The sequence below is a fragment of the Bradyrhizobium sp. BWC-3-1 genome, from assembly GCF_032917965.1.
GTDB lineage: Bacteria > Pseudomonadota > Alphaproteobacteria > Rhizobiales > Xanthobacteraceae > Bradyrhizobium > Bradyrhizobium canariense_D.
The window spans coordinates 7,452,619-7,510,289 of sequence record NZ_CP136625.1; the positions used below are offsets into that span (position 1 = coordinate 7,452,619).

At 60.1% G+C, this 57,671-nt stretch carries 43 protein-coding genes, 8 pseudogenes and 1 other annotated feature (2 of these 52 only partly in view); of the genes and pseudogenes, 21 read left to right on the top strand and 30 right to left on the bottom strand.

Annotated elements, in window-relative coordinates; translation table 11 throughout:
* A pseudogene (locus RX329_RS35905) lies at window positions 1–69 on the bottom strand (IS5 family transposase); it reaches 692 nt to the left of the window's first position.
* A 135-nt stretch (window positions 70–204) separates the two neighbouring features.
* On the opposite strand from RX329_RS35905, the pseudogene RX329_RS35910 reads away from it, so the two are divergent.
* Window positions 205–442 (top strand): annotated as a pseudogene (locus tag RX329_RS35910) (MFS transporter); the annotation flags it as partial.
* Window positions 443–446: 4 nt separating this feature from the next.
* Here the strand turns inward: RX329_RS35910 and RX329_RS35915 are convergent.
* The 9 genes and pseudogenes from RX329_RS35915 to RX329_RS35955 all read right to left on the bottom strand — a co-directional run.
* Window positions 447–713: pseudogene (locus tag RX329_RS35915) on the bottom strand (type 2 isopentenyl-diphosphate Delta-isomerase); the annotation flags it as partial.
* Between the two features lies 1 nt (window position 714).
* Window positions 715–1,602 carry a terpene synthase family protein gene (locus tag RX329_RS35920; RefSeq protein ID WP_317245090.1) on the bottom strand — a complete coding sequence of 296 codons (888 nt, stop codon included), beginning with the start codon at window positions 1,600–1,602 and terminating at the stop codon, window positions 715–717.
* Entirely contained in the window at window positions 1,599–3,149 is a 1,551-nt protein-coding gene (locus tag RX329_RS35925) for a hypothetical protein (RefSeq protein ID WP_317245091.1), read from the bottom strand. Before RX329_RS35925 ends, RX329_RS35920 begins: the two co-directional genes overlap by 4 nt.
* A 299-nt stretch (window positions 3,150–3,448) precedes the next feature.
* Complete coding sequence (locus tag RX329_RS35930) at window positions 3,449–4,447, bottom strand: polyprenyl synthetase family protein (RefSeq protein WP_317245092.1); 999 nt, start codon at window positions 4,445–4,447, stop codon at window positions 3,449–3,451.
* Between the two features lie 99 nt (window positions 4,448–4,546).
* On the bottom strand, window positions 4,547–5,890 hold the full coding sequence (locus tag RX329_RS35935; RefSeq protein ID WP_317245093.1) for a cytochrome P450: 1,344 nt from the start codon (window positions 5,888–5,890) through the stop codon (window positions 4,547–4,549).
* The gene (locus tag RX329_RS35940; RefSeq protein WP_317246466.1) at window positions 5,890–6,735 is read right to left on the bottom strand and encodes an SDR family oxidoreductase; all 846 of its coding nucleotides are present in this window, start codon (window positions 6,733–6,735) and stop codon (window positions 5,890–5,892) included. Before RX329_RS35940 ends, RX329_RS35935 begins: the two co-directional genes overlap by 1 nt.
* Window positions 6,722–7,030, bottom strand: a complete 309-nt coding sequence (locus RX329_RS35945) for a ferredoxin (protein ID WP_317245094.1) — start codon at window positions 7,028–7,030, stop codon at window positions 6,722–6,724. Before RX329_RS35945 ends, RX329_RS35940 begins: the two co-directional genes overlap by 14 nt.
* A 1-nt stretch (window position 7,031) precedes the next feature.
* On the bottom strand, window positions 7,032–8,321 hold the full coding sequence (locus tag RX329_RS35950; RefSeq protein ID WP_317245095.1) for a cytochrome P450: 1,290 nt from the start codon (window positions 8,319–8,321) through the stop codon (window positions 7,032–7,034).
* 94 nt (window positions 8,322–8,415) lie between these two features.
* Window positions 8,416–9,618, bottom strand: coding sequence for a cytochrome P450 (locus RX329_RS35955; protein ID WP_317245096.1), 1,203 nt, complete (start codon window positions 9,616–9,618; stop codon window positions 8,416–8,418).
* Window positions 9,619–9,903: 285 nt separating this feature from the next.
* Here RX329_RS35955 and RX329_RS35960 point away from each other — a divergent pair, with 285 nt between their 5' ends.
* Window positions 9,904–10,044, top strand: coding sequence for a hypothetical protein (locus tag RX329_RS35960; RefSeq protein ID WP_231189001.1), 141 nt, complete (start codon window positions 9,904–9,906; stop codon window positions 10,042–10,044).
* Between the two features lie 249 nt (window positions 10,045–10,293).
* Here RX329_RS35960 and RX329_RS35965 read toward each other — a convergent pair whose 3' ends face one another.
* Window positions 10,294–11,493 (bottom strand): cytochrome P450, encoded by a 1,200-nt coding sequence (locus RX329_RS35965; RefSeq protein WP_317245097.1) that lies wholly within the window; start codon window positions 11,491–11,493, stop codon window positions 10,294–10,296.
* Between the two features lie 147 nt (window positions 11,494–11,640).
* Here RX329_RS35965 and RX329_RS35970 point away from each other — a divergent pair, with 147 nt between their 5' ends.
* Window positions 11,641–12,369 carry a TetR/AcrR family transcriptional regulator gene (locus RX329_RS35970; RefSeq protein ID WP_317245099.1) on the top strand — a complete coding sequence of 243 codons (729 nt, stop codon included), beginning with the start codon at window positions 11,641–11,643 and terminating at the stop codon, window positions 12,367–12,369.
* An 811-nt stretch (window positions 12,370–13,180) separates the two neighbouring features.
* Here the strand turns inward: RX329_RS35970 and RX329_RS35975 are convergent.
* Together RX329_RS35975 and RX329_RS35980 are read right to left on the bottom strand one after the other, a co-directional pair.
* Window positions 13,181–13,537 (bottom strand): aminotransferase class I/II-fold pyridoxal phosphate-dependent enzyme, encoded by a 357-nt coding sequence (locus RX329_RS35975; RefSeq protein ID WP_231189005.1) that lies wholly within the window; start codon window positions 13,535–13,537, stop codon window positions 13,181–13,183.
* 8 nt (window positions 13,538–13,545) lie between these two features.
* A complete protein-coding gene (locus tag RX329_RS35980) occupies window positions 13,546–13,782 on the bottom strand; it encodes a GntR family transcriptional regulator (RefSeq protein WP_317246467.1) in 237 nt (78 codons plus the stop codon).
* A gap of 54 nt (window positions 13,783–13,836) precedes the next feature.
* Here RX329_RS35980 and RX329_RS35985 point away from each other — a divergent pair.
* The 3 genes and pseudogenes from RX329_RS35985 to RX329_RS35995 form a co-directional block, all read left to right on the top strand.
* A pseudogene (locus RX329_RS35985) lies at window positions 13,837–14,443 on the top strand (DNA polymerase thumb domain-containing protein); the annotation flags it as partial.
* 139 nt (window positions 14,444–14,582) lie between these two features.
* The gene (locus RX329_RS35990) at window positions 14,583–14,783 is read left to right on the top strand and encodes a hypothetical protein (RefSeq protein ID WP_317245100.1); all 201 of its coding nucleotides are present in this window, start codon (window positions 14,583–14,585) and stop codon (window positions 14,781–14,783) included.
* A gap of 16 nt (window positions 14,784–14,799) precedes the next feature.
* Window positions 14,800–15,228 (top strand): hypothetical protein, encoded by a 429-nt coding sequence (locus RX329_RS35995; protein ID WP_007600175.1) that lies wholly within the window; start codon window positions 14,800–14,802, stop codon window positions 15,226–15,228.
* 770 nt (window positions 15,229–15,998) lie between these two features.
* Here RX329_RS35995 and RX329_RS36005 read toward each other — a convergent pair.
* Genes RX329_RS36005 through RX329_RS36015 form a run of 3 tightly spaced genes read right to left on the bottom strand, consistent with a single transcriptional unit; the run spans window position 15,999 to window position 18,667 of the window.
* Window positions 15,999–17,045 (bottom strand): transketolase family protein, encoded by a 1,047-nt coding sequence (locus tag RX329_RS36005; protein ID WP_317245101.1) that lies wholly within the window; start codon window positions 17,043–17,045, stop codon window positions 15,999–16,001.
* Window positions 17,042–17,893 (bottom strand): transketolase, encoded by an 852-nt coding sequence (locus RX329_RS36010; RefSeq protein WP_317245102.1) that lies wholly within the window; start codon window positions 17,891–17,893, stop codon window positions 17,042–17,044. The genes RX329_RS36005 and RX329_RS36010 overlap by 4 nt, the downstream gene beginning before the upstream one ends.
* A gap of 24 nt (window positions 17,894–17,917) precedes the next feature.
* Window positions 17,918–18,667: a glucose 1-dehydrogenase gene (locus tag RX329_RS36015; protein WP_317246468.1), complete on the bottom strand. Its 750-nt coding sequence runs from the start codon at window positions 18,665–18,667 to the stop codon at window positions 17,918–17,920.
* Window positions 18,668–18,777: 110 nt separating this feature from the next.
* Between RX329_RS36015 and RX329_RS36020 the strand changes: the two genes are divergently transcribed.
* Together RX329_RS36020 and RX329_RS36025 are read left to right on the top strand one after the other, a co-directional pair.
* A complete protein-coding gene (locus RX329_RS36020; RefSeq protein ID WP_007600164.1) occupies window positions 18,778–19,674 on the top strand; it encodes a LysR substrate-binding domain-containing protein in 897 nt (298 codons plus the stop codon).
* Window positions 19,675–20,483: 809 nt separating this feature from the next.
* Window positions 20,484–22,016, top strand: a complete 1,533-nt coding sequence (locus tag RX329_RS36025; RefSeq protein ID WP_317245103.1) for a PLP-dependent aminotransferase family protein — start codon at window positions 20,484–20,486, stop codon at window positions 22,014–22,016.
* A 281-nt stretch (window positions 22,017–22,297) separates the two neighbouring features.
* On the opposite strand, the gene RX329_RS36030 is transcribed toward RX329_RS36025, so the two are convergent.
* Both RX329_RS36030 and RX329_RS36035 read right to left on the bottom strand, forming a co-directional pair.
* A complete protein-coding gene (locus RX329_RS36030; protein ID WP_007600163.1) occupies window positions 22,298–22,942 on the bottom strand; it encodes an FMN-binding negative transcriptional regulator in 645 nt (214 codons plus the stop codon).
* A gap of 62 nt (window positions 22,943–23,004) precedes the next feature.
* Window positions 23,005–23,157, bottom strand: coding sequence for a rubredoxin (locus RX329_RS36035; RefSeq protein ID WP_198288322.1), 153 nt, complete (start codon window positions 23,155–23,157; stop codon window positions 23,005–23,007).
* A gap of 558 nt (window positions 23,158–23,715) precedes the next feature.
* On the opposite strand from RX329_RS36035, the gene RX329_RS36040 reads away from it, so the two are divergent.
* Window positions 23,716–24,195, top strand: coding sequence for a LysE family translocator (locus tag RX329_RS36040; protein WP_317245104.1), 480 nt, complete (start codon window positions 23,716–23,718; stop codon window positions 24,193–24,195).
* A gap of 678 nt (window positions 24,196–24,873) precedes the next feature.
* A pseudogene (locus RX329_RS36045) lies at window positions 24,874–26,066 on the top strand (diaminopropionate ammonia-lyase).
* Window positions 26,067–26,590: 524 nt separating this feature from the next.
* On the opposite strand, the gene RX329_RS36050 reads toward RX329_RS36045, so the two are convergent.
* The 4 genes and pseudogenes from RX329_RS36050 to RX329_RS36065 form a co-directional block, all read right to left on the bottom strand.
* Complete coding sequence (locus tag RX329_RS36050) at window positions 26,591–26,806, bottom strand: hypothetical protein (protein ID WP_085348737.1); 216 nt, start codon at window positions 26,804–26,806, stop codon at window positions 26,591–26,593.
* Between the two features lie 288 nt (window positions 26,807–27,094).
* Complete coding sequence (locus tag RX329_RS36055) at window positions 27,095–27,217, bottom strand: helix-turn-helix domain-containing protein (RefSeq protein ID WP_245286098.1); 123 nt, start codon at window positions 27,215–27,217, stop codon at window positions 27,095–27,097.
* A 123-nt stretch (window positions 27,218–27,340) separates the two neighbouring features.
* Window positions 27,341–27,759: pseudogene (locus RX329_RS36060) on the bottom strand (IS3 family transposase); the annotation flags it as partial.
* Window positions 27,350–27,462 (bottom strand) — a sequence feature (AL1L pseudoknot). Its footprint overlaps the pseudogene before it by 113 nt.
* Window positions 27,760–28,484: 725 nt before the next feature.
* Window positions 28,485–29,723, bottom strand: coding sequence for a cytochrome P450 (locus RX329_RS36065; RefSeq protein WP_317245105.1), 1,239 nt, complete (start codon window positions 29,721–29,723; stop codon window positions 28,485–28,487).
* A 408-nt stretch (window positions 29,724–30,131) separates the two neighbouring features.
* On the opposite strand from RX329_RS36065, the gene RX329_RS36070 reads away from it, so the two are divergent.
* From RX329_RS36070 to RX329_RS36080, 3 genes are all read left to right on the top strand, one after another.
* Window positions 30,132–30,380 (top strand): GcrA family cell cycle regulator, encoded by a 249-nt coding sequence (locus tag RX329_RS36070; protein WP_317246469.1) that lies wholly within the window; start codon window positions 30,132–30,134, stop codon window positions 30,378–30,380.
* 1,508 nt (window positions 30,381–31,888) lie between these two features.
* On the top strand, window positions 31,889–33,244 hold the full coding sequence (gene hemN / locus RX329_RS36075) for an oxygen-independent coproporphyrinogen III oxidase (RefSeq protein ID WP_317245106.1): 1,356 nt from the start codon (window positions 31,889–31,891) through the stop codon (window positions 33,242–33,244).
* Window positions 33,245–34,962: 1,718 nt separating this feature from the next.
* Entirely contained in the window at window positions 34,963–36,222 is a 1,260-nt protein-coding gene (locus RX329_RS36080; RefSeq protein WP_317245107.1) for a carbohydrate porin, read from the top strand.
* A 663-nt stretch (window positions 36,223–36,885) separates the two neighbouring features.
* On the opposite strand, the gene RX329_RS36085 is transcribed toward RX329_RS36080, so the two are convergent.
* Window positions 36,886–37,815 (bottom strand): TauD/TfdA family dioxygenase, encoded by a 930-nt coding sequence (locus RX329_RS36085; protein WP_317245108.1) that lies wholly within the window; start codon window positions 37,813–37,815, stop codon window positions 36,886–36,888.
* Window positions 37,816–38,346: 531 nt separating this feature from the next.
* On the opposite strand from RX329_RS36085, the gene RX329_RS36090 reads away from it, so the two are divergent.
* Window positions 38,347–38,946 (top strand): hypothetical protein, encoded by a 600-nt coding sequence (locus RX329_RS36090; protein WP_317245109.1) that lies wholly within the window; start codon window positions 38,347–38,349, stop codon window positions 38,944–38,946.
* 101 nt (window positions 38,947–39,047) lie between these two features.
* Here the strand turns inward: RX329_RS36090 and RX329_RS36095 are convergent, their stop codons facing one another.
* A complete protein-coding gene (locus RX329_RS36095; protein WP_317245110.1) occupies window positions 39,048–39,431 on the bottom strand; it encodes a hypothetical protein in 384 nt (127 codons plus the stop codon).
* 492 nt (window positions 39,432–39,923) lie between these two features.
* Here RX329_RS36095 and RX329_RS36100 point away from each other — a divergent pair, with 492 nt between their 5' ends.
* Window positions 39,924–40,550 carry an FMN-binding negative transcriptional regulator gene (locus RX329_RS36100; RefSeq protein ID WP_317245111.1) on the top strand — a complete coding sequence of 209 codons (627 nt, stop codon included), beginning with the start codon at window positions 39,924–39,926 and terminating at the stop codon, window positions 40,548–40,550.
* A gap of 419 nt (window positions 40,551–40,969) precedes the next feature.
* Here RX329_RS36100 and RX329_RS36105 read toward each other — a convergent pair whose 3' ends face one another.
* The 5 genes from RX329_RS36105 to RX329_RS36125 form a co-directional block, all read right to left on the bottom strand.
* Window positions 40,970–46,534 (bottom strand): AAA family ATPase, encoded by a 5,565-nt coding sequence (locus tag RX329_RS36105; RefSeq protein ID WP_317245112.1) that lies wholly within the window; start codon window positions 46,532–46,534, stop codon window positions 40,970–40,972.
* 146 nt (window positions 46,535–46,680) lie between these two features.
* Complete coding sequence (locus RX329_RS36110) at window positions 46,681–47,046, bottom strand: hypothetical protein (RefSeq protein ID WP_317245113.1); 366 nt, start codon at window positions 47,044–47,046, stop codon at window positions 46,681–46,683.
* Window positions 47,043–47,345 (bottom strand): HipA domain-containing protein, encoded by a 303-nt coding sequence (locus RX329_RS36115; protein ID WP_317245114.1) that lies wholly within the window; start codon window positions 47,343–47,345, stop codon window positions 47,043–47,045. Before RX329_RS36115 ends, RX329_RS36110 begins: the two co-directional genes overlap by 4 nt.
* Window positions 47,346–47,405: 60 nt before the next feature.
* Window positions 47,406–47,711: a HipA N-terminal domain-containing protein gene (locus tag RX329_RS36120; protein WP_317245115.1), complete on the bottom strand. Its 306-nt coding sequence runs from the start codon at window positions 47,709–47,711 to the stop codon at window positions 47,406–47,408.
* A gap of 286 nt (window positions 47,712–47,997) precedes the next feature.
* A complete protein-coding gene (locus tag RX329_RS36125) occupies window positions 47,998–49,197 on the bottom strand; it encodes an IS256 family transposase (RefSeq protein WP_085348740.1) in 1,200 nt (399 codons plus the stop codon).
* Window positions 49,198–50,837: 1,640 nt separating this feature from the next.
* Here RX329_RS36125 and RX329_RS36130 point away from each other — a divergent pair.
* From RX329_RS36130 to nolL, 6 genes and pseudogenes are all read left to right on the top strand, one after another.
* A complete protein-coding gene (locus RX329_RS36130; protein ID WP_085348765.1) occupies window positions 50,838–51,521 on the top strand; it encodes a response regulator transcription factor in 684 nt (227 codons plus the stop codon).
* An 84-nt stretch (window positions 51,522–51,605) separates the two neighbouring features.
* Entirely contained in the window at window positions 51,606–51,995 is a 390-nt protein-coding gene (locus RX329_RS36135) for a response regulator (protein ID WP_317245116.1), read from the top strand.
* A 236-nt stretch (window positions 51,996–52,231) separates the two neighbouring features.
* A pseudogene (locus RX329_RS36140) lies at window positions 52,232–52,324 on the top strand (DNA-binding response regulator); the annotation flags it as partial.
* A gap of 223 nt (window positions 52,325–52,547) precedes the next feature.
* Window positions 52,548–52,952 (top strand): hypothetical protein, encoded by a 405-nt coding sequence (locus tag RX329_RS36145; RefSeq protein ID WP_157158632.1) that lies wholly within the window; start codon window positions 52,548–52,550, stop codon window positions 52,950–52,952.
* A gap of 366 nt (window positions 52,953–53,318) precedes the next feature.
* On the top strand, window positions 53,319–54,581 hold the full coding sequence (gene ectB / locus RX329_RS36150; RefSeq protein ID WP_317245117.1) for a diaminobutyrate--2-oxoglutarate transaminase: 1,263 nt from the start codon (window positions 53,319–53,321) through the stop codon (window positions 54,579–54,581).
* Window positions 54,582–55,894: 1,313 nt separating this feature from the next.
* Window positions 55,895–57,016 carry a nodulation factor fucose acetyltransferase NolL gene (nolL, locus tag RX329_RS36155; RefSeq protein ID WP_317245118.1) on the top strand — a complete coding sequence of 374 codons (1,122 nt, stop codon included), beginning with the start codon at window positions 55,895–55,897 and terminating at the stop codon, window positions 57,014–57,016.
* A gap of 244 nt (window positions 57,017–57,260) precedes the next feature.
* Here the strand turns inward: nolL and bioA are convergent.
* A pseudogene (gene bioA / locus RX329_RS36160) lies at window positions 57,261–57,671 on the bottom strand (adenosylmethionine--8-amino-7-oxononanoate transaminase); it runs 830 nt beyond the window's last position.

Sequence of the window (57,671 nt, forward strand, 5' to 3'; positions counted from 1 at the left end):
GGTTCATTGGCAGCTGCGGTCTCTCTGAGCCCACTGCTTGTCGTTGAGCCAGAACAGTCCTTTGCGCATCGAAGCCCCCATGCCGAATCAACTTGGCAAGAGCGAATCAGAAGCAGTTAATTAGGTACAGACCCTAACAGAAGACAAGCGGCAGACGTTCGAAGAAGGCGGTCCGCATCAAGGGAGAGCGTCAAACTCGAATCCGTGAACGCAGGCACTCGTCTTGATCGACTGCTGGTCGGGCCATTCCATGGCCGCCTCATGCTGCTGATCGGCATCGGAATGTTTTTCATCTACATTGCCGGTACCGTGCTGAGCGTGATGCCGAAGACCAGGTTTGGACCCTCGCCCAGAATGCGGTGTTCATCTCCGCGACCTTCGTCGGCATGATCTGGGATCGTTGCGTACCGGGTTTCTCGGTGATCGCTATGGACGCCGCTTCGCGCCATGATCTTGCCCACCAGCCAGGCGCAGCGCTCGATCTGCGTCAGGTCCAAGTCGCATGCGCAGTGTTCGAAACCTATATACTTCCAGCCGTCGGCGATCGGAGCCGGTGCCGTTCGCCGATCCAGCACGACGTCCAGATAGTCGTCCTTGCACGGGCTCATGGCGGTGTCGCTCATGCTCGCTCCATCGGGCGACGGCGTTGCGTCCGATCTGACCGAGGGGAGCGGGCGCTCGCCTCCGCCTCCCGCGCGTTCAGCCCGGCGCACGCTAGCCTGCCCCCGCGGCGTCGCTGCGATAGCGGCTGGTCGAGGTCTGATAGTACTGCGCGCAGATGTCGGCCATGGCCTCGATCAACGCTCCCCACGGCGCGGGAAAGCATTCTTCCGCCATCAGGCGGTGCAGCATGCGCGTATGGCCGGCCAGCTCGTCCTTGAGGAACTCCATCACAGGCATAGCCGGATAGCGCTGCAGCAGCAGGATCGCCGCGTTGTCGGCCTCGCCCGCCGTCCTGTCCTTGTCGCGTCCATGCAGATCGTTCTGCAGACGCCCTATCGCGGAGATGAGCCGCAGGACCTGGCGAAATGCCGGACGCTCGCGCAAGGTCGCCATGTCCAACCCCCACAGCAATGACAGGCAACAGAACACATTCGCGTAGGCGATCGAATCGACGCCATTGTGCAGGTACTCGGCGTAGGACCAGCGTTCCGCCCCTGCCGCCTGCGCGGGTCCGTCGCGCAGCGCTGCGCAGTAGCGCCGGGTATCGTCGAGAAGCTGAGCATAGTCGCGACGATCGTAGGCGAGTGCGGCCAGCGAGGCGCGCAGCACCGCGCAGCCCTCGAATCCGGGGAGCGCGCACGGCAGGCCCTGCCCCAGCGCCTGCTCCACCGCGGCGAGCTGCTCCGGCGCGATCAGGCCAACGTCGTTGCAATCGTCGAGCCAGAACAGCAGCGCCAGTTCGCGATAGAACGCCACGATCAGCGTTTCGTCCTGCGGATCGCGGCCGGTGCGGGCGCTGGCGTCGCGCAGGCTCGGATGGATGCGCTGCAGGATGTACTGGCCGCCCCTGACTGCTTCCACGGCATGCTCATCGGCGAACCCGGTCAGGGAATGCCCCCACTCCAGCACCTGCTGCAGCGCGCGTTGGGTCTGGATCATGGCGCCGCTCCTGCTCCCTTGGCCAGGGCGCGCCGCCCCCAATGAAGTGCCAGCCACAACCCGGCGAGTTCAGCCACGCGCACGACCCGCGTGGGGCAATATAGTTCTTTGCCGATCCACAGCGGCGTCTGCGGCATTGGATGCGCCGCATGGCGGGCGAGCATCCACTCCAGCGCACGCGCCACCGCCTGCGCGATGCGCCGGCGCCCTGTCGGCTCTTCGTTCCCGTCCATCACGTGCAACGCGAACAGCGCATAGGCGGTTTCCTCGAATGTGGACGCGCGACCGGCGCCCCAGCCGCCGTCGTCGCGCTGCGCGCGCAGCAGCGCCGCCAGCGCGCGCTCGTCGCGCCACTGGGAGTTGCCTTGGGCCAGCGCAGCGATGGCATGCGCGGTGGGATACAGCCATGAAACGTGCCATTTTTCGTTGTCCCATACACCGTCCGCGTTGCGATTGGCTTCGACATAGGCGCTGGCGGCGGCGGTAGGCTTTCCAAACAGTCGCAACGCATGCAGGGCATGGATGTTGGTCGACATCGAGGCATTGCGCTCGCCGGGGAAGGTGACAAACAGCTCGCCGCTTTCGAATTGGCGCAACGCATCGACCGCCGGGTCGCGGCCTGCAAGGCGCAGGACACACAACGCAATGGCGGTGTCATCCGCATCGGCCGCGAAGTGCAAGGCCGGGCCGAGACCGCGCACGCTAAGGCGGGCATCGAGCTGCGCGACGATCACGCGCATCACCTCAGTGAGCGCGGGATGCGCGAACAACCCGGCCAGATGCAGGGTGTACAGCGACCAGCATGGTTCGAACACGTTGATCGGCCAGACGTTGGGAACGACACCTTCGATGCCGCTGCGCGTCGCCTTCGATGCCGCCTTCAGATACGCGTCCGCGCGCCCGACCTGCGGCGTGCTCCCCTGTGTCAGGACGTGCGCACGCCACGCGGCGGTGGCCGCCGGACTGATGCCGATGCTGCCGTCGTCGTCCGGGCATGCGGTGGTCGGCGAGGTCCCCCAGGCTTCCCAGGAGTGCAGCAACGGATGGCCGCTCGGCAACGTCGCCACCGCCGCCAGCTTGACCAGGCACGCTTGCCGCAACGGCAACAGCGCCGGGTGGCGCGGAAACGCCACGCCGCCCAGCAAGGATGCGGCCTCGCCGCAAAATTGCGGCAAGATCAGCTCCGCGCCGATCGGGGCGTCTTCCGGCACCGCATGCGCGTAGGGATCGGGCTGGCGTTCGAGGAACCGGGTTGCAGCCTGGACCGCGTCGGCAGCGCCGGGAAGAGGATCGGCACGTTGCAATGCCAGCAACGCCGCCCACGTGGGCGCATGACGGAACAGCGGGAAGTCCGCGCTTCCCCATCCGCCATCGGCCTGTTGCTGCGAGATGAGCCACGCGTAGGCGTCCTGCCGACCGGTGACGTTGCCGTGGAATTGCAGAGCTCGCGCCGTGTCGTAGACGGACGGACCGACGCTGCCGCCGTCGCTCATCTCGCTCAGCAGGTGGCGCAATTCGGAAAGGATCTGTTCGGACTGCGCGTTCACGCGGGATGTTCCTTCTGCAGACGGTTGACGAGAACCAGGATCGGGCAGACGCCGCACACGTCGCCGCAGGTCCGTCGCGGCCCGGCCGATGGGCAGCGCCGGACGGCCGCACTGCTCTGGCGCGGCGACTTGCCACCGACGCTGGCGCCGGTCCGCCGCATAGGCTTGGCGGCAGCGCGCCGCGGCCGTGCAGGGCAACCGCTGCGATGGGCGCCGCGGACTCGGACACGGTGCAGCATGCACCGCTACCGCCGGCTGATCGCAGCGGCACAAGGGCGACTCCATGCGCACGGCCGCGCTCATGCGCATGGCGCGTGCTTGAACAGGTGCGCGTTGGCCCGCTGCAGCATCTGCCCCAACCGTTCCGCACGCGGCCCCAGCGGGACGATGGCCTCTCCGGCGTCGCGCAACAGATCGAGCGCGAACTGGCGCGCAGCCTGCAGCCCCATGATCGACGCGCAGGTCGGCTTCTGCGCCGCCGCGTCCTTGCCGGGGGTCTTGCCCAGCGCCGCGGTATCCGCCGTCGCATCGAGAATGTCATCGACCACCTGCAACGCCAGGCCGAAACAGGCGCTGTAGCGATCGAGCGCACAGTACAGCGCAGCGTGCGCGGCATCCTCCGCGATGGCGAATAGCGCGCCCATGCGAACGGACGCGCGCACTAGCGCTCCGCTCTTCATCCGGTGCATCGCGACGATCCTGTCCAGCTCGACGTGCTTTCCGACCAGCGACAGATCGATGGCCTGCCCGCCTGCGGCACCCTCGGCGGACACCGCCTGCGCCAGTTCGCGCACGAGCGCGATAGGATTGTCGCCCGGCGCATCCAGGCTCGCCAGGGTCAGGAAGGCGTGCGCCTGCAGCGCGTCGCCGACCAGGATCGCGGTGGCTTCGCCGAACTTGACATGCACGGTCGGAAGGCCGCGGCGAAGCACGTCGTTGTCCATCGCGGGCAGGTCGTCGTGGACCAGGGTACAGGCGTGCATCATCTCGATCGCGGCGCCGACGTCGTCGAGCATGTGCGCCGGCGTGTCGGCCAGTGTGCCGGCAGCCAGACAGAGCAAGGCGCGGGTGCGCTTCCCGCCATGCAAGGTGGCGTAGCGCATTGCCGCGATCAGCTCGGTCTCACCCTTGTCTTCGACGCAGAGACGACGCGCGAGCGCTTGTTCGACCCGCTTTGCGCCGTCCTGCATCCAGATCTCAGGCATCAGCCTGCCGGAAGCGCCGCGCGCCTGCGCGCCCAATCCGCCGAGCGCGGAAACGCCAGTTCGGTCGTCGTGTAGCGTGGAACCGGTCTGCATGCTGTTCATGTCCTTGTACCTGACAGGAGACGGCGAGAGCGGGCCGCCGCGGTGTTGCCGGCGTCGCTGCCTCGCCACACAGGCGCAAGCGATGCCAGCTCATGAGAATCCGATGCGGATTTTCATGGACGGATGTGCGGTCGGGTAATAACGCCGGCCTTTTTCGACGCCGCTCAGCAACCGCGGCCGCACCCCGGCCTTGTGCATGGTCAGCGCCAAGGCGATGCAGAACTGCACCAGTTCGAGCCACACCAAGTGGTAGCCCATGCAGACGTGTGGGCCGGTACCGAACTGCAGCATGTCCACCGGCCGGATCGGCTCCGTGCGTTGCAGCCACCGCGCCAGGCGGAACTGATCAGGCGCCTCGTGCAGCAGCGCCGAGGTCGAGAAATGCAGCAGCGGGATGCACAGATGGGTGCCCGCGGGAATGCGCCGTTGGCCGAGTTGCAATTCCTGCAGCGCCCGACGCGGCAGGAGCGTGGTCGTCGGATGCACGCGCAGCGTCTCGCGGAACAGGGCCTCAGCGACCGGACACTGCGCCAGGTCCGCGTGCCGGGTCGGCACCGCGCCCACGCGTTGCGCCTCCTCGACCAGGGCGTCCCACAGCACAGGCTGCCGCGCCAGCTCGATCACCATCCAGGCCATCGTCGAGGCGGTGGTGTCGTGACCGGCAAGCAGCAGCAAGCGGATATTGGCGACCAGGACGTCATCGGAGAGCGCATCGTCGCTGCGATCGAAGGCGCTTACCATGTCGTTGATCAACCCGGTGCGCGCGGCATGCGCGCGCGCGTCGCGGACGAACTGGCGCAACTGCGCGTCGATCCAGTCGCGGGCGGCGCGGCCCCGCCGCAAGGGCAGCCCGGGCAGGTCGACCGGGGGCGCGACGATCAACTGCAGCAGTTGCCGGTACTTGCGATGCCATCCTGGCAAGTCCTGCGCGGGGATACCCATGAGGCTGAAGATGAGTTTGAGCATCAGGTCGCCGGTTTCGCGCAGGATGGTTACGTCGCCGCGGTCACGCCACGCCTGCACCCGCGCCCAGATGACGGGCGCGAACAGGTCGCCGATGCCGGCCTGAGTCAGCCCTTTGGGCAGGAACGCCGCCTTGATCGCATCGCGCGCCTGCCGGTGCGCGCCGCCGTCCTGGGCGACCAACGTTCCGCCAAGTAATTCGGGCGCGATCTCTTCGATCAGCACCGAGGACACGTCCTTGTGCCGGAGCAGCGCGAACGCGTCCGGATCCACGCAGGTCATCAGGTGTCCGGCAGGGCCGAAATCCAGCCAGAAGTGGCTGCCCAGCATCCGTTCCGCGCGCCGCAGCAGGCGCGGCAGGTCGCAGACGATGGCGGGAAGATGCCCGACCAGGGGGAAAGCGCCGGGCACGATCGGGATGTCGTACCGCAGCCGGTGCCGACGCGCCAGCGGGTTGAGCAGCATGTCCATCAGCAGCGCGGCGCCGCAGCCGCTTCGGCGGTGTTGCCGGCAGGCCGCGCGGCGCGGCTGTTGCCACCGTCGGCGTACGTCGGCACATGCGCCAGCATGCCGCCGTCAATGCACACGACCTGGCCGGTGATGAACGCAGCATCCTCGGAAAGCAGGAACGCCACCAGCGCGGCGACGTCCTCGGGACGACCGACGCGCGGCAGGAGCTGGTGCCGGCGCAGATGCCGTTGCATGCCCTCGTCCAGCTTGGCGAGGAGACGCTCGGTCATGATGAGACCCGGCGCAACCGCGTTGCAGCGGATCCGCGCATGACCGTATTGGGTGGCGAGCGAGGCCGACAGCATGTTCATCGCCGCCTTCGACGCGGCGTAGGACGTCTGCGCGGTGTCACCGCTGAGCCCCTGGCATGACGACATGTTGACGATCGCGCCACCGCCGCGGGCGATCATCGGTGGGATTGCCTGCCGGCAGCAGAGCAGGGTGCCGCGCAGATTGGTCGCCATGGTCTGGTCCCAGACCGCCAGATCCAGGTCGAGGATCGCGCGGTCGCGCGGGGTCAGATGCATGGCGCTCGCGTTGTTCACCAGCAGGTCGACCCCACCGAAGTGCCGCTCCGCCGTCTCGAACAGCGCTGCCACCGCCTGCGCATCGGCGATGTCCATCGCCAGGGCCAGCGCGTGGCCCGCTTCGGCCGCGATCTGCGCGGTGCAGGCGATGGCCGCCGCGCCGTCAATGTCGGCCACCACCACTCTGCCGCCCTCGCGCGCGATAGCGAGGGCGCATGCCTTGCCGATACCGGCGCCGGCGCCGGTTATCACGGCCACCTTGCCTTCAAACCGTCCCATCGTGTCCTCGTCGATTGCGTTGGTCTTTCGCGGCATGCCGCTCGGCCTCGGCCGGAGAAGGCGCAGGGTCGGCGGTGGCGCGCTCGTCATCGCCAGCGTCGCTTTCGATGACCCTAATGGCGGCGACCGGGCATTGGCTGGCCGCGAGCCGCACGGCGGCGTGCAGCGCCTGCGGGACCGTCGCCACGCACACTTCGGCCACGCCGTCCGGTTCGCGCTGGCGAAAGGTGCCCGGCAGCGTCAACATGCACTGCCCGGTGGTTCCGCACATATCCTGGTCGACCACGACGCGCATCTCAGTCCCCGTGCTCATGCAGCCGCACCGGCAACGCGCGGAACGTCCTAAGGAACGCGGAGGGCTCCCGGCTCGGCTGCTCGGCCAATGCCAGCGTGGGGAAGCGCGCCTGGATCCGCTGCAGGCTCTCGGCCAACTGCACCCGGGCCAGTTGCGCACCGAGGCAGAAGTGGATGCCGTGGCCGAAGCTCAGCATGATCTTCCCGTCGGTCGACATGCCAGGACTGGTGCCGTAGAACCGCGCGGGATCGAAGCGGTCGGGGTCGGCGAAGGCGTCCGGGTCGCGATTGCCGGCCGCGATCAGCACGCGCACGTCCGCGTTCTTCGGGATCACCACGCCGCCTAGTTCGATGTCGCGCTGGGCGATACGCGGAATGGAGCTGAACATGGCGGGCGCGTCGCAGCGCAGGACCTCTTCGACGAATGCCTTCACCCCCACGGCGTCTCCCTGCAGCCAGTGCCGCTGTTCGGGATGCGCCAGCATCGCCAGGACCGCATGGTCGATGGTCGCGGCAGTGGTGGCGAAGCCGCCCAGCAGCATGCCCCACAGCATGCTGATCAACTCCGCATCCGACAGCGTGTCGGCATCGTCCTCGTGTGCGCCGACCAGCATCGACACGATGTCGTGGCGGGGATCGGTGCGCCTGCGCTCTATGAGGTCGCCGAAGTAGGCCTGCACCCTGGCGCTGGCCGCGTCCGCCGCGGCAAGCTGGGGATCGCTGGCGTGCGGGCTTAGGCCTTCCAGAATGGCGCCGATGCCGGCGGCGAGCCCGAACATGTCGTCTTGGGGCATGCCGAACAGTTCGGCGAAGATTAGCATGGGCAAGGCCAGCGCGAATTCCCGATGCAGGTCCACCGTCTCCCCGCGCTCCAGCGCGGGCGCCATGCCGTCCAGGCGCGCTGCGACGATGCGCGCGATGCTCGGCCGCAGGTCGTCGATCTGGCGCATGGTGAAATCGCGCGAGATCAGCCGGCGCAGACGCGTATGCGTCGGTGGGTCCTTCATCGCCAGCGTGGACGCCAGCAGATTGAGCGACAGGCTGGTCGCTGCACGCGGGAAATAGCGCGCCAGTTCGCCCGGCGCCGGTCCCCGAAACGCATCGCCCGTGGCCTTGAGCGCCCAGTAGATGTCGCCGTGGCGGCTCAACAGAAAGAGGCCCGACGCCGCGCGATGCACCGGATCGTGCTCGCGCAACCACCGCATGAACGGATACGGGTCGTGGATGCACGCTGGCGACGCCAGTTCGGCGAAGGCGTCCCGGCATGCTGCCGTGGTTTCTTGCACGTCCATCTTGGTTAACTGTTGGCTTGCTGATCGGAACGGCGCGCGCCAGGCGCGCCGGCAAATTGCGGAGAAGATCGCGATTCCCGGCGGTGTCCGCGCATCACCAGAGCACCGGCAACTCTTCGAACCCGCCAGTGATGATCTCCTTGCGCAACTTCAGTTCTTCCGGCGCCACGGCCAGGCGCAGCGCGGGAAAGTGCTGGAAGATCGAACCGAACACCACTTTGAGTTCCAGCCTGGCCAGCGCCATGCCGAGGCAGTAGTGCGGACCGTAGGAGAACGCCAGGTGCGGGTTTTCGGCGCGCCCGATATCGAAGATTTGCGGGTCGTCGAAATGGCGCGGATCGAACGACGTCGCAGGCAGTCCGACCAGCACCTTGCTCTCCGCGGGAATATGCACGCCCGCGATGGTCACGTCGGTCCTCGGATAGCGCATGATGCCGTCCCAGCCCACGCCCGCCGGGTACATGCGTAGGATTTCCTCCACCGCCGTGTCCACCAGGGATGGATCGCCGACCAGGCGTTCGCGCTGTTGCGGATGGCGGAACATGGCCAGCAGGCCGAATTCGATCTGCGCGACGGTGCTCTCGTGCCCCGCCACCAGCATGCCCGCGGCCAGACCGATCGCCTCTTCCTCGGTCGCCTTGCCCTGGTCGACCGCCGCGAGCAGGTCCGTCAGCAGGTTGTCGCCCGGATCCTGGCGCTTGTCCCGCATCTTGCTGCGAATGTAGGCGCGCAGTTCTTCCCAAGCCAGGCGCGACGCGCTGCGCGGGCCGCTTTCATGCTGGTGCGTCATTACCTCGTCGGACAGGCCGGCGAAAAACGCGTGATCCTCGTAGAGCACGCCCATCAGCGCGCTGATGACCATGGCCGGAAGCGGAAAGGAGAGGTGGCGCCGCAGGTCGGCGGGCTGGGGCTGGGCCGCCAGCGTCTCGAACAACTGCGCGGCGATCGCCTCGACCTGCTGCGCGAGCAGCTTCACCCTGCGGTCGTTGAAGGCTGGCGCCACGATCGTGCGCAACCGGGCATGCTCGCCCCCCTCGTGCGAGACCAGCCACCCCGGCGAACCGAGAATTACCGAATCCGGGGTGAATGCCGCCGGCGGCATTCCCGCGGGCCGGAACGCCGCGTCGGACAGCACCGCCTTGGCCTCGTCGTAGCCTGTCACCCACCAGCCTTCGTGCCCGGACGGGAAGCGCACGCGGTGGATCGGACCGTTGGCGCGTAGCGCCAACATCTTGGGCGAGGGCTCGATGTGATCGACGCGCCACATCGGCAGCGTCGGCAAGGGTTGTTCGGACATGGTGACACTTCAGTCTCTACGCGATGGAAGGGCGGAAGGTGACCGGCAGACGGTGCGGGCTTCACGTGCGCTTGCGTTCGCTTCTGTTCGTCGATGATGATGATCGGCGGGGACGGCGGCCGGAACCTAGGGCCTCAAAGTGGCTTTAGCCAACTACCGAATCTTGTAGTAGCGTCCTAAACTAAACGCTTGGCGCAAAAAATATGCGGAAAACTCTGCCGCCACGCGCTGCAATACGGAAACCTATTTCCGATGCGTATCCGCCTATGTTGGTTGGCTACATGCGTGTCGTCGGACTCCGACGGCGAGAGCACGGACTTGCAGCGCGATGCGCTGCTCGCCGCCGGCATTGATCTGGTGACCTGCCTGGGGTTCGCCACGATGACGATGGCGTATTTCGCAAGGCTGATAGAGGGCCCGCGTTGATTCTCGATGCAAACGTTATCAAGGCGATCGTTGATCCTTCGGGCCCTTGGGAGCTCCTTTTCAAGAACAAGATCCCTTCTCGGCTCAACGAACTTCCATGCGAAAGGCGTGCTGAACTATAGCAACTACGTCGAAGAAGCAGCGGCGCTTGCACGACAACACCTTTCGGGCAACAAGCTCGCAAAGGAAGCAGGTCCGCCAGCCGTCCTGGCGGGCAATGACAGCCGCCGCAAAGAGCCCGGGCTGGCGCTATTTCGTCGTAACGCGTACCGGCAGTGAGCTGAGGGCCCGCAATCCACTGCTGTCGCGGTATACCGGCTCGCCCGTTATCTCGATTGATGCGACGCTCGCCGCCAAGGCGGCCAGAACGGCTTCGCCTTCGAGCCGCGCGACCATTTGCCCCACGCAGCCATGGATCCCGGTGCCGAAGCCGATATGGCCCGAGACGCGCCGGGTGATGTCGAAGTGGTCGGGCTGCTCCCACCGCGTTTCGTCGCGATTTGCAGAACCAATCAGCAGCAATACTTTCTCGTGCTTACCGATCGGCACCCCTGCGATCTCGGTTTCATGCGGTGTGGTCCGAAAGACGTAAGGTGCGGCGGAATCATAGCGCAGGCTCTCATCGAACGCGCCGCGCGCCAGCGAAGGATTGGCGGCCAGAATGGCCCACTGCTCCGGATGACGGACCAAACTAAAGAGGGCCATGCCTGTTGCACTGATAGTCGTATCCAGTCCCGCCGAAAGAAAGGACCGGACGAGCAGAGGCGCTTCGTCATGGGTAATTTCGCCGCTATCGGCGGCCTCGTAGACCTGTGCGCCAAAACTGCCGGGAGCCAAGGCGTCCCGTTGGCATTTCGCGGCAACCCAAGGCAAAACCTCAGGTGCCTTGGCCATCAGAGTTCGGAAATAATCGTTCTCCGGCCCCATGCCGGCAAACACCATTGCGCCGTAGGTCAGAAAATTTTCGCGGCCCTCATTGTCGATGCCCAGGGCATCCGGAAATACAGTCACCGGAAATATTTCGGCAAGATCGCGGACGGCGTCGAATGATCTCTTTTCAATGAGTTCGTCGACCAGCGCGGCGGCCTTGGCCTTGAAACCGTTCTCGAGGCCCCGCATGGCACCCGGCGACATGATCCGAGCTAGCACCTTTCGGGTGCGTGTATGTAGCGGTGGGTCAGCTTCGAGGACGATGCTCGGCGGACGCCACGGCTTCTCCTTGAAATAATTGACGATGCCAGCACCACCGCCATTGCTGAAGTTCACATGGTCAGCAAAGACCGCCTTGATCTCGGCAAAACGCGGCACGGCGAAGATGCCGTATTTCTCGAGCCTGACGACGGGTGCCTTCGCACGAAGCTCGGCATAGGCCGGATAGGGGTCGATGCGAGTGTCCCAGTCGAACGGATCGAAATCGCTGCAGGCATACTCGCGTGCCGAAGTTGCCACTGTTTGCCTCCGTTTGGTCGCTTCTACTTAATTGACTATAGTCATTTATTGCAGAAGATGGCAAGCTAGGAATGGAGTGGCGTTTTTTGCACGTGATAACAGCCATGTAGCTGCAGGACAGACCAGGACAGACCGGGCGGAGATTGGATGTCGGCCGAGAGATCAGGAAACTCCAAGGGGATGCGACGCTTTCAGAAGCGCGCACGCCAAGAAGCTGACAAGCGCGCGTTGCAGGCTCGAATCCTGGAAACAGCGCGAAAGGAGTTCGCGAGCGGCACACTCGAAACCGTTTCGATCCAGAAGATCGCCGATGCGCTCGGTTACTCGAAGGGTACGGTTCTCAAATACTTTCCGACCAAGATCCTGCTGCTGCTGGCAGTGAAGGAGAGGAATCTCGAGGAAATGGCGAATCGGCTCGACCAAGTCCGCGCGCTTCATTCCAGCGGTGAGGTCCGGCTGCGGCGTGTCATGGAGGCCTATATCGAGTATTGGGTGAACAACCCCGATCATTTTCGATCGCTCTATTCGATGGCCGGCACAGTCGAGGACAGGCGTTTTCCCGACGGGGTTTATTTCGGTGAAACTGAGATCGCACGAAAGGGCTACGGGCTATTTGTGACCTCGATGGCGGAGTATCTTTCCGAATTAGGGGTGGAGGCGACGCCAAGGCTGACGGAGCGCCTCGCGACCGCCCTGCTATCGGCGGCGCATGGGGTGATCTCGCTGCCACTGGGAACACCAACGATGAAATGGCCGGATACTCGTGGCAACGGACGATTGGTCCTCGACAGTCTCATCGACGCTTGGTCGGCGAAGATTAAAGCCGCTCGGCAGACCGAGACCTGGCCGAGAATTTCCATCGGTGATCTTCTTTAGTTCGGCAGCACCGGCTTGATGGCAGCCGATCTATCGTCGCAGCCAAGAAAAGGGGCTGTCGTGCGAAGGGATTCGCCACGCGTACCGAAACGAAGACGGACACCTACGCGTGAGAAGCGACGTTTACTGGCCGGCGAGCCATAATGTCCCGAAGTATCTGAAATATATCGGACAGTTCTTTGGGATCGCTGGGGGCGCCAAAACAGATGCGAATGGCGCCAGGATCCCCCTTTCCCACCGCTGAGGCGATGCGGGGGGGACAAGTATGCCTCGTCCTGGCGCAGCGGCCGTAAACCGATCTGCGGACCACTCTTGCGGCAACTGCAACTATCCGTAGAAGGCTGAGAACTGAAGTTTGCGGCATTGGGAAAAAGTCTAGGAGCACCCCGTAACGTTCGTGCGCCTGACGCCGCCGCTCACGCAGAAGTTCTTCCAGCTTTCCGCTCTCAATCAACCGCACCACAGTCTCGCCTAACACCTGAGCAACAAACCAGGCACAGGCGTGCAGGAGGAGCTGAGTTTGAGCGATGTAGGCCGGCGGGACTGTCACTGTCCCGAGCCTGAAGGCTGGCGCAAGGTATTTGGAGTAGGACGTGATTTAGAAGGAGAGGGCCGGCACCAATGAGGCGATCGGCACAGGACGCTCGGGGAAGAAAAAGCGGTAAACGTCATCCTCTATGATGGCGAGATCGAGCTCCTCGGCGAATTCACCGATGCGCCCCCGCGGTCAAGACTCAGCGTGCGAGCCGTGGGGCTCTGCAACGTCGGCAGGCAATAGAGCACTCGCGCTCGGGACGCCCGGCAGGCTTTTTCAGCGCCTCAGGGTCGATTCGGTCCTCATCCATGTCCACGGGCACCAAATTAAGGTGGCTGGCGCGGCGATGGCTTTGAAGCAGGGATAAGTGAAAGCACCCACCAAGACACTGTCGCCGGGTTTTGCCACGAAGCGCAGGGCGACATCGATCGCGTGCTGGGCGCCGTTGCACAGAATCAGCTGTGCCGGCGCGACCGTAAAGGCGTTGTCAGAGAGCGAGGCTGCGATGATTTCACGTTCCTGGGAAAGGCCCGCGTGAGGATGGTAGCCCAACAACAGTGCAAGATCAGGTTCGCGCACCACCTCGCCAAACAACGCGGACAGGACCTGCGTTTCGCTTCCGTGGCCGGGCACGCTCAGCGCTAAATTGACCGGTTCATGTCATGCCGTGGCCGCCTCGGCCTGCGCGGCGAATGACGCCGGACGAAGGTGCCCTGCCCGACATGTCCGCTGATACCGCGTTGTTCGGCCTTCTGATAGGCTTTGCTGACGGTGCCGACGGACAGGCCGAGCTCTCGTGCCAGTTCAAGGTGCGGCGGAAGGCAGTCGCCATCGGGCAGCCGACCGTCAGCGATGTCCCGCTCCAGAGCACTGACCAGGGCGAGCTAGCGCGCCCCCTCGGACGCGAGTTTCCGCGGCCGGCGCGTCTCTGCAGAAAGCCTGGCGCGGCAAACGGCCAGTACGTCATCACGCCGGAGATGAGCCCCGGCTTCGTGGAGGCACTCCCTGTCAGCAAATCCCACGGCATCGGTCCGGCGACTTGCGCCAAGATGAATGCTATCGGGCGGTACACTGCCTCGACGTCCGCAATCAGTCGCTCGACTCTGCAAGCCAATTTCGGCAAGGCCGGCGCGTAATACTACCGGATATCGAGGGGCATCGATCACCGCGAGGTCCGCGCGAACCGGATCCGGAAGTCGGTTGGTGCGGAGAATACGTCCTCAACCGATCTTTAGCGCTTTCGACGCAACGGCCACCGAGTTGGGCCCGCTGATCGAGAAGGTCTGGCGGCACTGGGAGGACAAGGATCGCGCGGGCCCGGAAAGTCACGCTGAAGGCTCAAGTCAACGATTTTGACATCATCACGCGCAGCAGGTCCATGCCGAAGCGAAGTCGAACCACAGCGAGCTCGAACACTTCTCGATCGCGCTGCTTCAAAACGAGATGCCTGCTCCAAAGCCGGTTCGGCTTCTCGGAGTATCGTTGTCCTCGCCCCACGGTGAGGGGCAGGTGAGCCGCAACTCGGCCTGGCCGATTTGAGAGGCGCAGTTTCGAGCAGGATTTCAGGAGGGGCGCAGGCGCAGGTCGTGTGCAGTGCGGCAGAGTTCATTAGTTCACATTCGTGAATCCCAAAATGGAAAGACTTGCGGTAGGATCGGGCTTTCCAAGGGGCGCACCCATGTTTGAACAAGCTACAACCGCTCTATTGCGAGCGGTACTTGACGAGGTCTGCGAAAAGCTAGCCCGCGACGAGACGGGCGCTCGCACCCATGTGGCCTGCAAGATCCTCGAAACCGCAAAGACCGGCGAAACGACACCGGACGAGCTGCGGCAGATTGGCCGGAAAGCCCTGACACAAGCGCCGAGGATGTGGCGTTGATCAGGCGAGGTGCGCAGTGAATTTCCAGGTCACGGTCTTGAAGATCCTGGTGAGTTATCCGGATGGATTCGCCGTGATGGCGGACCTCAAGCGCGACATGGCCATCCTGGCGACCAGCGGCCCGGAATGGGCCGAGCGCACCAAGCGGATGGCAACGCGCGTACCCGAGCTCGACATTTTTTCGGACGGCCTCGTCGAGCGTCAAAACGGCGGCTGGAGGATTACTGTGAAGGGACGAGCCGTGCTCGAATCCATGGAGGCGCGCCGGACCGAACACGAGCCGGTCGAGAAGGTGCCAGTCGAAACGGCCGGGCCACCAGTGCCATCCTTGCCGCTGCCGGCAGAGCGAGCGAAGCGCCGACGCGAACGGCGCCAGCGTCGCCGCGAAGCCCGCGAACGCATGCATCTTAAGTGGGCAGGGCGCGGCGGCAGCCCAACTCATTGACCAAAAAGTAGATAGCTCCTGTCGATGCCGCGCCGACCCCGCGTCTCATGGGTCCAGCCGACAGCTCGGCGATAGCTGCCGATCGCCGCGGTCCGCTTGAGTGTCTTGACGACGACGGGCTGGTTCTCATCCGCGAAAGGGGAGACCCAAAGCGCATCCTCGGGACAATAAAGCTCGCAAAAGGAAGCATGTCGTCGTGACGGGCAATGACCGGAATTCCTTAGGTGCCGAGTTTGCCGTCCATCGCCTTCCACACGCTGTCGTAATCGGCGAATGCGAAGACGGTGCATGCCCGCGCTCGGCACCAGGGTGGCAAGGATCGAGGACGGTTGGTTGAAGAACTCACGCCGCTGCGTACCTGGTCAGGAGTTCGGTGTCGGAGCCGAGCTGATTGGCCGGAAACAGCCTGATCTCCAGCCCTCGCTCGTCGCTTCGCGGATCGGTCGATCGCCTCTTGGGCCCGGATATTCACGGGGTGGGTCGGATCCTGCCCGGTCGCAAACTTGTAAACGAACTCGGCTGCGGAAGCCGGACGAGTAAGAATCCCGCAGAGAGGTACGGCCGTGGCTGCCATCAAAAGCGTACGGCGGCTCATCCTTCCGGGCTTCGAGACAATCATGTTTCCTCCTGATCCTGCATTGACGTTGGTGCCGACAGCATCAGCCTGCGCTGGCGTGCAGCTTTCGCGTCTCTTGGTTCACCGCTCTCGACCGCCGGCATGTAGGCAAGAGTCATCGCTCGCCGCCGCAACATGCGACGGGTGTAGCTCCTCACAAGGACTTGGCTGGATTGGCGCTTAGCGCCGGTGCAAGCCACTGCTTGATCTGCCTTGCGACCTCTGCGGTAGAAATCCCGTAGCGGTCGTGCAGTGTCGGAAGTGCGCCAGCGTCAAGAAATTCGTCCGGCAATGCGATCTGGCGGAAACGCGGATGAACGCCTGAACGCATTAGAACCGCGGCAATTGCCTCGCCAAGGCCGCCAATCGACGTGTGGTTCTCGGCAACGACGACAAGACGGCCCGATTTGCCGGCTTCACGCAAGATCGTCTCAGTGTCGAGCGGCTTGATGGTTGGAACATGCAGCACCGCAGTGTCGATGCTGTCGCCCTTCAAGGTTTGCGCCGCCTCGAGCGCACGCATGGTCATGATGCCGGATGAGATGACCAGGGCGTCCTTCCCGTCACGAATCAGCTTGGCCCTGCCGAGCTCGAATTTGTAATCATATTCGTCCAGCACGAGCGGCACCTGGCCGCGCAGCAGGCGGGTGTAGACAGGCCCGTGATGGGCCGCGATGGCGGGCACCAGCTGCTCGATTTCGTGAGCATCGCAGGGATCGATGACCGTCATATTCGGCATCGCGCGAAACAGGGCGACATCTTCTGCGGCCTGATGGCTCGGGCCATAGCCCGAGGTCAGCCCCGGCAGCGCGCAGACGATCTTCACGTTGCGATCTTCCTCCGCGATCGTCTGGTGTATGAAGTCGTAAGCCCGTCGCGATGCGAACACGGCGTAAGTGGTCGCGAACGGCATGAAGCCTTCGGCGGCAAGGCCCGACGCAGCGCCGAACAGAAGCTGCTCGGCCATGCCCATCTGATAATAACGGTCCGGAAATTCTTTCGCGAAGATGTGCAGATCGGTGTATTTGCCCAGATCGGCCGTCATGCCGACAACCTCAAGGCGGCTGCGGGCGAGCTCGACGAGCGCATGTCCAAACGGCGCCGGTTTCGTCTTCTGTCTTTCAGAAGCGATCGATGCGATCATGGCGGAGGTGGTCAGGCGCGGCTTGCGCGGCTGCGGTGCTGATCTGATGGTCCTCATGCCTGCCTCCCAGCTTCCAGCGCGGCAAGCGCGAGCTGCCATTCGTGCTGCTCGACGCGGATGAAATGATTCTTCTCGCGCTGCTCCAGGAAAGGAACGCCCTTCCCCATCAGAGTGTCGGCGACGATCATCCTCGGCTTGGGCTCGGGATGGGACTTGGCGGCGTCGAACGCGGTAAGTACGGCATCGAGATCGTTGCCATCGATCCGCTGCACGAACCAGCCGAAGGCCTGAAGCTTGTCGACCAGCGGCTCGAAGGCCATAACCTGCGTGGAAGGACCATCCGCCTGCTGATTGTTGACGTCGACGATGCCGATCAGATTGTCGAGCTTGTAGTGGCCTGCCGACTGGATCGCTTCCCAGACGGAGCCTTCGTCGAGTTCGCCATCGGAAAACAACGTGTATACCTGTGCCTCGGATCTCTTGCGCTTGAGTCCTAGGCTCATGCCGACGGCAATGCTCAGCCCAAGTCCGAGCGATCCGCCCGACATTTCCATTCCGGGCGTGTAGGAGGCCATGCCCGACATCGGCAGGCGGCTCTCGTCGCTGCCATAGGTTTCGAGTTCTTCCTCCGGGACAATTCCCGCCTCGATCAAAGCTGCGTAGAGTGCGATGGCATAATGTCCGTTGGAGAGCAGAAAGCGGTCCCGGCCCTCCCATGACGGGTCTTCAGGCCGGTAACGCATGGCGTGGAAATAGGCCACGGCGAGAACATCGGAGATGTCGAGCGCCTGCGCGATATAACCCTGCCCCTGGACTTCGCCCATGCGCAGCGCATTGCGGCGGATGTTGTAGGCGCGGTCCGCTAGCTTGGGCGCGTTGATAAGCGCATTGGTGGGCGTTTCCATCGATCTGGACCTTATCTCGCTGGCTCAGTGGATAAGCATGCCGCCGTTGACGTCGATCACGGCACCCGTGACGTAGGCAGATAGGTCCGAGGCCAGGAAGGTGTAGATACCGGCGACATCTTCTGCCGTGCCGAGGCGATTGAGCGGAATGCCTTCCAGAATTTTCGCTCTCATTTCATCATTCAGCTTGCCTGCCGTAATGTCCGTGCCGATCAGGCCGGGCGTAACGCAGTTGACGCGAATCCCGTCAGGGCCGAACTCCCGCGCCATCGCCTTGGCGAGGCCAAGGACCCCTGCTTTCGCAGCCGAGTAGTGTGGCCCGCCAAAAATTCCACCACCGCGCTGGGCCGAGACGGACGACATGCACGCGATCGACCCGGACTTCCGTGCGCGCATATGCGGGATCACCGCCTGGGACAGAAACAGGATACCCTTGAGATTGACGTCCTGAATTCGATCCCAATCGGCCGGCGAAATGTCCAGGAACTTGACGGGCTGGGTGATCCCGGCATTGTTGATCAGGATATCGATGCCTGCGAAGGTTTCGATCACACGGGTGACTGCCTGTTCGCAGAACGATTTGTCGGCGACGTTGCACGCCAGTCCAATGTGGGACTTTCCAAGCGATGCCGCAGCTTCCGCCGCGGCGCCCGCGTCGATATCCAGAATGGCCACCCGAGCGCCCTCGGCGGCGAACCGCCGGGCGGTTGCGAGCCCGATGCCCCGCGGCGAGGCCGCGCCCGAAATGATTGCCGTCTTACCGCTGAGCAGCATCAATTCCTCCCGCAAATTGTTCTTCCTTGCTGGATTTAGGAATGACCTGCGGAGGCCGGCCCTACAAACGCGCAGTTGTCACGGATCGATGAACCTGGTTCACTTATCGAATGCTCTCGAAGATCCCGATATCCTCAATTCGTGCCTTTGAAGCCGCAGCCCGGACCGGATCGTTTCGCGATGCGGCGAATGAGCTTCACCTGACGCCGAGCGCCGTCAGTCACGCGATTCGCAAGCTGGAGGCCACGCTTCGGACCGTTCTGTTCGAGCGCAGCGCGCGATCTGTGCGGCTCACGCCAGCCGGCGAAAATCTGATGCGTCACACCGGGGCGGCGTTCGATCAGCTCCGCCGCGGGCTTGAAGAAGTCGCCGCCCGCGGCCCACAACTGGTGCGCGTCCATTCCGCCCCAAGTTTTGCTGCGCAATGGCTGGCGCCACGGCTTGCGCAGTTTCTCGCTGCTTACCCGAAGCTCGAGGTTCGACTGGCCGCAAGCACGGATTATGCGCGCTTCAGCAACGATGATTTCGATATCGACATCGTCTACGGTCCGCCGCGCGCGGAAGGCGTCGAGATTGTTCCACTACCAGAGGAGACGGTCACGCCGCTCTGCTCTCCCTCGCTCGCAAAATCGATAAGGAAGGCCGCTGATCTCCTCGATCAGACGCTCATCCGCTCAGACGTGAAGCAGGTGCAGTGGCATCAATGGTTCGCTGCCAACGGATTGGAAGCCCCCGCGCTCCACGGCATGAGGTTCGATCGGAGCTTTCTTGCAATTGCGACCGCTGCGGAGGGATTGGGAGTGGCGTTGGAATCAACCCTCCTGGCCCAGCTTGAACTGGCCAATGGGCGATTGGTTGCCCCATTGGCGGGACGTGCGACCGATATCAGTTACGTCGGTCACCGTCTCATCTATCCGCGCGCCAGCCGACAAAGATCGGCCGTACGAGCGTTTGCAGACTGGCTGCTGGCTCAGCTCGACGGTGAAGACGCCCGCTCCTCGCAATGAACTGCAGGTCTGGCTGGAGCTTGGTTCAGGGCAAACCTCTGCTTGTCGCCGAACAGCAACCCTCGCCGCGGGGGCGTCCGCGCCTGCGGAGAACCTCAGATCATGCATTCTTCATTGGTCTGGTAGGGAGCTATCGCTGATGCTCGCCGATCCATCTGTACAAGGCGATCATCGATGTAGCGCCTGAGCGCCGCAGCCGCCTTCAACATATAGACACGCATTGAGATCACTTCCCGCACGTCACGGCTCGCGCGCGCCCGCAAACCCTTGCAAGAGGCGCTCGCCGCCAGCAGGCGCGAGGCCGATCGAAAGCCAGCGGATTCTGATCGCAGGAGGCGACGGCGAGCGCATCTTCTCCGCAAGCGATGCAACAGTGAAGCTCACTTTGCAGCTCGCGCGCCTCATCGAGCGGTCGGGACCCCGGAGGCCCTGGCAGAGCTGAGGGCCAGCAGGGTGCTTGGACCTCGATCCGGGACATGCGCTCGCCGAATTGATGCAGGCTTTCCTTCCGGACGTCCGCTGCTACGCGGCCGATGGATTTCACACTCTCGACGGGCTTCGAAACTGGATAGCCTCTCAACAACGAAGATGCTCAGCCCGTCGATTCAACGAGGCGATCTTCCACGGCCTCGGGCCGAGCTACCTACGTCGTGGGGAAATGGTCGTTGACCCGCAAGGCCATCGCTGCTCGGCGGGTTGGATGTCGAAACCGAGCGGTAGAGCGGTATGTGACGATTTCTTTCAATGACTCACAGAGTTGGTCTATTCTGGACTTCAAAGTACGAGCGGACAGGTAGACCAGAACGGCAATGGCAAGGCGCCGAAACATCATCGCAATTCCCTCGCTGGGCTCTCTCGACAAGGCCGCAGGCCGGGTCGGACAACAACTTACACAGGCACTTCGCGAGGCGATATCAAACGGGATGTTGAAGCCGGGCGAACGGCTGCCGTCCACCCGCGCCCTCGCGGCATCGCTCCAACTCGCGAGGGGTACGGTCATCGAGGCGTTCGGTCAGCTACATGCGGAAGGCTACCTCGAGGCGCGCGCCAGAGGCGGCACGATCGTCGCCAACGTCAACGGCGGTCGCGAACTCGTCAGCCCACCGCAGGCATTCATTGCGCCGCCGCGGATCGGCCCTGTGTTGCGGGAGAACGTCGCCCGTCTTGCAGAGGTCGCGCAAGCTCTTCGGCCGCAAGGGACGGCGCCATTTGCAATCGCTCATCCGGCAGGCGCGGTCGCCCCGGATGACAAGTGGCGCCGTCTCGGTAATCGCGTCCGAGCGCTGCGCGTGGCTGCCCCGTCGGGATACATCGACCCGAAAGGATTGCCTGATTTGCGGCTCGCGATTACTGACTACGTTCGTAAAGCCCGTGGAGTGAAATGCGAGGCCGGCCAGGTCGTGATCACGGCGGGTACGCAGCAGGGTCTTTTTCTGGCTGCAACCGTTCTTCTTGCGGACGGAGACGCAGTATGGGCGGAAGACCCCGCCTATCCCGGTATTGTCGCGGTTCTCGGAAACTTCAACGTCCAGACCTCTCGCATTCCCGTCGACGCGCAGGGCATCGACGTCCACGAAGGTCTCGTCCGATGCCCGAAGGCTCGAGTCGCGTTCGTTACGCCATCGCATCAATATCCGCTCGGCATGCCGATGAGCATGGGGAGACGCACGGCTCTGCTGTCCTGGGCCCGTCAAAACAATGCCTGGATTGTCGAGGACGATTACGACAGCGAACTTCGCTACGCGGGACATCCATTTCCGTCCCTGCAGGGACTCGATCCTACACGTGTCGTCTATCTCGGGACGATGAGCAAAGTGCTGTTTTCATCCATGCGGATCGGATACGCCATCGTTCCCATTCCGCTGGTGGATGCGTTCGCGGGCGCCCGTGCTCTTATTGACCGCCATTCTCCGACAGCCGATCAATATGTGCTCGCGCAATATATGCGCGAGGGCTATTTCGAAGCTCACATACGGCGCATCCGGGGCGCTTACGCAGAACGGCGCGTGGCCCTGATCTCCGCCATTGAGACGGAGCTGCCGTCCTGGACAGCGCTCCAACCCAGCGACCAAGGTATGCACCTGGTGCTTTGGCTTCCTGCCGGCCTCGACGACGTCAAGCTTGCCGAGCAAGCACACAAGGCCGGGCTGGTTGTGCGACCGATCTCGCCCATGTACCAAAATGCGCCTGCTCGGTTCGGTCTAATGCTCGGCTTCGGCGGCTTTTCCGTCGCGGAATTGCAGGCGGCCGCAGTCCGCCTGAAAGGTGTCCTTGAGGCATCGGTCCGCGCGAACAGAAAGGCCAAACTGTCCAAGCGCCCACGGATGGAAACTGCCAGATAATATTTGGATGGCCGCGCTCAGGTCTCTTTCGCGGCAATCGGCGCTCGCCGCGAACTTGAACATTGGGTTGGGTGCTCCGCAGCGCGCCGGGAAGAACGCGCACTGATCTCCAGTTTTTGAGTCCAACTACAGCTTTCGCCAGCGGCAGACGATCGTAGGGCGAATGAGATTATCCATGCTTGCGCAGGGCCGCCGATGGGTTTGGCCCCGTCATACCCGAGGATCACAAGTAGGTCGTTGCGCCACGATTTCTCCGAGCATGTCGCTCCGTCGGATATGAGTCAGGCCTGCTCCGCTTTGGCCACAGCGGCGGCCAGCATTGCATCGCCGATCACATCCTTGCCCTGGGCCTTGAGCGCGTTCCCTGCACCGAGAATGTCCCGGACCTCTTTATTCTGACTAAGCTTCGACTTGCCAACGAGTCGTGTGATCTCGATCTCGATTCCGACGATCATCTTGAGCATCATATCGATGTAGTCCTTGGGGCTGTCAGTCATCTTCCAAGGATCGGCCTGCTTCGCCTCATGGATGCGCGTCAGCCGCGCGACCATGCCACGAACGTAACGCTCATCGTCGCGGATTGTCACGCGTCCGTACACATGAGCCACCATATAGTTCCAGGACGGGACCTGCTTCTTGAACTCGACCTTGCTCGGATACCAGTTCGGCGCGATGTAGGCATCCCCGGCGCGGAATACGATCAGCACCTCGTTTCCCGTCGCGATATCCTGCCAAATGGGATTTGCGCGAGCCACATGTGAATGAAGCACGCCCTGTTGCCCTTCCTTCGCATGCAACTCGAAAGGCAGGTGATTTGCGTCGAGCCCGCTCTTCCCGTTAGTAAAGAGGATGCCGAGAGGATTTTTGTTGATGAGATCGTGAAGCGCCTCAGGGCGCGACTCGGCGAAATGTGGGGGGACGTACATGCTAGCTCCCTGGCAATTGATGAATGCCGCGCACGCTGCTCGCAGCATCAACGGGATTTCGTTCAGACCTCAGTCATCTGGAATTCACTCTTGTCTGCGCCGCAATCGGGGCAGATCCACTCGTCGGGGACGTCTTCCCAGCGAGTGCCCGGCGGAATGCCCTCGTCCGGCCATCCCTCCCGCTCGCTGTAAACAACCCCGCAGAGCGCGCACATCCAGGTCTTGTAAACCGGTGCGCCGATCGCTGTTTCAGAGTGCAGGTGAGCGCTTTCATTGCTCATCTCGGTGGCCTATGCTGTGGAGCATTCATGACACCGATGTAGGCTAGAACTGGTTCCTTCCATAGAGCCAGTCTGCGGCATTCTTGCTGTACCAGATTGACGTCCTCTGGTTCTGGTCAAGGCCGTCTACGCGGCAGTAGGAATATCTCTCAGAGAAGACGTGCATTCCTTCTTCGAGCAGCCGAAACTGGTCATCCGACTGTTGGACAACCATGACCGCGAAGCCTTGGGTCGCTCAGTCACGCGCCGCCGCTTTCGTCGGCGCAAAGGCCTGCGAGGCGTCGGCTGTGCATTCCGTCTTCCGACAAGAGCGCAAATGAGCCAGAACCGTCCAGCGGCCGGCCGGCGGCGTTACAAATGGCTTTGTAGCGAGCCAAACGGCCGCTGCAGTCCTGAGCTTTCTGCAATTGCGCTCGGGCGTGAAACGGGTCTAGCCATCATGCAAGAAGATTGGCGCCGCTAACGCCAGTTGAAACGATAATGGGTTGAGCGATGTTCAACTCGCATACGTTCTTTTTGTTCCTGGTGGTGGCATTGTTTGTGGTGGTCACGCCGGGCCAGGGTCTCTTCTATATTGTGGCCCGCACGCTTGCTGGCGGCAGAAGTGAAGGGCTCGCATCGAGCGTTGGCCTGGGTACCGGAGGGCTTGTCCACGTTTTCGGCGGCACCGTCGGTCTGTCTGCCCGTGTTGTCGCAAGCGCAGAAGCGTTCACCTTCCTAAAGATCGCCAGAGGCCTATATCTCATCTGGCTCGGGATTAAGGCGTGGCGCGAGACAAGCGTCGATCCGATAGAATTGCAGACGACAGATGCGCATTCTGCTTTTCGCCAGGGCATCGTCATAGAGGCGCTCAACCCCAAGACAGCCGCATGCTTTCTCGTGTTCATCCCGCAACTCGTCGACCCATCTGGGAGTGTCAGCATGCAGTTCACCGTCCTGGGCTCATTTCGCTCGCACTCAACACGAGCGTAGACCTGATTGTGACCTATTGGGAGGGATGGCTTTGCAAAAAAGGCCCTCATTCTTCGTTCAGGCGCGACAGGCATCAGGCGCCATCATCTGCGGGCTGGGGCCAACGCTACTCTTCGCACGGCGCACGAGTTCACGCTGCCGAATTTCCGCGCTCGAATAGCGCGCAGAGTCTCCATTCGGCTACGAAGGACACCTTGCCATCGGAGGTCCTTGCTTCACCGTGCAACGGGATCACGACCAGCGTCGATGCTGGTTCGACTTCGGCCGCGCTTTGGCCGTCCGGGCCGGCAGAACATGAAGGCACGCATCAACCGGCTGGGAGCAAGGCCCGCCACTGCAATCCAACGCGCTTGCCTCTGCTGCCTTTTGCTCTCGTGCTGCTGGATCTGGGTACGTGATGAGGACCGAGTTCGTGTCCACGGCCTAGAAATCGTCATCCTTCCTCGTGCTCAAAACGAGGAGTGCAGCCGGGAACGGGTGAGCGATGGCCGCAACGCCCTCCTGCCGGATCTTCAAACATCAGCATCACCCGCCCGAGCCCGAGCACCGTCGGGGTCGTCATCGAGAGCGGCCTCCCATTTCTTGCGGATTAGCGAGAAGGCGTGACATCGCTGGGATTGCCGCTAGTGTTTCGGCAAGCGCATCGCCGCGATGCTTAGATCGGCGCCAACTCGAACCATGTTGCTTCCTAACCATCGCACTGACCACCGGGCGCCTTTGGATAGTGCGGATGCCAACATGCTGAGTCGCGAAGCTGCGTGCGAGGTGGAACGGTTTCTTAATATCGCAATGGCCACAAGGAAACAGCGCTGATTTCCTTGCCGGGCCTCGCCCACGAGATTGGCGTGGGCTCGGTCCAAGTCAACGACGAGGGTCACCGGCTCGGGCTTGGCAGTTTCAAGGCTTTGGGCGGCTCCTATGCCGTCATCCGGCTCGTCTTAGAAGCAGCAACTCCGCGCCTCGGCAGGGCTGTTAACATCTCGGAGCTTCACGCACCTGAGGTGAAGGCCGTAGCACGGGGGATGACGGTATCCTGCGCCGACGGACGGCAATCATGGCAGGTCCGTAGCGCACGGCGCTCAGCTCGTGGGGGCGAACTGCGCTATATTCATTCACTCGGGCGTCAGCGATGAGCGTAGCGCAGCAATCGTCCCACATGGCGCGCAGATGATCCGCGTCAGCGGCAACTACGATGACTCCGTTGCCGAAGCATCCCGAGTTGCCGCAGAGAACGGCTGAATCACGGTGTCTGACAGGTCCTGGCCGGGCTATCCCATGGTCTGGTAATGCAGGGATCTCCGCGCTCCTGACTGAAGCACTACGACAGTTGCCCGAACCTCCGACCCACGTCTTCGTCCAGTCAGGAGTCGGTGGACTTGCCGCAGCGGTCTTGGACATTTTTCGGTGTCGTTAGGTGATAGTCGCCCGTCCTTCACGGTTGTCGATCCATCGCGCGCAGCGTGCCTGTTTGAAAGCGCTCGAACCGGGCATTGCGTCAAGGTAGCTCATGGGCAGCCGACAGTGATGGCGATGCTAGAGTGCTACGAACCTTCGCTCGTCGCTTGGCGCATCCTTTCGCGCGCAGCCGACGCTTTTATGATTGTCGATGACGAGGAGGCCGTCGGGGTTATGAACCGTTTGGCCAATCCCCGGGACGGTGATCCGGCTATCGTTGCAGGCGAAAGTGGCGGGGTTGGTCTGGCAGGGTTGCTGAAAGTTGCGGCCGATTCGACCTCGCGCGCTTGACTGGTCTTGAACCTGACGCACGGGTCTTCCTCATCAATACCGAGGGCGCGACGGATCCTGGCGCTTACGAACAGCTCGTGGGTCAGTCTCTGTCGCAAGTGGTCAGGAGAAGCTTGGAGGCCTAGACGCTCATGATCCGCGGCCCGTTCGGTGAACTCGTGACGGAGACGAAAGCCCAAGAGAAGGCCAAGAACGAAGGCATCCAGCGATTGATCCTACGATTGAAATCCGCCGCAGATTTCTGCTTCCAACGAGGCCCGTACGCACGTTTTCGGCACAAAAGGCATGACTTTGCCGTCTTGCCGCAAGACCAAGCGTTATGACTTTGGCGCTTTGCAGTCCAACCGCGTTCGCCTCATCGAATGATACAACAGCTTCGTTTTCTTGTTGATTCGGCACACCCGGCTATGAGCCGTTTCATAATTGCGATACAGCTCTCCGAGTAATCTGTCGATATGCGTGGACTCCTGATCGTTCTCACGGCTTTCGCGATCATATTGGCGGCACGCGGCCACCACCAAAGCGCGTTCATGCCGCGCCCGACGGCGCCCATGCCATCCGTCAATGTGCCCTAACACCACGAGGTCTGTCGGGTACGCGGTTGCCTGCGAGCGAACGCAGGGCAGATCGGGCCGGCAACAAGGGACTGCTAGGCTGATTTCGGCGCATTCTTCAGATAGACGACAGCGCGACGTCCCGCAGAGGTCAGCTCCCCCAGAGTCGTTTTTCCCGCCCGTACCGCTTGGATCAGTTGCTCAGCGACATACCGGCGGCTCTCGTGGTCACCGCCATTCGGCAGCCCCGCACAGACCTGATCCAAGACCAGGCCCATGTTCGCTTGAACCTCTCCCGTAAATTCGCTCACGCTCCATCTCTCCTTTCGAGGGATAATGCGATAAGGCTAGTGCCCTCTTTGCACTCGGTATAGCGCACATTTGCCGAGCGGTTAAAAGCCTCTCGCGTGCAGAAGTGAATTCATGGTTTGACGCGGCTTGGTATCCTCGCAATTCGCGCGGCGCTTGCGTTTGAAACGATCGCGCCGCGTTCGAAACGTCTCGTTGCGAGGAGGACGGAATCGTCCCGTACGGCTCGGATTTCCGGGCTCTCGCATTTCCCTGAGCGCCGGGCCGGCCTCATGCGGGCGCTATGGTCCTCACATGGGCGGCCATGGCCCTCTGGTTCGGCGCGGGCGGCCGTTGCGCCGCAGTTCACGCGAGACTGTCGAATCAGCCCGCCCCAGGCGACGTCCAATCTGTTGGATCGATTGGCCCTGCACCTTGAGAGGCGCGATCTCTTCGTGGCCTACCAATGAGAGCTATTGCCCCGAGATCGCCTTTGCCGAAGATCTGAACATCGCTGGTGGCATGTCGCCCGCCTTTGGGAATAATCTGCTTCCGCGGTAGGTCGAGGGGGCGATCGGCAACATCTTGCAGATCGGCTCAACCCCACGCGCCGCACGATCATCGTCGATGCGATCATGGCTTGGACCGGCGGTCGAGCTCCGCCGTCGCAAAATAAGCGCTTGCCTTGCGCAGGATCTCGTTGGCTGGCGAAGCTCGCGGTTCTTCCGTTCCAGAGCCTTGGGCTTCTCGGCCAGCTCGGTCGGAACGCCGGCCCGCTGCCCACTGTCGATCTCGACCTACTTGACTCAGTCATGCAAGGTCTGCGCGTGCAGCCAATCTTGGCCGCAATGGAAGTCACCGTCGTCCAGCGCGACCTGTGCTCGTTGGCCTGATACAGAGCTATACGACCCCCTCGGGCTCGGGCCTCGGGTGAACATTTCTCGTCGTCTTGCTTGTCATGGCTCCACCTTCTCAAGACTTGGAGCCTCCGCCAAATCCGCGGCGGCGGTTCAGATGGGCGCTCAATCCTGCAAGCGCTCAAACGCGGACGGCACGATTGAGTGAGTTTTGCTGTCAAGATGCTCTGGTCTACTCAGCTTCTGGCGGAGCGATCCGTTTGCAACCACGAGAGCACTAACGAGGATGCCCGCCGGAACGCGGCGAACTGTCGCTCGATCTTGCTGGAAAAGTGCGCTCTGCCACGAGACCGGCAGGAATTATGCGGCTCATTTGAACAACAATGCCGAGATTGGCCAGAAAGGGAAGCGGAGCGGCGATTGCCGATCTCTATTCCTCGCCGCAGAGGTCGTTCATGGGCAGTCATGATCTTGTCTCCAGCAGTTTCCTCGGGCTGACCGCAGCCGGATTTGCGCTACTCTGCTCGAGCCTGCTTGTCCTCGTCTTCACATGAAGTAAGCCCCCTCGTATGGCCAGTCTCTGGTCATTCAGTTCATCGACTGGACGGACTGCTTCCCTAGACTTTGAACGCTGGCACGGCTCCAGCAGGCCGTGATGAGTATCGTAGCCGCCCGGCCAAAATCCTCGACGCGATAGCGGCCCCTGCCCGCAACCTTCGAAACAACCGTAAGCCCGTCACGCAACGCCGGTGAACTTACCCAGAAAACCGGTCTCCAGAAAGTCATTGTCCTAACCGCCGGCTCTGAACGGCATGACAGTGTTGAAGGTCGGCCGCAGCCGAGACTAACCTGGGATCTGCACCGGCAGTGCGGAATAACCGTGCACAAAATTCGATTGAACTCGCTCCGGTTCGCCGACCACATTTACCTCCAAACATCGATTCAGCATCTCCTCCCACAGGATTTTCAGCTGCAGCTCGGCAAGGCGCCTACCCACGCAGCGATGAATCCCAAATCCGAAAGAGAGATGTTGCCGTACATTTTCCCGATCGATGATGAAGCTGTTGGCTCTCGCAATGACCTCGTCATCTCGGTTGCCAGAGATGTACCACATCACAACTTTGTCGCCTCGCCTGATTCGCTTGTGGCCTATCATGAAATCGTCCACAGCGGTCCGGCGCATGTGTGCAATGGGGGTTTGGTATCGTATAATCTCGGATACCGCGCCGGACACCAGCGAAGCATCATCCCGGAGTTTTCGCATTTCGGATGGATTTTGACTCATGAACAAGACGCCCCCGGTAATTGAGTTGCGCGTAGTATCGTTACCTCCAACAATCAGCAGAATGAGGTTGCCCAGGAACTCGCGGGGCTCCATGTTTCGGGTCGCCGGTGAATGCGCCATCATCGAGATCAGGTCACCGCGCGGCTCACAATTGACCCGTTCGCTCCAAAGCCGCGTAAAATAGTCCAGGCACTCCGACAGCACCACCTTTCGCTTTTCCCAGCTGTCGATCTGGTCGCCCATTTGTGGAGTCAAGGCAGCTACGTCCGACCAGTGGGTCAGCAACCACCGATCCTGAAATGGAAAATCGAACAGCGTGGCCAGCATTTGGGTCGTCAACTCGATCGAGACCCTGTCGACCCAGTTGAAGGTATCGTTGCGCGGCAAACCGTCCAAAATCTTCTGAACCCGCGAGCGGATCAAGCCTTCAAGATTTGCCAAGTTCTCCGATGCCGCTATCGGACTGATAGTCTTACGTTGCTGAGCATGGAGAGGAGGATTCATTTTGATAAAACTGGGGGTCCAATACTCCTCCGGCGGGTCGACTATTGTGACGCTTCGCTCTGATGAGAATGTTGTGTGATTTGAGTCCACGGCTATGATGTCGCGGTATTTTGTTATCGACCAATATGGTCCGTATGGGCTGTTTTCGCAATAATGAACGGGATCTTCCCTTCGCAGCCGCTCGAAATAAGGCCAAACGGTATCATCCTCGAAGCGCTTGGGTTCGCTTACATCAAGGCGGCTCAGCGGGATATCAGTGCTCTCGCAGGCGCTTTCTGTCGATAACGCTGTCATGATTGTCTCGCTGACATTGGCTTGCACTTTTGCTGGATCAGCTGAGTGCGCTGTCTAGAGTTCGGGGGAAGCGCGCTCGAAACACGACGAGCTTGGGCGGTGCACTAACGATGTGTCACGCATGATCATGGCTGGACTTCGCGCGAGGTCCGAAATCTGAAATCATGTTACGGACTTTGGTTTGGTCCCCGTCAACGAAGAATAATGGAAAGGCGAGCGAAGCTCCCCTATCAGGATTGGGAGGCGCGCGAACGCGCCCTTTGTGGTAGTCAACATCAAGCCGCAAGCACTCGCAGCTGTGGCACCCAGCCGGTTATCGTCATTTTCTCGGGCAGGCAGCCCCTTTGCCACTCGACCACTTACATTGCCGAGGCGACGGACGTCCGAACTGGCAACAAAGTATCTTCCATGCGCTGGAATAGAAGAGAATTGGCACAGCTGAAACAGCTCTGGTCCGAGGGACAGAGTGCCGCGCAGATCGCGGGTCATCTCGAGTGCAGTCGCAACGCCGTTTGCGGCAGGCCGACTCGGTTGGGTCTCACTCGAGGTCGCAAGCCACCAACAGCACAAAACCCAAGATTAGATCGGTGCCCAAGCGGAGGGCCGACGTTGATGGCTGCCCGCCGCGATCGCGTCCGAAAGAAGCTGCTGCAATAGGCGCTAAAAACGCGGCCTCAGGAAATGAGCAAGCGGCAGCTTTACGCAATCCTAGCTGAGGCGGTCAGGAATACCGTCTAGAGCTATCGGCGCCGCGATCTCCCGGGTCTAGGCCGCCGTAGTCGGTTCATTCGGGCTATTTGGTTTCGCGATTTGTGCCTATCCGACGAACAGTGGCGTCCAGTAGAACGTTCGCGGCAGGAGGGCTCGATCGTACATCAAGCCATCCAATCTCAAGAGGCCGGATGCGCTGAATTGGAGAGAAGAGAGCGTTCTGCTTATTGAGTTTTCCGGGTATGCGTTTTGAGGAAGCGCCCGCCGTCCTAGTTTGCGCGGTGTTCGGAACTTTCGGCACACCGCGCCCAACGAACTACACGAGACCGGGTGAAGCCGCTTGATCCTCAACCACTTTCGATATCTGCGACAGGCGTGTGGAGAGCTGGACTGGGACTGAACACTCGGCAAATCATCGAGGTACGACGTTTCCGGGGGTGAGCCCGGTGGCCCTCCGACTGTGATCGGACCTTCTGGTTTTAGACGAAGGCGCGAGTTTCCTCGCCGGCTTCGATAGGTTTGAGCTGACGGCGGAGATGAAACGGAAGAAGGTGAAGCGGTGAGTACCAGATAGCTCCACTATTCGATCTTCGCCTGTTCTCCCGAAAGAACCTCCGATAGAATCGCCTGTCGTCGGGCGGCGCTATGCTTAGCGTTGGAGCGGCTTGACGAGCTGCCCTCGCGGGATATTGCCTGACGTCGTTTAAAAGGTCGGCTCCTGCGGTGCGCAGACACACGAAAACGGCTACCACCAACGTAGGTGCCTTGACGTCTGCGCAAAACCGGCGGCGCCTCTGAGGCGGCCGGCTGTTCAATTGCACCCATCCGTTCTCGCTCACCTACCCGGCTCATTTCGTCACGCCAGCTGCGCGAGAGCCGCCGATAGGAGAGTTTCGCTCGTAGCGATATTGCCGCCGAGTAACGGACGCATGAAAGGACTTCTTCTGCGAGGGATCCATGAAGACGCCCACCGACAATCCCTTCATTGGCGAATTTCACTACATACCGGGACGGAGCCAAGCGGACCCATTATTCCTGGAGCGATGGGGAATACGCCACGCAGAATCAACTACCAACCTTGTCAGTTGACGGAGAATACGGGACCGCATCAATGTTGGTCATTGAACCTCGCACGAGTCAAATCGTGGAGCAGTTCGAGGTCTAGCAGCTTAAACGGCCCTGGTGGGTGTCTCGTTGCCGAAGATCAAAGATTATCAAGGCGGACGAATTGGGGACCCCGCCGTGGCTGTGTTGATTCGAGTATCTCGCTTGCAGAACTTGTTCTCTGTGTCCGAGGGGAGCGGATCGTCATCCGACAGCGCGTTTCTTCCGCAGATCGGCCGTCACGCAAGCTCCCAATTGCCTAGCGACAGTCCCGATCGCCCTTGGCAAGCAAAGGGATGCAGGACAATTCGCTTGCGACGTAAAACTTCGTAAACATGGGATAACAATCCTTGCAGACCTCGATCTTAAGCACGTATTACGATGCTCGCCTTCCTTGGTACACCATCTATCCAACTGTAACCCAGTTCTCCAAAGCAGTCGGCGGCGACGCCTGTGAGAGATGGCTGCAGCAGCTGCCGCTTGACCAATCGGTGTCGCTCTATTTCCACATTCCGTTCTGTCGATCGATTTGCTGGTATTGTGGCTTCGCTCGAAGCATCACTCGCCGGCATGCCCCTATCCTCGACTTTTTGGGGGTTCTTCGTAAGGAGATCGATTTGGTCGCGGCGCAGGTTGCGCAACCGCTGCCTGTGAGCGATGTCCACTTCGGCGGTGGAACGCCGACCCTCCTCGAGCCAACGGAATTCCGGCGGTTGATGGAGCTTCTGCGCCGCCGCTTTGCGATTTCGAACACGGCCGCCATTGCTGTTGAGATCGACCCGCGCACGTTCACGCTCGCCACATGCGAAGGATTGGCGGCTGCCGGCGTGAACCGCGCGAGCCTCGGCGTCCAGAGCTTCGATCCAATTGTCCAAAAAGCCATCAACCGGGTCCAGAGTGAGGCACAAACAGAGCGCGTTGTCCAGTCGCTGCGGCAGCATGGAATAATGCGCGTCAACTTCGACCTCATCTACGGGCTGCCAAATCAGACGGTGCAGTCCTGCGTTCAGACCGCGACAACGGCGCTGGCAATGCGACCAGACCGGCTTGCGGTGTTCGGCTACGCGCACGTTCCTTCCTTCAAGAAGAATCAGCGCCTGATCGACGAGGCAGCGCTGCCAGACAGCCATGCCCGTGCAGAACAAGCAGCCGCGATGGCCAATACACTGACTGCAGCGGGCTACCGCCAGATCGGACTCGACCATTTCGCCTTGCCGCACGATGAGCTCGCGCTGGCGCAGAAAGCCGGTCGCCTGCGGCGGAATTCACTCGGTTACTCGGCCGACACCTGCAATAAAGTGATCGGCTTCGGACCGTCGGCGATCGGCCGGCTTGGCGAGGGCTACGTCCAGAACGAAGTTACAGCGGGTTCCTACAGCGGCCAAATCAACGCCGGCCGTCTGGCGACGTCAAAGGGCTACTGTCTCAGCCTTGAAGACCGCGTCCGGGCCGCGATCATTGAGCGGCTAATGTGCGATTTCGAGGTGGACGTGCCGGCAATTTGCGTTGCTCATGGATTTGACCCGGTCGGTTTGCTCGGTTCAGGCGAACGCTTGGCAATGCTGGCTGAGGATGGGATCGTCGAAATGGAAAAGGGATTCGTCCGCGTGAGGCCGGAGCATCGTTTTCTCACCCGGGCTGTGGCAGCCGCATTCGATTGTTTCTTCGCGCCCCCCTCTGTTCAGACCAGCCAACGCAATGATTGAATGAAATGAATCAGTTTTGCTGCACGCGCCAGGAAGCCTGAGGAATGCGTTCGCTCATCTGGCACACTCACAACCAGCTCCAAATCGATCAACGACGCCGTGCGAAGCTGTGCGGCGGAGAGTCGCCCTGACCCGCGCCGCGAAGACAAGGGACGCACTGCTGCCGGGAATTGGACGCCCCGACAACAACGCTCCTCGCTCAAGCAGCGTGACCCTACATCTCGACAAGTTTCATCCCATCACCGCCATTAGCCGTGTAGCCAAGGATCTCGATGGGGACGACGACTGGTTGCGCGACGCCGCCAACCAACTGGAGATCGAGAACTGATCATCTTATGTCGTCGAGATGATGACATCTCGACGTTTAGGGACTTCCGGATCGAAAACCCTGATCGAGCTCGTCCGGATGGACAAGGACATCTGACCCTTGGCTCCGGCGGTGGCAGCCGAAATCATGCGTGATACGGCGCAAAGGATATTCGAGCGCAACAACTACAACCAGATCCGGCGGGATCACGGTCTTCGAAAAGATCGTTCCCTGTAAGAGCTTCGCGCGACGTGGATCGAAGCGAACTCCTAGAATTCGCCCGCCGACGCTGCGATACCGATCGGCCGTGAACGCCGGGGTTGTGGAGTCGAGCGGCACATTAGCTACGATTCACGCAGCGACAGCCGACCTCCCGCTCAGTCAACTACCAAACCTAGCAATTGATGGAGACGATGGACACATGCCAGTCAGTGGCTGTGAAATTCGCTCGGGCCACATAAGAAGTCGTCGCGCGATATAGATTTCATCGATCAATGGAGCTGATGGATGTTTTGCCTCGTCGTCCCCAGGTATCAAACTGTCTCGAATCGTGCCTTCCATCTTCCCATGAGAGCCACTCGAGGGTTTGTGGCGGCGAGCTTACGGGCCGCCAAGGATGTTAGCCCCTTCTGCCTGCCTGTGCTTCATCCCATCGACCGAGCTGCGAGCGGCGTTTCTTGGATCGGGCGTGTTGTTCTGCGAGCTCCGCTATTGCCGCTGCTCTCTGTTGAAAACAGTTTTCCTTCGTTTTGGCAGAGGGTTTGTCGCAAGGTCGCTGGCCTCCGTGTATCGGCCACCAATCTCTTGCTAGCGAACGCGCACACCGAGCAGCCCGCTAATGCCGGCACCCTCCAGCAGAAGCTCGCCTTGATTAGCGATCGAGCGACTAGGTTGTTTGCGCTGTGTACCCACACGTAGGCCAAGCGGCGCCGCTGTGGTGATAGCGCGCAAGGTTGAGCGGTCTCGCTGACATAGAGAGGCCGCCTGGTGTCAAGCGTCTCCCACCGCATTGAGGGACAAGATTTGACATCCGCTCTAGGCCGTCAGGTGGAAGTGCACTTTATTCAAATCGACGGGCGCGATAATCACCATGCATCGTTGCGTTATAACGCCGCTATCCACGCAAGCATATCTGGCTGGCGTCGTTGCTTTCATGTCTGGACCAACTGCGAAGCCACGAGGTCGTATTGTCCTTTGTCTGATAGCTAGTCTCGCCAGCAGTTCGGCGGCGCCGAGTCGCGAGATCTCCGGCCCAAGAAGCCCCAGCCCCGATGAGCTCGATGAGGCAACAAGCAGAACAATTTCGGATTCGGCCATGACATTCCGAAGCGGGCGACCCAAGGGAGCAGCCCGCCTTCCTAGGAGCTCCTTGCCAAAAACAGCTACGACCACAATAAAGCGAGATGTTGCCATGGCGACGGCCAAGAGCAGAATTGAAAATCAGATCGACCCATTCGCAAAATTCGAGAAGCTTCGCGAAAGAGGTGGCGCTTTCACTGCTCCTGGTCCTGCGGACACGATAGATCAGGATACAGCTTCTGTCAGATCCCAATTTTCGGATCTCGGGATTGGATTTGCTGGCTGGACGCTAAACACGCTTGTCGACAATGAACTCGGCAACGCCGCCAGAAGCACCATCGCCAATCAGCAATATGTCGGCCAGAATCCGACATTTAGTACGGTCAACTCTATGATCGTGACTTATGACCTCGCTCGGTGTGGAATTCCCGATGGTCAGATCGTGGTCGGAGCCGAGCATCAACACTGGACATGGCAGAGCGCTGGGCCAGATCGGCTGGGCCTCAATGCAGTTTCTTACTATCAAACGTTATTCGACAGAAGGATCGAACTCAAAGTGGGCTACCTCAGGAACCAACATGAGTTTGCGGGCGCTGGAGACAAAGTGTTTGGACCCTCATCGAGAATGCTGTTCCAAGCCGGCATGAGCAACAATTGGGCGCCAACGCCGGCTCTTAATCTGAAGTACAATTTTGATGATCGCCTATATAACAAATTCTCAATCCAGCGCTCGGTCAGTCCAGCAGGACAATATGCGCATGTAAGCGAGAATCCCACTGGCTTGAACTGGAGCACGCGCGACGCAGGCATTCTTTTGCTTGATGAGCTTTCCTACAGGAACAAGCCTACTCCGGGTGTAATGGAGACTTGGCTGCGGGCTGGCGCGGGCTTCAACAACAGCAGCTACACGGACCTGCAGCATCCGACAGAAGCGACGACCAAGGCCAACAGCGTCTACTATGTAGGTGCGGACAGGCAATTCTGGCAGTCTGCCGTCCACGGCTCGGCATCTCGCGGAGTCTATGGCGGGCTCTCTGCAATGTATGCTCCGCCTGACCTAAATAGAGCTAGTCAATACTACGAGATTCGCCTTTATGCGAAGGGCCTATTGGACAGCCGGCCCACAGATCAGATGAGTCTTGTTGTCAGCAATACCATCTGGAGCCATGTCGCGGTGGACGCTGCACTGGCAAAAGAGCAGCTGGCGCACCGCGACAGTACAGCAATTTCGGGACTGTACACGGCGCATCTGGCGCCCGGTATATATACAACCGTAGGACTGACCTACATCAATCACCCAACAAGCATTACCTACACACCGCAAACCGGACACGCCCTGAATATATTAGTATCTACGTCGGTATTCTTCTAAAGGCTCAGGACTGGGCGTGAATTCACCGGCATGTAGTCGAAATCACAATCGTTCCCTTTCAACGGCTTGGGCCGGTCATCGCGGCGTTTTGCTATCTCTGTGCTCCTGGCGCGAGGCCGGGTACCGCGTGAATTTAGGCATGTCCAAGGTAGCCTGCTGTTGGGAATGGTAGCTTGGAGCCTTTGCTGGTGGTCTAGAGCGATAGACCGGCGCCGTATCGCGCAAAAGTCGGGTCCTCTTGCGGCAGTGACATTGCTTCTCGTTAGCTGCTCCTGCAACTCGTCAGACTCGCGTCCGAGCCCATGACAACCCCGAAATCGTGCCCTCGGAGATTCCCGCGAAGAGACTTAGAAGTGGAACCGCGACACAGATGCCAAAATTCAGCCAGCTCCGGCAATCGCGCTCTGTCTGTCCGCCGGTCGTGCCGTCGTCCGAAGGGCGATGCGCAAGGTTGGCGGAAACGCACCCTCGTCCGGGGAAAGTCAACCGGACGCGGCCGGATGACTTGCGCCACTCGGCGCTGAATCATTTTCGGCGGACGAGATAAGCTTGAGCATCTTACTTCAGCGAGGAGGTCGCCTCCCGGGTCTGCGCGCGCGTTAGCTCCTCCTCGCGCGAACATGCGACAAGGCCAGTGCAACCATGTGAATTTGCCGCGCACTGCTAGGCAACTTTCGTGGACGGGTGCTTCGTCATCTTGAGGCGCGTCACACTGCATCGACCATCGACACTGACGGGCGCGTCGCCATCGAGTGTGGCACGATGAACGACGCGATGCTGGTCACCGTAATCGTTAACGGCATAATGCTGTGTTGCGCGGTTGTCCCAAATCGCGACATCGCCTTCTTTCCAGGTCCAGCGCACGGTATTTTCGGGCGCCGTGATATAGGACTGGAATAGTTGAAACAGCTTCTGGCTGTCGCGTTTTGGAATATCAATAAACCTTTGCACCAGATCGCCGAGCACCAGCGCGCGCTCGCCGGTCTCGGGATGTACACGGACCACCGGATGCTCCGTCTCATAGATTGTTTTAGTAAAGACCTCATCAAAATGCTTCTGATCGATTTCGCGAACACGGCAGGTCCCGGCGTAGTCGAAGGCGTTGCTGTGAACGGTCCAGAGTTCGTCGGCAAGCCCTTGGAGCGGCCGCGGCAGATCCAGGTACGCCGCCACAGCATTCGACCAAATCGTATCGCCGCCGGACGATGGGATCACAATAGCTCGCAGCACCGCAGCTTTGGGATAAGCCGCTAGAAAGGTTCCATCGGTGTGCCATACATCGGCTCGGCTACCTCCACGCGCGGAATCAAGCTCGATGATCGAGGTCGTTCCATTGATCGTACCGAGTGTCGGATGCGGCACCAGCTTTCCCAAACAAGCGGCAAAGCGCTCCTGCTCCGCGTCATCAAGATGCCCCTGATCGCGGAAGAAGATCACTTTATGTTTGAGCAGCAGGCTATTGATTGCAGCGACGGTTTGGCTCGGCAAATCACCCGAAAGTTTGATATTTCTGAGTTCAACACCGATGCGCGCGGCGCGCTTGACGACGTCGGTCGCTGGAATGACACGCTCGGTCGAAGCTGTTTCTTTCATTGCAATTTTTTCCAGGTTTTGCGGATTGTTCGAGCAGTCGAGGGCACATCTCACTCGCTTTCGATGACGAACCTCGCGCTGCGGGTACTCTTGAGCAAGCACCATGCCAGTCGGACACGAGCTGTGAACGTCGGGTTGATGATCCGAACAGTTTGCCAGGAGCGCAATGGCACCTCCGATCCTCTTGCAATCCGAACCCGCAAAAACACCAGAGGTGAAAATTCTGAGGCAAGCGCCCCGGTCCGGGCGAAAGGCACGCAACACCGAGAGGAATTGTACCGCTCGGCACCCGAACAGAAACGCGCCAGACGGCCTTCGTGCAACTTTGAGCAGCGAGCCGTGCGTGCCGTTCTAGTCCAGTATGGCACCTTCCCAACTGTTTGCACAATCGGCCAAACACGGGCCGCGTCTGCGAACGAGCCATCACCGGCTCTGAAGGTGTCCGGGACCTGCCCTGGCCGCGATCACTGCCGTAACTTCATCCGCCGGAAATGGAAGAGGAATAGATGACCTTGGAAGAGCCCCAAACGATTGAATTACGGTTTCATCCAGGCGAAAGCCATTGATCCGCGGCACTGGGATCGCGATGTTCTCGATGCACCGACGTCCGAGGGCAGTGAGGCAGATGCTCGGCATATCCCGGTGGACGGCAAAGATATGCCCACTACCGATCGTTATAGGTGTTTCAATGTTGTCGAAGTAGTTACCCTCGACGAGTGCTTGCACAGACGATCCAGCATCCACTGCATGGAAAAATCCGCCGCTGTGTTGCGCATTCGTGTTGTGGAAGTAATTGTTAGCGAACGATGGAAACGACGCGCATTGCGATGGCAAGGAGAAGACGTCGGTCGTCTTCGACAGGGCCGGCAAGCGCCGCTGGAAATTGGCTCAAACATTGATATCACTGATGGTCAGGTTGCGAATAACGACGTTGCTGACCCCATTCAGGCGCAGCCCCTTCCCTTTGATTGTAGCGGTCGAGCCAATGCCGATCACCGTTTTGAAGGCGTGATATTTGCCGGCGATGCTATTGCAATTGCACGAGCCGACCTGGTGTGGATCGATCACAACCGATTCACAATATCGGGCGTCAGAGATTGCCGGCGGCTTTGGCCCCACGACAAATATTAGGGTATCCTGGAACGACTTCGATGGCAGCGATATCTATTCCTCTTATTGTAACGGGGAGCACTATTGGAACCTCCTGTTTCTTGGTGTCCCGCAGACGATCACTATCGCAAATAACTATTTTCGCGATAAGAAGAGGGACTCACGCTTGTAAGGTGCCGAACAGGCACGGCCGTGTTGGCATCCCTGCCCTTCGCCTCGCCCTCCGTACCGGTAAAGTCTATGGTTCCAATTACCTGGATCTCGCGCGGAGTGTGGTCATTGCACTGGCCGAAGCTGTACGACCGACATAACTCATAATTCAGAGCTTTGGTTGATCTGACCTGAACTATCTCGCCTCCCAGCCCGCCCGTCGCTGCAGAGTCAAAGCCCTTGATGGGCTCGCATCGCACATCGTTGGGTCCGAGCACGGACAAGACGCCGAGGACGGCAGCAAGTCCGCCGAGCACGCGCAACGAACGCTTGATGTGCTCCACCGTGTGTTTCATAGGCATATGCTCTCTCTTACCTTCGCAATTCCGCACGACAACTTGACTTTTCGAGCCGAAATGCTGAACTAGACGGGGCCATCAGCATGCGGCGTTAACGCCATTAGATCGTCGTCAATAAGGCAGGCTGGTAACATCGGAAGCATGCTAAACAACAGTCGAGGTGTGCAGCCGCAGGCAGTGTGCCAGGTGGAATCGACCTGGGTAGCCATTGAGCGGCTCACGGCCGATCGAGCGCGGTCAGAATGAAAGCAAGATCTTATCCCACGTTTCACCGTAACGCGCACGGCTCGAAAGCAACGGCTGGACCAGCTTGCAACCGCGCTTTTTGATTTGCGCCTTCGACGCTTGATGGGCTAGCTGCCCTCAGGGACCAGCACGCCCCGGAATGAAACTACCAAACCTGGCTGTTCCTGCGATCCCGAATGAGGCGTACCGCAGTTCAAATCATGAGTCGTCCGGCCTCCGTCGGGCTGCCTGGGAGCTTCACTGATGTACACCCCGTCCTGCTTCCAACTTCTCGATATCGCCGACCTTCAACGGACAATGCGCGAGGCACGGACAGCGACACTGGTCACCGCCACTCACGAGGGGCTTGTTGGAACGATGCTGCCCGTAGTACTCGACGAGAGCGCAGGCTCGATGGGCACGATTTACGCGCACGTGGCGCGTGCTAATCCGCAGTGGAAGCTGACACCAACCGGCGAGGCGATGGCAATTTTCGGTGGGGCGGAGGCCTATATCAGCCCTTCATGGTACGTGACCAAACACGAGAGAGGCGAGGCCGTACCAACGTGGAACTATGTCGCTGTGCATGCCTACGGACCAGTTGAGTTCTTCGAGGATTCCGATCGGCTCCGCGAGGTAGTCACGCGGCTGACTGATGTACATGAGCGCTCAAGCAAAGACCGCTGGGCGGTCTCGGACGCACCTGCCGATTTCATCAAAGCGGAGCTCGAGGGGATTATCGGCCTGCGATTGCAAATTACACGGCTAGATGGCTCACGGAAGATGAGCCAGAACCGCAATGCCGCGGATCGCGCTGGCGTCATCGAGGGCTTATCCAAGAGCAACCGTGAGGAAGACCGTCGTGCGGCTCACCTCATTCCGAAAGGATGACGAACCCGATCGAGGTATTGTAAACGAACCGGTGTCACGTGGACTTCCTCCACTTCCTCGACTGCTGTCCTTCTGCACAACCACGCGCGGGCGGCGGGTTTCTGCTCGCGGCAGGTGCTTTACACAGCACAGGAACGCGCGGCGTCCGCGAGCGGCACCGCGAACGCCCAAGCCGCTAGGCCAACTCCGGCTTTTATGGCGTGCAAGTCTCAAGAGATTTGCAAGGAGCCCTCCAAGCGTCTGGAATCTGACATTGCGGTCAGATTGCAGACTCTCTGACACTTCACGACAATCTGCGGTCGCGCACACTCCCGACGGGCAGCAAGAAACGCGAATGTCTCACATTTGCAAGGTCGCGCAGCTCACTTCTGTCACAATGATCGGGGCTCCCGGACCACCTGCTCGACCTCGAATTCGGCCTAAGACGTCCAAGAGACCTGTTTCGCCTGCTCGACGCCCTCCGGCGCAACGGGTATGCTGAACTGAAAGAAGGCCCCGCGAGGATCATTGGCGCCCGCCCAGATCCGGCCCCCATGCGCCTCAATAATGGAATGGCAAATGGCCAGCCCCATGCCCATGCCTTCTGACTTGGTGGTGTAGAACGCCTCGAACATACGGTCTGCGCTGTTTGGATCGAGTCCTGGACCTGTATCCCGAAAGCTGACCAATACATTATTCGAGCCATCTGTGCGCGTCGTGATCAGTAATTCGCGTTCGCCTTCGTTGATCTCGCTCATAGCCTCGATGGCATTCGTGATCAGATTGAGAATCACCTGCCGTACCTGAACGCGATCTGCCCGAACGAGCGGCAAAGCCTCAGGCCTTCGGGTTTGCACCCACACGTCATTTTGTGCAAGTTCCGCGCGGACTAGGGCCAACACCTCTAAGATCAATTCGTCAATTGCAAGAAGCTCGGTTTGCATGGGCGCTTTGTTCATAAGAGCGCGGATCCGACGGATCACGTTTCCTGCGCGCATACTGTCACGAACAATCAAACCGAAGGTCTGCCGAACCTCTTCCAGATTTGGCGGTTGAGCACCGAGCCAATTTAGCCCCGCCCCCGCATTACTGCTGATCGCGGCAATCGGCTGGTTCACCTCATGCGCGATCGAGGCGGCCAGATGTCCCATTGTCGTGATCCGATTGGCATGTGCAAGGCCCATCAGAGTCTCGCGATAGCGCCGTTCGCTTTCGCGGGCCTCCGCTTCCGCTCTCTTTCGTTCTGTCAGGTCCAGGACGAAGCCAACACCTTGGTCCTCTCGCGCATCGAACACGGCGAGGCCAATGAGCACTGGCACGCGACTGCCATCCTTCCGAACATACTCTTTCTCGAACTGCTGAACAGCTCCGGTCCTTTTTGCTTCTGTGTGAGCATCCATTGTGCGCTCGTGCCATTCTGGAGGCGTCAGATCGAGACCGTTCACTCGGCCTGCGAGGAGATCTTCTTGCTCGTATCCAACCATCGTGAGGAAGGCTTGATTTGCTTCGATGATCTCGCCCCCTTCGTGAATGATAAAGATTCCGATGATGTTAGCGTCGAGCAAGCGCCGGATTTTCGCCTCCCGTTGCTGAACTTCGCTGTACAACCGGCTGTTTTCGAGCGCTGTTGCAGCTTGAGAGGCAAGCATTTTCTGCATTGATGTTCGGGCAGCCGAGAATATGCGCGGGGCGAGATTATTCTCCAGATAAAGTACGCCGATCAGCTTGCCCTGCGTGATGAGTGGCAGGCAAAGAATAGAACGCGCTTTGCGCTCGCGGATATAAGGATCTTCGGCAAATGAAGGCTGGACGACAGCGTCTTCGAGAACCACGTTTTCGCGGACACGTAGCACGAAATGCAGCACGGATTCGGGAAGAGCCATCGGAGTTACGGGCTGTTCATCCACCTTTATAACGAGCGCATCTGCTACCGTTTTGCCTTCCGCTTCGATCCGTGGCTCGTCGCCATGCAGCAGAATCAACACACCTCTTTCGGCGCCGGCCTGCTCAATGGTAGTCCGCATAAGCTTGTCAATTAGCTTCTGAAGCACAATCTCGCCGGAAATCGCCTGAGACACTTTGATCACCGTCGCCAGATCAAGTTGCTCAACCGGAGCTCCGATCGTCATGCCATTCACGGCAAGCGGGGGCTCCTGATGCATGAGATGCGGATGCAGCTCCTCGAGTTGACGCACCTTACCATCCGCTCCCCAACGAAGGTAGCCGCGCCGCGCGTCCTGCAGGTAAACCCGGGAGATCCTGGCAAAACCGCGTGCAGCATAAAAGCGCGCTGCAAGTTCACAAGCGATCCCCTCGTGGTGGGGGAAACCGTTACGTCCTGCGGTTTGGATTGAGTCTTCGTACAGTCGCATTGCGTCTGCATCCCGGCATTCTAACCTCGCAATTTCAGCGCCGACCAAGGCAGCCCGATTCTCGAAGTTGTCGGGGCAATTCGTCGCCCATGTCTGCAGTTGCCTGTAATGAGCATCAATGACATCTCGGTGTGGCTGTTGTTCGCCTTCGCCCAGCCTGTCGCAATAACACGAGTGAGACAGCGCACCATAAAAGTGAAACTCCGCCGTCAAGGGCTCTGTTGGTATGGTCCATAGTTTGGGCTCGGCCTTCGAGCGAGCCTCAACAGCCGCAGCATAATCGCCGGATAGGAAGCGCGCCTGAAGTTTGCGGATCCAGTAAACGGTTTCGCTAGGTGACTCCGGACTTCCTGCCAACGATCGTTCAACGTCTAGCTCGTCAAATTGTTGGTCGTCGAAGCAACCGAGCGAGCGCGTGAGGCCGCGCATGGTTCTGACGATTGCGAGCTGAGCGGCTACCGCCTCAGCAGCAAATTGTACCTTTCTGTTCCGGATCGTAGCAGCGCTTTTCTCTAACTCGTTCTGTACCTCTTTCAGGTGATCTCCGGCCATCATCATACTTCCGGTTAGATGGACCGAACTGTACGCCTCATAGATGACATCACCGCTACTGACCGCGGCTTCGAGGGCTCGCCGGATCAAAACTCGGCCGTCTCTAAGCGGCTTCGTCCACGGGATCACGGTGGCTCCGACGGCCAAATAGACGTGAGCCCGAAAACGAGAGAACTCGCCGCGATCAGCCAGATCGCAAGCAAGACGACCAAATTTATCGGCCGCTTGGTAGTCACCGAAGCGTCCGGCCGAGATTCGGCCTAACCATGCGTAATGGGCGCAGGAAGCATCAGTGTTGCCGTGTTCGAGGCTGATGCTGACCGCTCGGCAGATCACTAAAGCGGATAAATTGGCGTCCGTGAAACCTGCAGCCGGAAGAATCCGCGTCAACACGGCGAGCGTGGCAAGCGTGGCCTGGTCTGTCATTCGAGGCAAACCAGCAAGATCCTCGATTGCGTCGGGCAGCTGTGACCACATCCGCTGATATTCGGCCAGCATTTCCTGGTCCGTCGGACGCTGCGACCACTCGATCCCGACGTCGCGAAGATATTCGAGACCTATGAGCACTGCCCGGCCGTGCTGACCTAGCGTCAAGTAAAGATCGACCCGCAAACATGCGACCGTTGCTCGTTGTGGCCCGTTCAAAGCTCGCTTCGACAGTGCGGACAAGAGACGCTCTGCAATCTCCAGCTGGCCTACCAAGAATTCGCATTCGGCCCGGCTGGTCTCGAGTGCGAACGCGAGCTCGCGGCGCCTTTGCCAAAAATTGGGCGCGAGCAGCGCAGCACCGACGGTGAAATATGTTAGCGCCGAGGCGTAGGCCGCCGAGGCCTTGGCACGCTGCCCTGCGATCAAGTTCAACTCGGCGAGCTGCTCTCGCTCCTGACCGGAAGCGATGAGCGCGACGCCTCGATTGAGCTGACTGACAATGTCGAAGATGGCCTCTTCGCGTTTGTGCGCAGGGATGTGTGCCGCGAGCATCCGACCGATCCGCAGATGGGAAGGAGCGCGCGAGGATTCCGGCATCAGCAAGTAGGCCGCCTCTTGAACGCGATCGTGGACAAAGCGGTAGGCTGTCCCATGCCGCACGATCAGTTCCTGCCGGATTGCCGGCCACACGGTCGCGTGCACTTGCTCCTCTGGAATTTCGAGCACAATCGCAAGCTCCGCCGTCCCGGCGATGTTGCCGAAACAGGCCAGCTGTTGCAGCGCTTCCTGCGTTTCCTTGGGCAGCCGGATGAGCTTGCCGAGCATCAGATCGACGACGTTCTCGGTGTACGCTTTTGCGTGAATTCGCTGCAGATCCCAACGCCAGCGCGCCGACACGTGATCGAACGTCAACAGCTGCTCTCCGGCTAGTTCAGACAAGAATTGAACGGCGAAGAACGGATTGCCCATCGTCTTCTGATGCACCAACTTCGCAAGCGGGGCAGCGCGTTTTGGTCCGCAGCGAAGGGTATGCGCGACCAACTGCCCGACGTCGTCTGCGCAGAGCGGCGATAGCGTGATCTCCTGTAGATTTAGGCCGGCTCTCCCGATGGACTCGAGCTTGCGTTTGAGCGGATGATCTGCATCAACTTCGTTGCTGCGGTAAGCTCCAATAAGCAGCAGGTGCAGATCCGGCTGGGTCAGCAGATCCTCGATCAGGTCGAGTGTTGCGGCGTCATACCACTGCAAATCATCGAGGAAGAGCACCAATGGATGGGTTCGCCGGGCGAACACGCCAATAAAGCGACGAAACACGAGCTGGAAACGGATTTGCGCTTGGCGGGCTGGAAGCTCAGCAACCGCGGGCTGCTCGCCGATAACAAGGCTCAAATCGGGGATCAATTCGACCATCAGCCGTCCATTCCCACCGAGCGCCTCCCGGAACGCCTGCCGCCAAGTCGCGAGTTCGCCCTCACTTTTGCTGAGAAGAGGACGCACAAGGCTCTGAAAGGTCTGCACTAGTGTCGCATATGGCACATCGCGCTTCACTTGGTCGAATTTGCCTGATGCCAAGAGCCCGCGGTAGGGCACGAGTACTTTGTGTAGCTCCTGGACGAGCGAAGACTTACCGATGCCGGAATAACCGGCAACCAGCACCAACCTCGGCGCGCCGCTCTTCACCGCTCGATCGAAAGAGCCAAGCAAGGTCTCGATCTCGCGGGCTCTCCCATAGAGCTTCTCGGGGACGATCAACCGATCAGGTGTGTCGTCTGCACCAAGTTCAAAAGGCTCGATGCGACCATGGTTGGCCCATGCTGCCAGACAGTGTTGCAGATCGTGTTCAAGGCCAGCGGCAGTCTGGTAGCGTTCCTCGGCGGTTTTCGCGAGGAGTTTCATCGTAATGTGAGAGATTGGCTCCGGGACATTTTGCGATTTCTCGAGGGGCGGTGTTGCTTTTCTTGCAATATGACAATGAATCCACTCCAACGGGTCTGAGCCCGTGAACGGCAGCGCGCCGGTCAGCATCTGGTAGAATATCACGCCAAGGGAATAGAGATCACTGCGAGAGTCGACCGAGCGATTCATTCGTCCGGTCTGCTCGGGCGCCATGTAGGGCAGCGAGCCGGCGATGAACTCGGCAGGCTCAAGCGGCACCCGCTCGCGGGAAAGCCGGGACGCCAGCCCGAATCCGGTGAGTCGCACTTGTTCGTCAGGACAATTGACCAGAATGTGACCGGGTTTCAGGTCCTTGTGGATTAAGCCGCGGCGGTGGAGCTTGCCCACGGACCTCGTGACACCAATAGCAAGGCGCAGGAAGCGCTGAGGCTCCATGCCGACTCCAACTAAGTTTAGCAGCGGCTCGCCGCATGGATCCTCCAGGACCAGCATGGTACGACCAGCTTCCCGGATGAGTTCCAGAGGCCGCACCGCCCATGCCTCATCTAGCTCCTCTCTCAGCTCATACTCGTGGGCGAGGCACTCGATCGTGGCGGGGTGTTCCGCGGTGGGCCGCACGAGAAGCACGACAGCCTTGCTGCCGTTGATTTGCCACCACGCACGGCAGAACACACGACCTCCGTCGCTCCACAGGGGCTGGATGTCGTTGTCGAGATTTGAGCCGAACACAGTTCGGCTGGGAGGGTCGCGCGGCATTTGCCTGACCAGACTAAGAAGACGCGCGCCAAATCTGACACATAAGAGGCGCCATTGTGAAGGAACTTCGCAAAATTCGCTGCAGGGTCCGGATCATGGCCGCCAAAGAGAGCCCGCAGCAAGCACAAACGGACGCACGCTGTATGTTAGAGCCCGATCGTGTCGATCGAGCGCAGCCCTGCGCGCAGCTCGAGCCCGGGCGGCGGCTCCGGACTACGCAGCGCGCCGGCGCGGAAGGAGTCCTTCGCGATAGAGCGACTCAAGCCGAAGGCTTCCCACGCCAAGGACAGCGGCTCGATTGACGTGTGGCCGAAAATGCCGCCACTAACAATGAAGCTGTTTGGCACGTCTACTTTGAAGAGGAACAACTCGCCCGGCTGGAGCGCCCGAAACTGCGTGGTGCCGCTGGGTTGCCACGAAAACGTCCTTTGATCTGCTTCCGCTTCATCTCTTCCCTTTGGCAGGTTAAAGATACCTGGAATACCGGGCCGCCCTCTGATTTCGTATTTCAAGGCGGCGGCACGGACAAAGCCTGGCAGCAATCCTCTTGAGGCAAATGTAGGGGACGGTTGTCGCCGGTCCAGCGGCGATCGAACCTCTCAACCACGAGCACACGGTTGCCTTCAAACTCCTCGATCGCGATGGCGGCGCTCGGAAGTCCGAGAGCTGCTGTCAGCTTGAGGCAGAAGAACTCATTCTCGACGCTGTAGGAAAGATTGAGGCCGTTCGGCAGTCGGTCAAGCTGCGGTTTGAGAATGTGCGTCGTGGCTGTAGTCGCCAGCGGCTTGTACCAACGCCCTTTCCAGAACAAGAGCGCGGTCTTTTCCTGGGCGCCGGCGATCGAGATCCGAAAGTCCTCGTCCCACCAAGCTCAAGGAGAGCCGATGCAAAGGTCGCCGAGAAGCCGGGCGATTTCCTCGTCGTCAACGGGTCTGTCGTCAACAGCCCCGGCAGCGCCGGGTTCGATGCCGTCCGGCAGGAATTGCAATGGGCCGACGCAGTCCCGTCCGACACCAGTGAGTAGGTCGTAAGCGTCGATGCCCTGAGCGTGGACTCGCTCCGCCATACGACGGCGGATGGGCATGCTGTCGGGCAGGAGATTGTCCGAAACGGCGACGACGGCGGCACCGATATAGCGGTCCCTCACGCAGAGCAGAGATAGCGACAGGGGCAGCATGCTCCCAGGCAAGCCAGGACGGATCGTACTGAAAGTCGATTGCGCCGACGAATGGTGTCCTGCAATGCGCGTTCACCGGCTTCGGATCGAGGAGAGCACAAGGTTCGCTTTGTGGGCAACCTCGGATCGGCACATACTTTGATCCGTCATCTCCTCGACGAAGATGGGTGCGCTGCCAAAAACCCAGTGAGGCTCCTTACAAGCTCGGTTGCAGCGAACGATCGTGTCCCGTGGCGTGGTGTAGCTGGCGGCGGGTCACCGCGTTCACCGGCTGGAGCCGGGCTGGTCAGCTGGCGATAGCCGTGATGCTGACGCTCGGATCATCGCTCAACGGCGCGATGGTTTCCAGTGTCATGTAGCGGGCACGCTGGACGGCCCATTCATCATTCTGTTCGAGCAGGATCGCGCCGATGAGGCGAGTGATGGCGTCCTCGTTGGGGAAGATGCCGACCACCTCGGTCCGCCGTTTGATCTCACCGTTGAGACGCTCGATCGGGTTGGTCGAGTGCAGCTTGGTCCGATGCTGTGGCGGAAAGGTCATGTAGGCGAGCACATCGGTCTCGGCCTCGTCGAGGAAGCCGGCAAGTTTGGGCAGCTTGGGGCGGAGCTGGTCGGCGACCTTGCGCCACTGGGTTCGCGCGGCCTCGACGTCGTCTTGGGCAAAGGCGGTGGCGATGAAGGCGGACACGACGCGCCGCCCGCTCTTGCCGGCATGCGCCAGCGCGTTGCGCATGAAGTGGACGCGGCAGCGCTGCCAGCTGGCGTTGAGCACCTTGGCTACGGTGGCCTTGATGCCCTCATGGGCGTCGGACACGACCAGCTTGACGCCGCGCAGGCCGCGGCGGGCAAGCTTGCGCAGGAAAGCCGTCCAGAATGTCTCGGCCTCGGAAGGGCCGATGTCCATGCCGAGAACCTCGCGTCGGCCGTCGCTGTTGACGCCGACCGCGACAATCACCGCGACTGAGACGATGCGGCCATTCTGGCGCACCTTCACGTAGGTGGCGTCGATCCACAGATACGGCCAGTCGCCCTCGATCGGACGGGCGAGGAAGGCCTTCACCTTGTCATCGATCTCGCCGCACAGCCGGCTGACCTGGCTCTTGGAGATGCCGGTCATGCCCATGGCCTGGACGAGGTCGTCCACCGAGCGGGTCGAGACGCCCTGCACATAGGCTTCCTGAACCACGGCGGTGAGCGCCTTCTCGGCCATGCGTCGCGGCTCCAGGAAGCCCGGGAAGTAGGAGCCCTTGCGCAGCTTGGGGATGCGCAGCTCAACCGCGCCGGCGCGGGTCTCCCAGATCCGGTCGCGGTAGCCGTTGCGCTGGGCCAGGCGTTCGGGGCTCTTCTCGCCGTAGGCCGCCCCGGTCTGGCCTTCCACTTCCAGCTCCATCAGGCGCTGGGCGGCAAAGCCGATCATCTCGCGCAGCAGATCGGCGTCGGGGGTCTTCTCTACCAGCGTGCGCAGGTTCATCATGTCTTCGGTCATCGGTGGTTCCTCGGTTGCGTTGGCGTGTCGCAACCCGATCCTACCGGAGAACTGCCGGTGACCACCGCAAAGCCGCCCGCCCGCTACGGCGCTATTTGAAGGCGCGCGTCCGGGCGGCTTTGCTCTACCGAGCTACACCACCACCGGGGACACGACCCAGCGAACCCGTCTTCGGTAGCCCTTTCGAATGGAGACGGCTGCGATTCTGAACAACGTGTTCCTTGCCCTAACCAAGGCCGGCCACCAGCCTTGGATTGGCGAACAACCCCGCAATGTCAGCATGACAGTGGGCCGTTAAGACGATCTCGTTCACGCTCGACCACCCGGGGCCAGGACGCAGGCCAACGGACGACTCCAAACACCGCATGAAGCTTCCGAAACCCTCCGACTGGAGATCCCAGCCACTGGAGAACAGCGGAACGCCTTCTCGTCCCAGTCGCGCTGCGACAGATCTAACTTGCCAACTACGAACTCCACCTAGTCGGCTCGAGAGATGCTAACTCGATCAATCTACAAGACATGTACAACGTGACCCTACGTACGATTCAAGCCTTTCCCGTCTGTGTGAAGTAGCAGGGAGTCACCACCTACTTTGGCTGCTAAACGAGTCTCAGTTTTGCCACGCGGGTCACATCATCTGGGACACCATCACCACGGATGTACTGGCGATGTGGGGCGAACCCGGCACACTTCTTCTCAAAGGAGTGCGCCGGGCCGCCTTAATGAGTTGCGTCGGAAGATTGATGAGCTAGTGGGCGGTTGGCGGCTGCTCCAAGCGGACCGCTCGAGCCAGTTTCAGCCCTATACTGCGGCATTGAGGAGCTAAGCTTCGAATCAGCGTGCTCGATACGCACCTATGGTGCCCGCCAATCCCGCGAATGCGCCCTCTCCATTTGAATTACACACATCATCTTCGGATACGAGCAGCGAAGCAATCGGCAGGACGCACGAACGTGGGCGCCCCCGCAGCTCGAGATGATTACATTTCCTACAAAGCACGACCGAAAGGACTTGAATCGCACCATGCGTCAGGTTGTACGAAACCGATGCAAGGTGCTTTCCCAAGCTCGCTAAAGACGCAACTCACAGGCGCTCTGGCGACGCAAAAAAGAATTTATGTGCTGATGCCGCTGCTACTCGTTCTGATGTCCATTTTCTTTACTGCGGGTGCGATAGTCTACGCCTCATGCCGATCTCAACAACGCCGGCGGGATCGGCGCATGCACAGGCACATTGGCCCCAATTCGCTCAGCTCGCGCCCCCGCGTGCAGCTACCGAGGCGGCGGGCATTTTGATCCGGCCGCTTAACGAGAGTCCGCCGACGCCTCATGCGCCCTGCCAAGCGGCATCCGCCGCCAGCTAGAGCGAGCGCCGCAACTTGGCTGCTGATTGATTTGATCAATGCCGCCGGGCCGTTCCAACGGGACGGCGGACAGACGGAAGCCAGTTCTCGACCACTCGGGCCCTTTTTGCTAGACTTTCGTGATAATGTCTTACGCACGCAAACGGCTGGCCGTTCGCATACCTGGAAGATCTCAGAGATTTGCACTGCGCGAAAGCTCCTGAGAAGGCCGCCACGAGCAACTTTTGGTCGTGGCTCCACGGAACTTCTACCACGATTGCAAAGTGAGGCTTTTATCGTGACCAAGCGCTCTGAACCGCGGAAGCAAGCCGCAACTGTCGAAGGGCCGGAGGTGAGACCGAGCGTGTTGGTCGTCGACGACGACCTCTCAATGCGCGAATCGCTCGTCAACCTGTTTCGTTCGATCGGTCTAGACGTTGTTGCTTTCGGATCGGCCCAGGAACTGCTCCAGAGCGAGCTTCCTGATGTTCCCAGCTGCCTTGTGCTTGATATCAGACTGCCAGGCTTGAGCGGGCTGGAGCTCCAGATTGAATTAGCCAAACTGAAGGTTCACATTCCCATTATTTTCATCACCGCTCATGGCGATATTCCGATGACCGTCAAAGCGATGAAGAATGGAGCAATCGATTTTCTCGGCAAGCCGTTTCGCGATCAGGAACTGCTCGATGGAGTGGTCGCAGCGATCGAACAGGATCGCAAGAGACGAGCTATAGACAAGGTTGTCACGAAGCTGCAGTCCTTGTTCGAGGCTCTAAGTCCACGAGAGCAGGATGTCTTGAGACTGGTCGCCACGGGCCTCTTGAACAAACAGGTAGCCGCGGAACTCGGGCTTGCCGAGATTACAGTCAAAATCTACCGGGGGCACGTGATGAAGAAGATGGGTGCTCGATCACTAGCCGATTTGATTAGAATGGCGGAGAGGCTGGGAATTGGGACCGACCGTTTCAGAGTACAAACCTAAGTATGATTTTACAATTTCTTCGTACACGCGCACCCTTCAGCTGGCCGCCATGCTTCGGCCAGTGCCTTCGCCCAACCAGGACGGGTGGTCTTGTCTAACACTATTTCCGTTGTCGACGATGATCCTTCAATTCGTGTCGCGCTGAACAACCTCTTGAAATCACAGGGCCACATCGTTCATACGTTTGCTTCGGCCGAGGAATTCCTGGAGTCGTCTCAATTGAACAGCACGTCCTGTGTAATTGCAGACGTGCAGATGCCCACGATGAGCGGCTTTGAACTTTTAGAACAGATGCGGGCCCAAGGCCACGCTGCGCCATTCATTTTGATTACTGCCTTCGCGGATGATCGCACGCGAGCCCGCGCTTTGAGCGCCGGCGTGACCGGCTTTTTCGCTAAACCGTTTCCCGCTCCGGAGTTGATGGCCTGCGTCGATGAAGTACTCCGCGAGCACCGTCCCGGAACAAACGCCTGAAAGCGGGGCAAGCAATCTGGACCAAGCCGCGCCCGCGCGGCGCTCACGATGTCGATCAACGCGCGATTGCTCGTGCTTACCCCGCGCCAGTGGCGACCATCACCTTTTGATGTAGCCGCACTCCTGTCGCTGTTGTCGCACTTTCGACGTCTGGTTGAAGCACTTGCTAGTCCGGGCCCCTGACAACATGCCTCCCGTATGATCGCGTAATCCGACGAGGCCGAAGCGCTCGTCGCGTTAATCTCGGCCGCGAGCAGGACCCGATCCGCACCGTCCGCGGCGCCGGTTACGCGCTGGATGATCGGTTTGCCAAGGCGGAGCAGGTCTAGGAGATTTGCGGTGTGATGTTGGCAGACGTGATCTAGCGGGCTGCGGCCGCAATCTCCGAGGTCGTCCCGGCGAAGGCCGGGACCCATAACCACCGAACGTGGTTTGGCAAAGACTCGGATTGACCCTTTCGCACGACAATTCCGCGCTCGGAGTACTGGTCCCGGCCCCCGTGCGCAAGTGCGCACTAGGCCGGGACGACATTGAACGCAGGAGCGCGCGATCTTGAGTGCGACAACCATTGCTGAGTTCGGCGCGAAAGTGCCACGGATCCGGCCGCCGAGTTTGGGGGAAAAGGAGGCGGCGATCGCGGCCAACATCACGGAGTTTGTCAGACGTTCGCTGCGGAATTCCGAGAAGCCGCAAAGACGTATGTTGGCAGATCGAATGTTGGCGGATCGAACGGTTTGCACCGCCAGATCCGCTAAATTCGGTTCGATCCCAGCAACTCTTCGGACTGAAGCACCGGAAGCTTACGCATCCGTTGGAATGGCAACACAAGTGCCGCTGGCAGATTCGATCTCAAGCCATGCCTTTGCTGCCGAATCCATCCACGCCGACGACTGCCCGGCGATTGTGTCGACCAAGCGCAAGGCCAAAACCGGTCGGGCGGCGGGCGTGTCCTTCTAGTCCCTGAGACCGTGGCCTGAGCATGTCGCTTCCGGCTCGCGGTATCCTGACGCAAGGTACCGCACGCATGCGCAACGTCTTCCCGCGCGGCTAGGTAAACCTGTTCGCGAAAGATGACTTAACACGGGGGCCGTCGCTGGATGGGGACGAAGCTACTAGAGATGGTAGCTTTGTTCCGCCTGGTTCTCAGGTAACCCGTTGGAGCTGATTTTTAGATGCGCTACGCGCAACCCAAACGATGCCGAGAGGCGCGGAACCCGCGGTCATGGCCTGCCAGTCCTGCACGATGTTGGCCCGCGTTGTTTCATCGGGCAGATTGTCTGGTCGACGCGACGACCGCATGGTTGGAGTACACAGGGGAGCCGAATGAAGACAATTGAAACGCTAGAGTCCAATGTGCGTGCGTACTCACGTTCCTTTCCTGCTGTCTTCAATGGGGCGCGCGGTTCAATTATGTTCACAGAGGGCGGCCGAAAGGTCATAGACTTTCTGTCTGGCGCTGGAACGCTAAACTATGGCCACAACAATCAGCAGATCAAAGCAGCAATCAGCGACTATCTGGAGTCGGACGGGGTCGTCCACGGCTTGGACATGGCCACTCCAGCAAAAGTCGAATTCATGGAGACCTTTAGCTCTGTTATTCTTCGGGAACGGAATCTTTCCTATCGCTTTCAATTCACCGGGCCTACAGGAGCTAACGCCGTTGAAGCAGCTCTAAAGCTCTCGCGTAAAATCACAGGGCGTCACAACGTCATTTCTTTCACGAACGGATATCACGGCCAAAGCTTGGGAGCCACAGCCGCGAGCGGTAACCGCTTTTACCGTAAAGCCAGCGGGATTCCCTTATCCGGCACAACTTTCATGCCCTATGATGGGTATCTTGGCTCCTCGTACAGTCCGGCGGATTACGTTCGAAAGGTGGTAATGGACGAGAGCAGTGGTACTGATCTTCCAGCCGCCATTCTCGTCGAAACCGTGCAAGGAGAGGGAGGCATTAACGTCGCCGGCAAGGAATGGCTGCAGTCAATGCAGGCTTTGGCAAAAGAGGTCGGAGCTATTTTCATAGTTGACGATATCCAAATGGGCTGTGGTCGCACAGGTGAGTTCTTCAGCTTCGAGTTCGCTGCGTTGTCGCCAGACATTGTCGTGATGTCGAAATCGCTCAGTGGTTACGGCTTGCCATTGTCGATGCTCTTGATCAAGGAAGCGATCGACGCATGGGAACCAGGCGAGCATACGGGAACATTTCGCGGAAACAACCTTGCACTCGTTTCTGGCAAGGCGGCATTGGATCTGTATTGGCGCAACCAGACGTTCTCGCAACAGATCCAACGCTTGGGTGCATTTATGCGGCGTCGACTCGATGCTATCGCGCATCAGCACGGAAACGAGTTTGCCGTTCGTGGACGCGGCATGGTATGCGGCTTCGATTGCAAAACGAGCGAGATCGCAGAGGCGACGTCACGGAGAGCATTTATGAAGGGATTGATTATCGAGCGATGCGGACCGACGGATCAGGTTGTCAAGTTCTTGCCTGCACTTACGATCGCCGAAGAAACGTTGGAACAAGGGCTCGATATATTCGAGGAGTCATTGACTGAAACCTTGAAGTTGACCCGACCAAGCTAACCTGCCGGCACACGAGAGACACTGGTCTTAGCGACAGCATCGCCGCCAACGACACTGGCGTCGGCCCTTGCTTCGCGCCGAAACGGTCAGGGGTTGTGAGGCAATAATGTGGAGCTAACGCCTGAACGCCAGCGCTGTTTGTGATCCGCTGAGTCGCTGGTGCGCGGAACGCCTTGCTCCCTGCTTGGTCCGCAACACGTGAGTGTGGAGCCCCCTAGGTCCGCCGAAGGCGACCTCGTTGGCGGAGCGGAGTCGAATGGTGTAGTAGGCCTTCAAAGTGCTGCGCGACGAGTTATTGAATGACGATGACGATCGCATCTAAGCCAGTCCACAAGTGAGGAGAGTCCGCCCGCCGCTGCGATCTACCGCCTCATCCCCACGCCAAGCTCAGCTGATATTGATCGAGAAGCCTGCCTCGGCGACGTCGCGCACGCGCATCTGACCGTGCTCTTTCACGCACTCCTGCGTTAGATCTGGGCTCCTTGGAGCATTAGGTCATGTTGCTCGAACGCAGTTGGTCATCCGCCCAAGTACGATCAACCAGGCCTCCCCCGGATGCACATAAGCGACGAGCTTCAGCTAGAGATGGTACTCCACACGCGCAGCCCGTTTCACGCCTGGCCTTCATGAGCACGGGTCCATCACACGGGTGCGGACTTTGTCAGGACCGTAGACATTCCGCAGCTGCGATCCAGCCGAGCCGTTTACACCATAAATGCGGCAGCAATCACTGCGGCGGCGGCTTTACGACAAAAGTCGTCACGGCAAGCGCGGTTCAGGCGTGAGTTGCACGAAGCCGAACGAGCAGCTCAATTCAAAAGCGTTGGTCCTCGGCTTTTGCTCCACAACTCGGAGCACCGATATCCGTGTGCCCCCAGCCCGATGCCATAGCCCCAAGTTGGCGTGATCGAGTTCAGCCATCAGACGCCCCGTTAGCTTGATCACCCCGGCGTCGACGGGACCAAATGTCGACTATGCTGGGCGAACCGAAGAAGCCCGACGCATCTGCCGGGTCCGAGATGCGTCGGGCTGAGTGGGAGACTGAGTGCGACAGTCTTCCTCCCAGAGCCGCGTCTGCAACTAGCATGCCGTGCCCGCACTGCTAGCCCAGCGTCTCAAACCAAATATCGGCTCTCTACCGCACAGTTTGCTGAGGCGTACAGAGATGCTCGGCCCACGGCTAGTTCCTCAAGGCCTAACCAGTTGAGCTTGTTGCCCTTCCAAAAACTCCCACCATCACCTTTCGTCTCAGCCAAAAATGAGGCAGAAGAAGCGGACAACGGACCGCCGGCTCATCAACAACAGATATCTAGATGTTTGATAGATTGCAACGCGTGACTGGAATAATGGCCCCGAGCTCGCGCACGACCGGGGCAAGCGATCGAGATCTGAGCTTAGATTTCGCGAAAGGTGCGCTCATTGTCTTGGTAATCGTTGGGCACCTGATCCAGTATGTCATCTATCGAGACGGCGGCTTTTGGTATTCGCCGTACTACAAAGCAATCTATATGTTTCACATGCCACTCTTTATGGCGATAAGCGGCTATCTTTCTTCTCGATCGTTGCTGCAGAAGTCGTTCACTCAGGCCGCCATCGCCCGTGCGACGCAGCTCTTACTGCCCATGCTGTTTTGGTGGGCGCTCATGGAGACAGCTAAGTCAGCGGCATTGTGGCGCGCGACCAGCCTAACTACCGGACTTTTGGAATTTGTAGACGATCTTGCCGGCACATACTGGTTCATCTGGGCCACGTTTGTTTCTTACCTTCTCATCAAGATACTCACCAGGCTGAGCCACCGATCGTTGGTCATATCTGGCTCAGCGATACTGATTGCACTCGTTCCTCTGACGTTCTCCATATCACCCTTGATCAGGTTCACTTACCCGTTCTTCTGCTTGGGATTCTTGTTTGCTCAATCGAACGAACGATGGGCGACTACATCGCGATCTCACAAGCCGCTCTTGATTTTATTTCTCTCGGTCTTGACTTGCGTATGTTTTGTAGCCTGGGGCAAGGACACTTATGTCTACAATAATCTTGGACTAATTCACGATTTTCGGTCGGCCAAAGACGTGCTTCTGATGTTTGTTGGCGCTGCAGCTGCCTCAGCAATCGCCATCGAACTCTTGCTGCAATGCTGGCGCTTTAGCCACTCAACCCGAATCGCCCGCTTTATAGCTATGGAGTTGGGCCAGACCACGCTGCTGCTCTACCTTGTCCAGGGTACCGTGTTCCGTCTAATGGATTTCATACAGCTCGGAGAACTTTGGGATCTCACGAGCCGGTTGATCATCGCGGGTCTGCTCGGGGCGGCAATTGTTGCGATCGCGCTAGTGGTCCGTTCGACTGTTCGCGGCGTTCCATATCTGTCTCAGCTCGTCCTTGGAATGCCACCGCGGTCAGGTCTCCCGCGAGTCAAACCCGCAATGAACTAGCTGTATGCATTTGATCGTCCGAGTACGGCAGGATGTTGCGATGGCATCGCCTTGTGCTGCCGCCGGAATAGCGTTCGAAGCCCGATCGGACGGCGTCGGCGTCCACCGGCCGAGCCGGTCGGCATAGAGTAACGTAACATGCGAGTAACCATCGTCCATTTCGGCACCTTATGGCAAGGCACTCTCAACTCGTTCCGGAAGCCGACGACAACTAGACTCCCTAGTCTTGCGGAGCCGCGCGTCTTCAGGCCAGCGCATCGGCAGCGTCATAGACGCCCGCATATATTTCGTGCAGGTCTCCTGGTGTTACACAATATGGCGGCATCACATAGATCGTATTACTGCAGCAAGAGATTGCGCACTTTAAAGAAGGCGTGAAGCTTCGGGCCGACGCCTGCCAATGGCCGGTATCCTTCGTCTTCAGATCGAGTGCACTGTGATGGCGCCGCTACGGCGAACGTTTGCAAAGCGCGGATCGCCGCGGAATGGTTCAATTGCCTGCTCTTGCATGGTTGCGAGCGCAGCAATGCGTCTGACCTGTCTTTCCACAGTTCCAGGTTAGCCTTGGCGGCGGCACAGGCCAGCGGATTTGCCGTGGACGAACTCGAGTGAAGGAATGTGCGTACGGTCTTTCGAGTAATGAGCATCGAAAATC

Excerpts from the sequence above, each read along its gene's own strand:
- RX329_RS35920 (WP_317245090.1), bottom strand. The coding sequence starts at position 1,602 with ATGATCCAGACCCAACGCGCGCTGCAGCAGGTGCTGGAGTGGGGGCAT.
- RX329_RS35930 (WP_317245092.1), bottom strand. The coding sequence starts at position 4,447 with ATGCAGACCGGTTCCACGCTACACGACGACCGAACTGGCGTTTCCGCG.
- RX329_RS35935 (WP_317245093.1), bottom strand. The coding sequence starts at position 5,890 with ATGGACATGCTGCTCAACCCGCTGGCGCGTCGGCACCGGCTGCGGTAC.
- RX329_RS35940 (WP_317246466.1), bottom strand. The coding sequence starts at position 6,735 with ATGGGACGGTTTGAAGGCAAGGTGGCCGTGATAACCGGCGCCGGCGCC.
- RX329_RS35945 (WP_317245094.1), bottom strand. The coding sequence starts at position 7,030 with ATGCGCGTCGTGGTCGACCAGGATATGTGCGGAACCACCGGGCAGTGC.
- RX329_RS35950 (WP_317245095.1), bottom strand. The coding sequence starts at position 8,321 with ATGGACGTGCAAGAAACCACGGCAGCATGCCGGGACGCCTTCGCCGAA.
- RX329_RS35955 (WP_317245096.1), bottom strand. The coding sequence starts at position 9,618 with ATGTCCGAACAACCCTTGCCGACGCTGCCGATGTGGCGCGTCGATCAC.
- RX329_RS35970 (WP_317245099.1), top strand. The coding sequence starts at position 11,641 with ATGTCGGCCGAGAGATCAGGAAACTCCAAGGGGATGCGACGCTTTCAG.
- RX329_RS35990 (WP_317245100.1), top strand. The coding sequence starts at position 14,583 with ATGTTTGAACAAGCTACAACCGCTCTATTGCGAGCGGTACTTGACGAG.
- RX329_RS36005 (WP_317245101.1), bottom strand. The coding sequence starts at position 17,045 with ATGAGGACCATCAGATCAGCACCGCAGCCGCGCAAGCCGCGCCTGACC.
- RX329_RS36010 (WP_317245102.1), bottom strand. The coding sequence starts at position 17,893 with ATGGAAACGCCCACCAATGCGCTTATCAACGCGCCCAAGCTAGCGGAC.
- RX329_RS36015 (WP_317246468.1), bottom strand. The coding sequence starts at position 18,667 with ATGCTGCTCAGCGGTAAGACGGCAATCATTTCGGGCGCGGCCTCGCCG.
- RX329_RS36020 (WP_007600164.1), top strand. The coding sequence starts at position 18,778 with ATGCTCTCGAAGATCCCGATATCCTCAATTCGTGCCTTTGAAGCCGCA.
- RX329_RS36025 (WP_317245103.1), top strand. The coding sequence starts at position 20,484 with ATGGCAAGGCGCCGAAACATCATCGCAATTCCCTCGCTGGGCTCTCTC.
- RX329_RS36030 (WP_007600163.1), bottom strand. The coding sequence starts at position 22,942 with ATGTACGTCCCCCCACATTTCGCCGAGTCGCGCCCTGAGGCGCTTCAC.
- RX329_RS36035 (WP_198288322.1), bottom strand. The coding sequence starts at position 23,157 with ATGTGCGCGCTCTGCGGGGTTGTTTACAGCGAGCGGGAGGGATGGCCG.
- RX329_RS36040 (WP_317245104.1), top strand. The coding sequence starts at position 23,716 with ATGTTCAACTCGCATACGTTCTTTTTGTTCCTGGTGGTGGCATTGTTT.
- RX329_RS36065 (WP_317245105.1), bottom strand. The coding sequence starts at position 29,723 with ATGACAGCGTTATCGACAGAAAGCGCCTGCGAGAGCACTGATATCCCG.
- RX329_RS36070 (WP_317246469.1), top strand. The coding sequence starts at position 30,132 with ATGCGCTGGAATAGAAGAGAATTGGCACAGCTGAAACAGCTCTGGTCC.
- RX329_RS36080 (WP_317245107.1), top strand. The coding sequence starts at position 34,963 with ATGGCGACGGCCAAGAGCAGAATTGAAAATCAGATCGACCCATTCGCA.
- RX329_RS36085 (WP_317245108.1), bottom strand. The coding sequence starts at position 37,815 with ATGAAAGAAACAGCTTCGACCGAGCGTGTCATTCCAGCGACCGACGTC.
- RX329_RS36095 (WP_317245110.1), bottom strand. The coding sequence starts at position 39,431 with ATGAAACACACGGTGGAGCACATCAAGCGTTCGTTGCGCGTGCTCGGC.
- RX329_RS36100 (WP_317245111.1), top strand. The coding sequence starts at position 39,924 with ATGTACACCCCGTCCTGCTTCCAACTTCTCGATATCGCCGACCTTCAA.
- RX329_RS36105 (WP_317245112.1), bottom strand. The coding sequence starts at position 46,534 with ATGCCGCGCGACCCTCCCAGCCGAACTGTGTTCGGCTCAAATCTCGAC.
- RX329_RS36120 (WP_317245115.1), bottom strand. The coding sequence starts at position 47,711 with ATGCTGCCCCTGTCGCTATCTCTGCTCTGCGTGAGGGACCGCTATATC.
- RX329_RS36125 (WP_085348740.1), bottom strand. The coding sequence starts at position 49,197 with ATGACCGAAGACATGATGAACCTGCGCACGCTGGTAGAGAAGACCCCC.
- ectB (WP_317245117.1), top strand. The coding sequence starts at position 53,319 with ATGAAGACAATTGAAACGCTAGAGTCCAATGTGCGTGCGTACTCACGT.
- nolL (WP_317245118.1), top strand. The coding sequence starts at position 55,895 with ATGTTTGATAGATTGCAACGCGTGACTGGAATAATGGCCCCGAGCTCG.